The organism is Amycolatopsis sp. NPDC045836, assembly GCF_056431745.1.
The window spans coordinates 184,182-238,479 of the sequence record NZ_JBWKKF010000014.1; the positions used below are offsets into that span (position 1 = coordinate 184,182).

General features: G+C 72.2%; 58 protein-coding genes, 1 tRNA gene and 2 pseudogenes. 31 read left to right on the forward strand and 30 right to left on the reverse strand.

The window, feature by feature from the left end:
- Positions 1 to 279 precede the first annotated feature (279 nt).
- Genes AC07EG_RS26480 through AC07EG_RS26505 form a run of 6 tightly spaced genes read left to right on the forward strand, consistent with a single transcriptional unit; the run spans position 280 to position 5,698 of the window.
- Positions 280 to 1,074, forward strand: coding sequence for an ABC transporter ATP-binding protein (locus AC07EG_RS26480; RefSeq protein WP_478255879.1), 795 nt, complete (start codon positions 280 to 282; stop codon positions 1,072 to 1,074).
- Entirely contained in the window at positions 1,067 to 1,774 is a 708-nt protein-coding gene (locus AC07EG_RS26485; RefSeq protein ID WP_478255880.1) for an ABC transporter ATP-binding protein, read from the forward strand. The genes AC07EG_RS26480 and AC07EG_RS26485 overlap by 8 nt, the downstream gene beginning before the upstream one ends.
- 26 nt (positions 1,775 to 1,800) lie before the next feature.
- Positions 1,801 to 2,652, forward strand: coding sequence for a branched-chain amino acid ABC transporter permease (locus AC07EG_RS26490; RefSeq protein ID WP_478255881.1), 852 nt, complete (start codon positions 1,801 to 1,803; stop codon positions 2,650 to 2,652).
- 4 nt (positions 2,653 to 2,656) lie between these two features.
- A complete protein-coding gene (locus AC07EG_RS26495; protein ID WP_478255882.1) occupies positions 2,657 to 3,733 on the forward strand; it encodes a branched-chain amino acid ABC transporter permease in 1,077 nt (358 codons plus the stop codon).
- A complete protein-coding gene (locus AC07EG_RS26500; protein WP_478255883.1) occupies positions 3,730 to 5,049 on the forward strand; it encodes an ABC transporter substrate-binding protein in 1,320 nt (439 codons plus the stop codon). Before AC07EG_RS26495 ends, AC07EG_RS26500 begins: the two co-directional genes overlap by 4 nt.
- Before the next feature lie 37 nt (positions 5,050 to 5,086).
- Positions 5,087 to 5,698, forward strand: coding sequence for a TetR/AcrR family transcriptional regulator (locus tag AC07EG_RS26505; protein WP_478255884.1), 612 nt, complete (start codon positions 5,087 to 5,089; stop codon positions 5,696 to 5,698).
- A 78-nt stretch (positions 5,699 to 5,776) separates the two neighbouring features.
- On the opposite strand, the gene AC07EG_RS26510 is transcribed toward AC07EG_RS26505, so the two are convergent.
- Positions 5,777 to 6,175, reverse strand: a complete 399-nt coding sequence (locus AC07EG_RS26510; protein WP_478255885.1) for an NUDIX domain-containing protein — start codon at positions 6,173 to 6,175, stop codon at positions 5,777 to 5,779.
- An 86-nt stretch (positions 6,176 to 6,261) separates the two neighbouring features.
- Here AC07EG_RS26510 and AC07EG_RS26515 point away from each other — a divergent pair, with 86 nt between their 5' ends.
- Positions 6,262 to 6,867 carry a hypothetical protein gene (locus AC07EG_RS26515; protein ID WP_478255886.1) on the forward strand — a complete coding sequence of 202 codons (606 nt, stop codon included), beginning with the start codon at positions 6,262 to 6,264 and terminating at the stop codon, positions 6,865 to 6,867.
- A 49-nt stretch (positions 6,868 to 6,916) separates the two neighbouring features.
- Here AC07EG_RS26515 and AC07EG_RS26520 read toward each other — a convergent pair whose 3' ends face one another.
- Complete coding sequence (locus AC07EG_RS26520; RefSeq protein ID WP_478255887.1) at positions 6,917 to 7,762, reverse strand: hypothetical protein; 846 nt, start codon at positions 7,760 to 7,762, stop codon at positions 6,917 to 6,919.
- Between the two features lie 146 nt (positions 7,763 to 7,908).
- Here AC07EG_RS26520 and AC07EG_RS26525 point away from each other — a divergent pair, with 146 nt between their 5' ends.
- Positions 7,909 to 8,766 (forward strand): linear amide C-N hydrolase, encoded by an 858-nt coding sequence (locus AC07EG_RS26525; protein WP_478255888.1) that lies wholly within the window; start codon positions 7,909 to 7,911, stop codon positions 8,764 to 8,766.
- 6 nt (positions 8,767 to 8,772) lie between these two features.
- Here the strand turns inward: AC07EG_RS26525 and AC07EG_RS26530 are convergent, their stop codons facing one another.
- Genes AC07EG_RS26530 through AC07EG_RS26540 form a run of 3 tightly spaced genes read right to left on the reverse strand, consistent with a single transcriptional unit; the run spans position 8,773 to position 10,379 of the window.
- Positions 8,773 to 9,090, reverse strand: coding sequence for a DUF1801 domain-containing protein (locus AC07EG_RS26530; RefSeq protein WP_478255889.1), 318 nt, complete (start codon positions 9,088 to 9,090; stop codon positions 8,773 to 8,775).
- A 29-nt stretch (positions 9,091 to 9,119) separates the two neighbouring features.
- Entirely contained in the window at positions 9,120 to 9,872 is a 753-nt protein-coding gene (locus AC07EG_RS26535; protein WP_478255890.1) for a hypothetical protein, read from the reverse strand.
- A gap of 9 nt (positions 9,873 to 9,881) precedes the next feature.
- Positions 9,882 to 10,379, reverse strand: a complete 498-nt coding sequence (locus tag AC07EG_RS26540) for a hypothetical protein (RefSeq protein WP_478255891.1) — start codon at positions 10,377 to 10,379, stop codon at positions 9,882 to 9,884.
- Between the two features lie 65 nt (positions 10,380 to 10,444).
- Here AC07EG_RS26540 and AC07EG_RS26545 point away from each other — a divergent pair, with 65 nt between their 5' ends.
- Entirely contained in the window at positions 10,445 to 10,885 is a 441-nt protein-coding gene (locus AC07EG_RS26545) for a MarR family winged helix-turn-helix transcriptional regulator (RefSeq protein ID WP_478255892.1), read from the forward strand.
- A gap of 108 nt (positions 10,886 to 10,993) precedes the next feature.
- Here AC07EG_RS26545 and AC07EG_RS26550 read toward each other — a convergent pair whose 3' ends face one another.
- From AC07EG_RS26550 to AC07EG_RS26570, 5 genes are read right to left on the reverse strand one after another with little or no spacing between them, the layout of a single operon-like run.
- Positions 10,994 to 12,598 (reverse strand): acyl-CoA synthetase, encoded by a 1,605-nt coding sequence (locus AC07EG_RS26550; RefSeq protein ID WP_478255893.1) that lies wholly within the window; start codon positions 12,596 to 12,598, stop codon positions 10,994 to 10,996.
- A gap of 38 nt (positions 12,599 to 12,636) precedes the next feature.
- Positions 12,637 to 13,803, reverse strand: a complete 1,167-nt coding sequence (locus tag AC07EG_RS26555) for an ROK family protein (protein WP_478255894.1) — start codon at positions 13,801 to 13,803, stop codon at positions 12,637 to 12,639.
- Complete coding sequence (locus AC07EG_RS26560) at positions 13,787 to 14,653, reverse strand: carbohydrate ABC transporter permease (RefSeq protein ID WP_478255895.1); 867 nt, start codon at positions 14,651 to 14,653, stop codon at positions 13,787 to 13,789. Before AC07EG_RS26560 ends, AC07EG_RS26555 begins: the two co-directional genes overlap by 17 nt.
- The gene (locus tag AC07EG_RS26565; RefSeq protein ID WP_478255896.1) at positions 14,650 to 15,588 is read right to left on the reverse strand and encodes a carbohydrate ABC transporter permease; all 939 of its coding nucleotides are present in this window, start codon (positions 15,586 to 15,588) and stop codon (positions 14,650 to 14,652) included. Before AC07EG_RS26565 ends, AC07EG_RS26560 begins: the two co-directional genes overlap by 4 nt.
- Positions 15,589 to 15,595: 7 nt before the next feature.
- Entirely contained in the window at positions 15,596 to 16,981 is a 1,386-nt protein-coding gene (locus tag AC07EG_RS26570; RefSeq protein ID WP_478255897.1) for an ABC transporter substrate-binding protein, read from the reverse strand.
- 112 nt (positions 16,982 to 17,093) lie between these two features.
- On the opposite strand from AC07EG_RS26570, the gene AC07EG_RS26575 reads away from it, so the two are divergent.
- The 9 genes from AC07EG_RS26575 to AC07EG_RS26615 all read left to right on the forward strand — a co-directional run bounded on the left by AC07EG_RS26575 (position 17,094) and on the right by AC07EG_RS26615 (position 26,462).
- Entirely contained in the window at positions 17,094 to 18,152 is a 1,059-nt protein-coding gene (locus tag AC07EG_RS26575) for a zinc-dependent alcohol dehydrogenase (RefSeq protein WP_478255898.1), read from the forward strand.
- 2 nt (positions 18,153 to 18,154) lie between these two features.
- Positions 18,155 to 18,952, forward strand: a complete 798-nt coding sequence (locus AC07EG_RS26580; protein ID WP_478255899.1) for a sugar phosphate isomerase/epimerase family protein — start codon at positions 18,155 to 18,157, stop codon at positions 18,950 to 18,952.
- The gene (locus AC07EG_RS26585) at positions 18,949 to 20,223 is read left to right on the forward strand and encodes an MGH1-like glycoside hydrolase domain-containing protein (RefSeq protein WP_478255900.1); all 1,275 of its coding nucleotides are present in this window, start codon (positions 18,949 to 18,951) and stop codon (positions 20,221 to 20,223) included. The genes AC07EG_RS26580 and AC07EG_RS26585 overlap by 4 nt, the downstream gene beginning before the upstream one ends.
- Positions 20,224 to 20,248: 25 nt before the next feature.
- A complete protein-coding gene (locus AC07EG_RS26590; RefSeq protein ID WP_478255901.1) occupies positions 20,249 to 20,557 on the forward strand; it encodes a hypothetical protein in 309 nt (102 codons plus the stop codon).
- A gap of 10 nt (positions 20,558 to 20,567) precedes the next feature.
- Positions 20,568 to 21,134, forward strand: coding sequence for a peroxidase-related enzyme (locus tag AC07EG_RS26595; RefSeq protein WP_478255902.1), 567 nt, complete (start codon positions 20,568 to 20,570; stop codon positions 21,132 to 21,134).
- A 170-nt stretch (positions 21,135 to 21,304) separates the two neighbouring features.
- On the forward strand, positions 21,305 to 22,768 hold the full coding sequence (locus tag AC07EG_RS26600) for a DUF1996 domain-containing protein (RefSeq protein WP_478255903.1): 1,464 nt from the start codon (positions 21,305 to 21,307) through the stop codon (positions 22,766 to 22,768).
- 49 nt (positions 22,769 to 22,817) lie between these two features.
- Positions 22,818 to 23,258 (forward strand): phosphatase domain-containing protein, encoded by a 441-nt coding sequence (locus AC07EG_RS26605; protein WP_478255904.1) that lies wholly within the window; start codon positions 22,818 to 22,820, stop codon positions 23,256 to 23,258.
- 10 nt (positions 23,259 to 23,268) lie between these two features.
- On the forward strand, positions 23,269 to 24,054 hold the full coding sequence (locus AC07EG_RS26610) for an alpha/beta fold hydrolase (RefSeq protein ID WP_478255905.1): 786 nt from the start codon (positions 23,269 to 23,271) through the stop codon (positions 24,052 to 24,054).
- 107 nt (positions 24,055 to 24,161) lie between these two features.
- Positions 24,162 to 26,462, forward strand: coding sequence for a response regulator (locus tag AC07EG_RS26615; RefSeq protein WP_478255906.1), 2,301 nt, complete (start codon positions 24,162 to 24,164; stop codon positions 26,460 to 26,462).
- On the opposite strand, the gene AC07EG_RS26620 is transcribed toward AC07EG_RS26615, so the two are convergent.
- A complete protein-coding gene (locus tag AC07EG_RS26620; protein WP_478255907.1) occupies positions 26,437 to 26,853 on the reverse strand; it encodes a DUF2000 family protein in 417 nt (138 codons plus the stop codon). The genes AC07EG_RS26615 and AC07EG_RS26620 overlap by 26 nt on opposite strands.
- 77 nt (positions 26,854 to 26,930) lie before the next feature.
- Between AC07EG_RS26620 and AC07EG_RS26625 the strand changes: the two are divergent.
- A pseudogene (locus AC07EG_RS26625) lies at positions 26,931 to 27,704 on the forward strand (AraC family transcriptional regulator); the annotation flags it as partial.
- Here AC07EG_RS26625 and AC07EG_RS26630 read toward each other — a convergent pair.
- Positions 27,665 to 28,810 (reverse strand): MFS transporter, encoded by a 1,146-nt coding sequence (locus AC07EG_RS26630; RefSeq protein ID WP_478255908.1) that lies wholly within the window; start codon positions 28,808 to 28,810, stop codon positions 27,665 to 27,667. The pseudogene AC07EG_RS26625 and the gene AC07EG_RS26630 overlap by 40 nt on opposite strands.
- A 67-nt stretch (positions 28,811 to 28,877) precedes the next feature.
- Complete coding sequence (locus tag AC07EG_RS26635) at positions 28,878 to 30,308, reverse strand: serine/threonine-protein kinase (RefSeq protein ID WP_478255909.1); 1,431 nt, start codon at positions 30,306 to 30,308, stop codon at positions 28,878 to 28,880.
- Between the two features lie 150 nt (positions 30,309 to 30,458).
- Between AC07EG_RS26635 and AC07EG_RS26640 the strand changes: the two genes are divergently transcribed.
- The gene (locus AC07EG_RS26640) at positions 30,459 to 30,848 is read left to right on the forward strand and encodes a DoxX family protein (protein WP_478255910.1); all 390 of its coding nucleotides are present in this window, start codon (positions 30,459 to 30,461) and stop codon (positions 30,846 to 30,848) included.
- On the opposite strand, the gene AC07EG_RS26645 is transcribed toward AC07EG_RS26640, so the two are convergent.
- A complete protein-coding gene (locus AC07EG_RS26645) occupies positions 30,814 to 31,428 on the reverse strand; it encodes a LysE/ArgO family amino acid transporter (RefSeq protein ID WP_478255911.1) in 615 nt (204 codons plus the stop codon). The genes AC07EG_RS26640 and AC07EG_RS26645 overlap by 35 nt on opposite strands.
- A gap of 69 nt (positions 31,429 to 31,497) precedes the next feature.
- On the opposite strand from AC07EG_RS26645, the gene AC07EG_RS26650 reads away from it, so the two are divergent.
- The 4 genes from AC07EG_RS26650 (at position 31,498) to AC07EG_RS26665 (ending at position 35,621) form a co-directional block, all read left to right on the forward strand.
- Positions 31,498 to 32,409, forward strand: a complete 912-nt coding sequence (locus AC07EG_RS26650; RefSeq protein WP_478255912.1) for a LysR family transcriptional regulator ArgP — start codon at positions 31,498 to 31,500, stop codon at positions 32,407 to 32,409.
- 73 nt (positions 32,410 to 32,482) lie between these two features.
- Positions 32,483 to 33,721 (forward strand): glycoside hydrolase family 27 protein, encoded by a 1,239-nt coding sequence (locus tag AC07EG_RS26655; protein ID WP_478255913.1) that lies wholly within the window; start codon positions 32,483 to 32,485, stop codon positions 33,719 to 33,721.
- Between the two features lie 94 nt (positions 33,722 to 33,815).
- Positions 33,816 to 34,877 carry a biotin synthase BioB gene (gene bioB / locus AC07EG_RS26660; protein WP_478255914.1) on the forward strand — a complete coding sequence of 354 codons (1,062 nt, stop codon included), beginning with the start codon at positions 33,816 to 33,818 and terminating at the stop codon, positions 34,875 to 34,877.
- A gap of 84 nt (positions 34,878 to 34,961) precedes the next feature.
- Positions 34,962 to 35,621: a DUF4142 domain-containing protein gene (locus AC07EG_RS26665; protein WP_478255915.1), complete on the forward strand. Its 660-nt coding sequence runs from the start codon at positions 34,962 to 34,964 to the stop codon at positions 35,619 to 35,621.
- 117 nt (positions 35,622 to 35,738) lie between these two features.
- Here AC07EG_RS26665 and AC07EG_RS26670 read toward each other — a convergent pair whose 3' ends face one another.
- Positions 35,739 to 36,407, reverse strand: coding sequence for a response regulator transcription factor (locus AC07EG_RS26670; protein ID WP_478255916.1), 669 nt, complete (start codon positions 36,405 to 36,407; stop codon positions 35,739 to 35,741).
- Positions 36,408 to 36,499: 92 nt separating this feature from the next.
- Here AC07EG_RS26670 and AC07EG_RS26675 point away from each other — a divergent pair, with 92 nt between their 5' ends.
- From AC07EG_RS26675 to AC07EG_RS26700, 6 genes and pseudogenes are all read left to right on the forward strand, one after another.
- On the forward strand, positions 36,500 to 38,902 hold the full coding sequence (locus AC07EG_RS26675) for an ATP-binding protein (RefSeq protein ID WP_478255917.1): 2,403 nt from the start codon (positions 36,500 to 36,502) through the stop codon (positions 38,900 to 38,902).
- A gap of 115 nt (positions 38,903 to 39,017) precedes the next feature.
- Entirely contained in the window at positions 39,018 to 39,452 is a 435-nt protein-coding gene (locus tag AC07EG_RS26680) for a hypothetical protein (protein WP_478255918.1), read from the forward strand.
- Complete coding sequence (locus tag AC07EG_RS26685; protein WP_478255919.1) at positions 39,449 to 41,209, forward strand: WXG100 family type VII secretion target; 1,761 nt, start codon at positions 39,449 to 39,451, stop codon at positions 41,207 to 41,209. Before AC07EG_RS26680 ends, AC07EG_RS26685 begins: the two co-directional genes overlap by 4 nt.
- A gap of 3 nt (positions 41,210 to 41,212) precedes the next feature.
- Complete coding sequence (locus AC07EG_RS26690; RefSeq protein ID WP_478255920.1) at positions 41,213 to 41,980, forward strand: ESX secretion-associated protein EspG; 768 nt, start codon at positions 41,213 to 41,215, stop codon at positions 41,978 to 41,980.
- 11 nt (positions 41,981 to 41,991) lie between these two features.
- Positions 41,992 to 42,285, forward strand: a pseudogene (locus AC07EG_RS26695) (type VII secretion target); the annotation flags it as partial.
- Between the two features lie 314 nt (positions 42,286 to 42,599).
- Complete coding sequence (locus AC07EG_RS26700; protein WP_478255921.1) at positions 42,600 to 43,181, forward strand: YbaB/EbfC family nucleoid-associated protein; 582 nt, start codon at positions 42,600 to 42,602, stop codon at positions 43,179 to 43,181.
- A 25-nt stretch (positions 43,182 to 43,206) separates the two neighbouring features.
- Here the strand turns inward: AC07EG_RS26700 and AC07EG_RS26705 are convergent, their stop codons facing one another.
- Complete coding sequence (locus tag AC07EG_RS26705; protein ID WP_478255922.1) at positions 43,207 to 46,590, reverse strand: TM0106 family RecB-like putative nuclease; 3,384 nt, start codon at positions 46,588 to 46,590, stop codon at positions 43,207 to 43,209.
- Positions 46,591 to 46,739: 149 nt separating this feature from the next.
- Here AC07EG_RS26705 and AC07EG_RS26710 point away from each other — a divergent pair.
- Positions 46,740 to 46,813 (forward strand) — tRNA-Pro (locus tag AC07EG_RS26710).
- Between the two features lie 116 nt (positions 46,814 to 46,929).
- Here AC07EG_RS26710 and AC07EG_RS26715 read toward each other — a convergent pair.
- The 14 genes from AC07EG_RS26715 to AC07EG_RS26780 all read right to left on the reverse strand — a co-directional run bounded on the left by AC07EG_RS26715 (position 46,930) and on the right by AC07EG_RS26780 (position 54,205).
- On the reverse strand, positions 46,930 to 48,126 hold the full coding sequence (locus AC07EG_RS26715; protein WP_478255923.1) for a tyrosine-type recombinase/integrase: 1,197 nt from the start codon (positions 48,124 to 48,126) through the stop codon (positions 46,930 to 46,932).
- Complete coding sequence (locus tag AC07EG_RS26720) at positions 48,126 to 48,302, reverse strand: helix-turn-helix transcriptional regulator (RefSeq protein WP_478255924.1); 177 nt, start codon at positions 48,300 to 48,302, stop codon at positions 48,126 to 48,128. The genes AC07EG_RS26715 and AC07EG_RS26720 overlap by 1 nt, the downstream gene beginning before the upstream one ends.
- The gene (locus AC07EG_RS26725) at positions 48,299 to 49,639 is read right to left on the reverse strand and encodes a replication initiator (protein ID WP_478255925.1); all 1,341 of its coding nucleotides are present in this window, start codon (positions 49,637 to 49,639) and stop codon (positions 48,299 to 48,301) included. Before AC07EG_RS26725 ends, AC07EG_RS26720 begins: the two co-directional genes overlap by 4 nt.
- A gap of 75 nt (positions 49,640 to 49,714) precedes the next feature.
- Positions 49,715 to 50,572, reverse strand: coding sequence for a hypothetical protein (locus AC07EG_RS26730; protein ID WP_478255926.1), 858 nt, complete (start codon positions 50,570 to 50,572; stop codon positions 49,715 to 49,717).
- A gap of 32 nt (positions 50,573 to 50,604) precedes the next feature.
- Positions 50,605 to 50,910 carry a hypothetical protein gene (locus AC07EG_RS26735; protein ID WP_478255927.1) on the reverse strand — a complete coding sequence of 102 codons (306 nt, stop codon included), beginning with the start codon at positions 50,908 to 50,910 and terminating at the stop codon, positions 50,605 to 50,607.
- 20 nt (positions 50,911 to 50,930) lie between these two features.
- Complete coding sequence (locus AC07EG_RS26740; RefSeq protein WP_478255928.1) at positions 50,931 to 51,332, reverse strand: hypothetical protein; 402 nt, start codon at positions 51,330 to 51,332, stop codon at positions 50,931 to 50,933.
- Positions 51,329 to 51,547 carry a hypothetical protein gene (locus AC07EG_RS26745; protein WP_478255929.1) on the reverse strand — a complete coding sequence of 73 codons (219 nt, stop codon included), beginning with the start codon at positions 51,545 to 51,547 and terminating at the stop codon, positions 51,329 to 51,331. Before AC07EG_RS26745 ends, AC07EG_RS26740 begins: the two co-directional genes overlap by 4 nt.
- Positions 51,548 to 51,586: 39 nt before the next feature.
- The gene (locus AC07EG_RS26750; protein ID WP_478255930.1) at positions 51,587 to 51,811 is read right to left on the reverse strand and encodes a hypothetical protein; all 225 of its coding nucleotides are present in this window, start codon (positions 51,809 to 51,811) and stop codon (positions 51,587 to 51,589) included.
- Positions 51,811 to 53,169 carry an FtsK/SpoIIIE domain-containing protein gene (locus AC07EG_RS26755; protein ID WP_478255931.1) on the reverse strand — a complete coding sequence of 453 codons (1,359 nt, stop codon included), beginning with the start codon at positions 53,167 to 53,169 and terminating at the stop codon, positions 51,811 to 51,813. The genes AC07EG_RS26750 and AC07EG_RS26755 overlap by 1 nt, the downstream gene beginning before the upstream one ends.
- 93 nt (positions 53,170 to 53,262) lie before the next feature.
- On the reverse strand, positions 53,263 to 53,445 hold the full coding sequence (locus AC07EG_RS26760) for a hypothetical protein (protein ID WP_478255932.1): 183 nt from the start codon (positions 53,443 to 53,445) through the stop codon (positions 53,263 to 53,265).
- A 2-nt stretch (positions 53,446 to 53,447) separates the two neighbouring features.
- The gene (locus AC07EG_RS26765; protein WP_478255933.1) at positions 53,448 to 53,711 is read right to left on the reverse strand and encodes a hypothetical protein; all 264 of its coding nucleotides are present in this window, start codon (positions 53,709 to 53,711) and stop codon (positions 53,448 to 53,450) included.
- A 22-nt stretch (positions 53,712 to 53,733) separates the two neighbouring features.
- Positions 53,734 to 53,916, reverse strand: coding sequence for a hypothetical protein (locus AC07EG_RS26770; protein WP_478255934.1), 183 nt, complete (start codon positions 53,914 to 53,916; stop codon positions 53,734 to 53,736).
- Positions 53,916 to 54,068, reverse strand: a complete 153-nt coding sequence (locus tag AC07EG_RS26775) for a hypothetical protein (RefSeq protein WP_478255935.1) — start codon at positions 54,066 to 54,068, stop codon at positions 53,916 to 53,918. The genes AC07EG_RS26770 and AC07EG_RS26775 overlap by 1 nt, the downstream gene beginning before the upstream one ends.
- The gene (locus tag AC07EG_RS26780) at positions 54,065 to 54,205 is read right to left on the reverse strand and encodes a hypothetical protein (RefSeq protein ID WP_478255936.1); all 141 of its coding nucleotides are present in this window, start codon (positions 54,203 to 54,205) and stop codon (positions 54,065 to 54,067) included. The genes AC07EG_RS26775 and AC07EG_RS26780 overlap by 4 nt, the downstream gene beginning before the upstream one ends.
- Positions 54,206 to 54,298 lie beyond the last annotated feature (93 nt).

The window sequence follows — 54,298 nt, forward strand, 5'->3', positions numbered from 1 at the left end:
GGGACGCCGCCGATCTTTACCCGGGAAAGAAGATCCTGTTCCGCTCCGGTGAACGGAAAGGGGGCCCGCCCCCGGAACCCCCGGCCGTGTGGGCGCGGGGCCGCGGCCCCGCGCCCACGCGGTTCCTCCCGCCCCGGTGCCACCAAGGCACGCTCCGGTCACGACCCGGACCCGAGGGGTTGACACGCCGATGCCCGGTTCCGCATAGTTTCGCGTCATACCGACCGCGCGGTATCGGGTGTTCCACATATTGGGAACCCCGTGTCGTGGAGGAGACCAATGACGATCGCTTCCCCCTCGCCGCTGCTGGCGCTGGACCGGATCACCGTGCGCTTCGGCGGCCTGGTGGCGCTCAACGAAGTCACCATGGAGGTGCCACCGGGAACGGTCGTCGGGGTGATCGGGCCCAACGGGGCGGGCAAGACCACGCTGTTCAACGTGATCTGCGGCTTCGTCCGGCCCCAGCGGGGCGAACTGCACTGGCGCGGCGAACGCCTGCGCAGCCACAGCCCCCGCGACCTGGCCGGCCTCGGCATCTCGCGCACGCTGCAGGGGCTCGGGCTGTTCGCCGGGCTGACCGTGCTGGAGAACGTGATGACCGGCGCCCACCAGCACGCCAGGGCTCAGGGCCTGGCCAACACCTTCGGCACCCGCAAGGCCGCCCGCGACGAAGCCGCGCTGACCGACAAGGCCCGGCACGTCCTGCGGGAACTCGGCATCGACAGCCACGCCAAGGCCATTCCCCGCATGTTGCCCTACGGCGTGCAGAAACGCGTGGCGCTGGCGCGGGCGCTGGTCGCCGAACCGGCGATGCTGCTGCTCGACGAACCGGCGAGCGGGCTGTCCGCCGCGGAGATCGACGAACTGGCCGGGCGCATCCGCCGGTTCACCGAAACCACCTCGGTCGTGGTGGTGGAGCACCACATGGATCTGGTGATGCGGGTGTGCGACCACATCGTGGTGCTGAACTTCGGCGAGGTGATCGCCGCCGGGACCCCGGCCGAGGTCCGCGCGGACCCGCTGGTCACCGAGGCCTACCTGGGCGCGGAAACCGAGGAGGCCCGCCGTGCTTGAGGTCGACGAACTGGTCACCAGCTACGGCGCGGTCCGCGCCCTGGACGCGGTCAGCCTGTCCACAAGGGACGGTTCGATCACCGCGGTGCTCGGTGCGAACGGCGCGGGCAAGACCACCCTGCTGCGCACCGTCGGCGGGCTGGTGGCCCCGGACAGCGGGCGGGTGCGGTTCGACGGCACCGACGTCACCGGCTGGTCCGCCGACCGGCTCACCCGCAGCGGACTGGTGCACGTCCCCGAAAGCGGCGGGGTGATCACCGAGCTGACCGTCGAGGAGAACCTGCGCCTCGGCGCGCTGTGGCGCCGCGACCGCGCCGACCGCGCGGCCGCCCTGCGGGAGGTGCTCGACCTGTTCGGTCCGCTGGCCGAACGGCGGAACAAGCTCGCGGCCACGCTTTCCGGCGGTGAACGGCAGATGCTGGCCATCGGCCGCGCGCTGATGAGCAGGCCGCGCCTGCTGCTGCTGGACGAACCCTCGCTCGGCCTGGCCCCGCTGATCACCCTGCGGATCCTGCGGGTGATCGAGGACCTGCGTGCGGCCACCGGGCTGACCGTGCTGCTCGTCGAGCAGAACGCCCGCAGCGCGCTTTCCGTGGCGGACCACGGGTTCGTGCTCTCGCTCGGCCGCGTGGTCGCCACCGACCGCGCCGAGGAACTGCTGGCCGACGACCAGCTCCGCCACGCCTATCTCGGCTTCTGACCCCCGATCGAACGGAACCGCAGTCGATGAACGGTTTCCTGGCCCTGACCGTGAACGGTGTCGCCACCGGCGCCGTCTACGCCGCGCTGGGGCTGTCGCTGGTGATCATCTTCCGGGCCACCCGGGTGATCAACTTCGCGCAGCCCGCGCTGGCGCTGATCTCCACCTACCTCGCCTACTCGGTGAACAAGGCGACCGGCAGCTACTGGCTGGCCTTCGCGGTGGCGCTGGTCGCCGGCGCGCTCCTCGGCGCGCTCACCGAACGCCTGCTGATCCGGCCGCTGCGCAACCGGACCGAGCTCAGCCCGGTGATCGTCACCCTCGGCCTGCTCATGGTGCTGCAGGCGGTCTCCGGCATGATCTGGACCAACGAGCCGCAGTCGTTCCCGTACGCCTTCGACTTCCGCGGCATGTTCTCCGCCTCCAACCTGTTCACCGTGCTGGTGGTGCTGGCCACCGCGGCGGGCATCCTGGTGCTGTTCCGGTTCACCGCGCTGGGCCTGCGGCTGCGGGCGGCGGCGTTCAAACCGGAGGTGGCCAGGATGCTCGGCGTCCGGGTCGGGCTGATGCTCACCGTCGGCTGGGCGCTGGCGGCCACCGTCGGCGCGCTGGCCGGCCTGCTCGCCACCCCGCCGTTCCTGTTCCCCACCGTGCTCGACGGGGTTTTTGTCTACGCGCTGACCGCGGCGGTGATCGGCGGGCTGGACAACCCGGCGGGCACCGTGCTCGGCGGCTTCGCCGTCGGCATCGGACTGTCCTATGTGTCCGGTTACCTCGGGCCGGAACTGGTCACCATCGCCGCGCTGGCGATCCTGGTGCTGGTGCTGGCACTCCGCCCGAACGGCCTGTTCGGCCGCGCCGTCGCCAGGAGGGTCTGACACCATGGCCGAGAAGACCACCGCACTGCGCGACCGGCTCCGGCCGGGCACCACCGCCCCCGCGCGCACCGCCGCCGGGCTGCCGCCGCTGGTCCGGCACCTGCTGCTGGCGCTGGCCGCGCTCGCCGTGATCGTCGCGCTGACCTTCGTCGTCGACCCGTTCACCAACGTCCGGCTGGCCACCGTCGGCTACTACCTGATCGCGGTGGCCGGGCTGACCCTGCTCACCGGCTTCAACGGGCAGGTTTCGCTGGGGCACGGCGCGTTCATGTTCATCGGCGCCTACACCGTCGCGCTGCTGGTGCTGCACGTGCCGAGCCTGCCGTTCTGGGCCGACCTGCTGCTGGCCGCCGCGGCCAGCGGGGTGGCGGGCACGCTCGCCGGGGCCGCCGCGGCCCGGTTGCACGGGCCGTACCTGGCCGGGGCCACGCTCGCGCTGGCGGTCGGCCTGCCCGCGATCACCCAGCGCTTCCCCGAACTGCTCGGCGGCAGCAACGGACTGGCGTTCACGGTGAACAGCAGGCCGGCGGCGCTGGCGGGCACCATCCCGACCCCGCAGTGGCAGGCCTGGGTGGTCTGGACCACGGTACTGCTGGCGCTGGTGGTGCTGGCGAACCTGACCCGCTCGCGGTTCGGCCGGATGCTGCGCGCGGTGCGCGACGACGAGGTCTCCGCCGAACTGGCCGGTATCCACATCGGACGAACGAAGATCCTGGCCTTCGTGCTCAGCGCCATCTGCGGCGGGCTGGCCGGTGGGCTGCAGGCGTTCCTGCTCGGCACCGCCGCGCCCGGCTCGTTCACCCCGGTGCTCTCGCTCAGCCTGCTCGCGGCCATGGTGCTCGGCGGCATCGGCAGCATGTGGGGCGCGTTGTGGGGCGCGCTCGCGCTGGTCTACTTCCAGGCGTGGTCGGAGGACCTGACCCACGCGCTCGACCTCGGCACCGACATCGCGAACAACCTGCCGCTCGCGGTCTACGGCGTCGTGCTCATCGTTGTTGTCCTCGTTTTCCCCCAAGGGATCCAGGGCGGTGTCCGAGCCCTGCGAACCCGCCTCCGGCGCACGGAAGAAGGTCATCGATGAAAAGAACCACGCTCGTCGCGGCGGCACTGGCCGCGGCACTGACCCTGGCGTCCTGCAGCGGGGCCGGTGAGCAGCAGACCGGCGGCACCGCCGACGCCGGCGCCGCACCCGGCGTCACCGACACCAGCGTGCTGATCGGCACGCACCAGCCGCTGACCGGCCCGGCCGCGCCCGGGTACAGCCGGATCTCGGTCGGGGCCAGGGCGATGTTCGACTACATCAACGACAACGGCGGCGTCAACGGCCGCAAGATCGAGTACCGCGTGGAGGACGACGGCTACAACCCGACCCGCACGGTCGAGGTGGTCAAGAAGCTCGTCCTGCAGGACCAGGTGTTCGCCCTGCTCGGCGGGCTGGGCACGCCGACGCACTCGAAGGTGATCGAGTTCCTGAACACCGAGAAGGTGCCCGACCTGCTGGTCTCCTCCGGCGCGCTGATGTGGGACGACCCGGCCAGGAGCCCGATGACCTTCGGCTACCAGGTGGACTACACCCGCGAGGGCAAGATCCAGGGCGACTGGATCAAGAAGAACCTGGCGGGCAAGAAGGTCGGCCTGATGTTCCAGAACGACGACGTCGGCCGCGACTCCCAGAAGGGCCTCGACCAGTTCATCGCCGACCAGATCGTGGAGCGGCAGGGATACGACCCGGCCAACACCGACGTGGTGCCGCAGATCTCCGCGCTGCGCGACGCCGGTGCCGAGGTCATCGTCTGCTCCTGCGTGCCCGCCTACACCGCGCTGTCCATCCTGACCTCGGCGAAGCTGGGTTACCGGGCGCAGTTCGTGGTCAGCAGCATCGGCGCGGACCCGGCCACGCTGACCGGCCTGCTGCAGGAGTTCGGCAAGCGCGGCGGCACCGAGGTCTCCGCCCCGCAGCTGCTCAACGGCCTGATCGGCACCGGTTACCTGCCCGACGTCAGCCGCGCCGACGACCCGTGGATCAAGCTGCTGCGCGAGGTGCACCAGAAGCACATCCCGGACGAGCAGCTGACCAACACGGTGATCTACGGCATGGTGCAGGCGTTCACCTTCGCCCAGGCGCTCAAGGCGGCGGGCAAGGACCTGACCCGCCAGAAGCTCGTCGACGCGATGCGCTCCGGTGCGCTGGAAGGCCCCGGCCTGACCCCCTTCGGGTTCACGCAGCAGTCGCACTCCGGCTACACCGGCGCCTACGTGTTCAAGATCAACCCGGACACCACCACCACGGAGATCCAGCCGCCGATGGTGACCGACCGGGAGAACGGGCCGATCACCCCGGCGAACCCGCAGCGCAAAACCCCGGAGCAGATCAACCTGTTCGGCGGTACCAGCTAGCATGTGATCGTCTACGACCGTGGAAAGGAGCCCGCTGATGACCGGCACCACCGCCGAACCGGGCGCCGTCCCCACGGTGCGCGACCGGGTGCTCCGCGCCGCGACCACCCTGTTCGCGCAGAAGGGCTTCGAGGGCACCTCGGTCCGCGAGATCGTGCTCGCGGCCGGGGTGACCAAGGGCGGGCTGTACCACTACTTCGACTCGAAGGACGACCTGCTCCACGAGATCTACACGCGGATGCTGCGGGTGCAGGCGCAGCGGATGGAGACCATCGCCGCGTCCGACCTCCCCCTCCCGCAGCGCATCCACGCCATCGTGGTGGACGTCGTGGCCACCAGCATCGCCCACCTGGACGAGGCGGTGGTCTTCTTCCAGTCGATGCACCTGCTGCCCGAGGAGAAGGTGGCGCAGGTGCGCGCGGAACGCCGCCAGTACCACGAACGGGTCCGCGGGCTGGTCGACGAAGGCCAGCGCGCGGGCCTGTTCCGCACCGACGTGCCCGCCGACATCGTGGTGCAGTACCACTTCGGCGCCATCCACCGGCTGGGCCAGTGGTACCACCACGACGGGCCGCTGAGCGGCGAGCAGGTCGGCCACCACTTCGCCAACCTGATGCTGGCCAGCCTGCTCGGCGACTTCAGCCTGTGACCACGTCGCTCACTCGCGCGGCACGCCGGATCGGTCACCCGGCCCGGGAGACCCGCGCCGGCCACGGCATCGCCGTGCTCACCGGGCCAGCGTCTCCCGCACGTGCGGCAGCAGGTCCAGCTCCGCCGCCCGCTCGGGGGTGAGCCAGGCGAACTCCTGGTGCTCACCGGGGTTCAGCACCACTTCCCCGGCGCCGTCGCTGACCTGGTAGACCCGGGCGTGCACGCGCAGGTCGCGCCCGGCCACGTCCATCCAGCTGTGCCTGCTGCGCTCGGCGGTGACCCGGACGGTCAGCCCGGTCTCCTCGGCGGCCTCGCGCACGGCGGCGGTTTCCATCGGCTCACCCGGCTCGACCGTGCCGCCGGGCAGTTCCCACCGCCCGCCGTGGAAGGTGCCCTCGCTGCGGCGGAGGAACAGCACCTCACCACCGCGCTCGATCCAGCAGTACACCAGGTTCTTCTCCGCCGTCCCGCCCATCGGGCCATTCTCGCGCCCCGGGGTTCGGTTTCGGGCCGTGGGGGTAGAACCTCGTGCGTTCCCCACCTCGCGCGAAGGAGTTCAGCATGAAGCTCTACGCCGATCGGCCGGTCCGCTGGGTCCTGCAGGTGCTCAGCGACGTCTTCGCCGTTTTTGTCACCGGGTTCGCGATCTGGCTGGCGCTCGAGGTGCACGAGCAGGTGATGCGCCTGCGCGCCCCCGGCGACGGACTGATCAACGCGGGGAACGGCTTGCGCGGCACCTTCGATTCGGCCGCCGACAACGCCGACGACGTGCCGCTGGTCGGCGACGCGCTCGCCGACGCGCTGCACACCGGTTCGGACGCGAGCACGAAGCTGAGCGAAGCCGGGCAGTGGCAGGTCGAGGCGGTGGCGAACCTGGCGTGGTGGCTGGCGGCGCTGCTGATCGCCATGCCGGTGCTGTTCCTGCTGGTGACCTGGTTGCCGCTGCGCGTGCGGTTCGTGCGGCGGGCCACCGCCGGGGTCCGGCTGCGCCGCCTCGGCCGGGACGGGCAGGACCTGCTGGCCCTGCGGGCGCTGGTGACCCAGCCGCTGCCCCGGCTCGCCGCCGCGGGTGAGGTCACCGAGGGCTGGCGGGCGCGCGACCCCGAGGTCCTCGCCGAACTGGCCCGCTGGGAACTCCACCGCCTCGGCCTGAGCGCTCGCGTATAGGTCGTTATACGCACGGCTCGGCAGCCGGACGCGATGGTCGCCGCGCGGCTCAGCTGCTGGAGGTCGCGGGCTGGCGGGTGGCGACCGCCGAGTAGTGCGCGGCCCCGATCGCGCCGACGATGGCGAACAGGAAACCGGCCACGGCACCGCCTTCGAACCCGGCCCGCACGTTGTCCTCCAGGTAGAGCAGGCCGATCAGCGAGGAGAGCGCGGTGTTGGTGGTGAACATGATCGCGGTGACCGCGGTGGCCCCGCTCTTCTGCAGGGCCATCGCGAGCAGCACCGCCGCGGCGATGCCGTTGAGCGGGATGGCCCAGGCGGTCGGCTCGAACACGATCGGCCAGATCGAATCGGGGATGTGCAGGGTGCGGGCCGAGATGCCGACGACGCTGTAGCCGAGGCCCGCCCCGAAGGCGAGCATGGGCGCGGCCCAGAAGCCGGTTCTGCGCCGCGCGTAGACCGCGATGGCCAGCACCGGCAGCACCATCGCCACCAGCGCCCACCGCCAGCCCGCTTCGATCGCCTTGGCCGGTCCGGGGTCGGCGGAAACCCCGAGCAGGATCAGGCCGGCCGCGCCGACGGCCAGCGCGACCCAGCCCGGCACGGACAGCCGGGTGCCGAGCAGGGCGGCGATGATGGCGGTGACGCCCACGCTGAACGCCAGCACCGACTGCACCAGGAACAGCGGGAGCCGGTGGAGCGCAGCCGCGGCGAACAGGAAGCCGAGCACGTCGACCCCAAGGCCGAGCCAGTAGAACGGCTGGCGGCCGACGCCGATCAGGTCCCGTGACCGGCCCGCGTACGCGCCCGCGCGCCGGATGCCGATCGACGCCAGGATCGACCCGCTGCCCGACGCCACCGCCGCGAGCACGGCGAACAGGTATCCGAGGATCACCCCGGAAGTGTTTCATCCGCGCTGTTCACCACCCGGATAGGGCCTTGACCCAGCCGATCGGCGGTGGCGGGGCAATCCGGCGCGGCGGAGGATGAACAGGTGACCCGCGCCACATCCGCCCTGGTCTTGGCCGTGCCGCTGACCGCGTGCCAGCCCGCGCCGAGCGCGCCCGCGCCGCCGGCGGACCCACCGGCGACGCGGCCGTCACCCTGGCGAGCCTGCGCCGGGTCGACGACCACCCGCTGTGGACGATGACCTTCCGCGGTGGCTACGACCGCTACACCGGCATGGCCGCGGACCCGCCGCGGCCGGACTCCGGCTGCTCGCTGTTCACCGCGCCACCGGACGGGCACGCCTCGGTCTCCATGGTCGACACGTCGTACCCGGGTGCGGCCGGGGAAGCCGAGTTCACCACCGAGGCGGGCAAGCAGGCGCTGCTCAACGCGCCGCTGATGCCGTTCGACGGGATGAACGCCGAGGGCCTGGTCATCGGCATGGCGACCACCCCCGGCGCCGAACCGCCGCAGGACCCGGCCCGCGGTCAGGTCGGCGGCATCCGGGTGATGCGGCTGGCCCTGGACGAGGCGGCGACCGTCGAGGGGGCACTGGCCGTGTTCGGCCGGTACGACGTCGACTTCACCGGCGGGCCACCGCTGCACTACCTGGTCGCCGACGCCGCCGGGCAGGCGGCGGTGATCGAGTTCGCCGGCGGCGCCGTGGTGGTGCACCGGCAGCAGGGCGGCTGGCAGGCGCTGGTCAACTTCGAGCTGACCGGCTCCAGCGAGGCGGACCGGCAGGCCGACCCGCGTTACGCCACGGCGAGCCGCACCCTGGGCGGCGCACGGGGGCGGCTGGACCCGGCACGGGCGATGGACCTGCTCTCACAGGTGCAGCAGGGGCACCCGCAGTGGTCGGTGGTCTACGGCCAGAAGACCGGCGAGGTGCACGTGGCGACGGGCCGCCGGTACGACCCGGTGCACACGTTCCGCCTGCCCCTGACCTGAGCGCGGTCAGGGCAGCTCGGCGCGCTGGCGGGTGATGGCGCAGCGGACCAGGGCGCGGACCTCGGCCGGGTGGGCCAGGGCGGCCTCCGCGGGGATCTCCCGGACGTACCGGCCCGAGCCGGTGAGCAGGGCCGCCGGGTCGTCCAGCAGGACACCCTTGTGGAAGACCAGCCGCACGCCCGCCTTCGAGGTGGCGACGGCACACAGCCAGTGGTGCCAGTCGCCGTCGAGGGTGAAGGTGCGGCGCCCCCACTTCACGGCTGCCTCCAGCCGCTCGTCGGCCGATCGCACCAGTGCGTCCAACGACGAAGCCGCATCGGTCATGCCCCATGCTGCCCCGGGGGTACGACAGTTCAGGGCGCGTCCAGCGAGGCGCACAACGCCTCCGGGAACTCCGGGCGCACGGCTCGCGCGGCCGCACAGCCCGCGTCCTGGGTGCCCGCGAAGCTCGACCACCCGTCCCGCCACTCGAAGAACACCCGCGACGTGTGGTCCGGCACCTCGCAGGCAGGCGCTCCCTCGGCGGGCGGGCAGTCGCCCACCGCACGGTTGAGGTCGAGCACCAGCCAGTCGCCGTCGCAGCCGCGCACGTCCCGGACGCCGTGCAGGCGCTTGACCGGCACGTCCATCCCGTACACCGCCTTGTCGACCCACGCGTCGGCGCAGTGGTCCTCCGGCGGGGTGCAGCCCAGTTGCTCGTCGCAGCGGGCGTAGGTGCCGCCGGTCCGGCCCCACGTCTCCATCGAGTTCAGCATCAGCGGGCGCGTGCCGATGGGACCGGGCGTGGTCACCACGACCTCGGCGGGTTTCCGGCCGGCGCAGTCACCCGGAACGGTGGCCACGACGTTGGCGTGCACCACGTCGTTCTCTTCGGTCAGGTACTCCACGCGCGGTGCCCCGGCGCAGTCCGGCACGCTCAGTTCGACCACCACGCTGCGTTCGTCGGCACCGGGCCGGAGGCCCGTCACTTCGGCGGCGATCGTGCTCTCCCGCGGCGCGCCGGCGGCGGGTGACTCCCGCGGGCCGCGGTTCACCAGCACCGCCACCACCGCGATCGCGGCGGTGACCAGCACGACCAGCACGACCGAGAGCACTCGTTTGGGCACCCCGGCAGCCTACGCGGGCACGCGCTCCGGTTCGGGGCACAACGCCTGGCGCAGCAGCCCGACCCACCAGATGAAGGTGAACGCGATGACCGTGGGGTTCTTCAGGAACAGCAGCCAGGCGAGGTAGTCCTGACGGGCCGGTTCCGGCAGCGCCCCGGCCACCACCTGTTCGAGCAGCACATCGAACACGCCGAACGCCACCAGCAGGAACGCCCCCTGCAGGAGCAGGCTCCGCCAGTGCGCCCCGGCGAACGCCGCCGCGTTGGCCAGTCGCGGGTGCCTGCCCCGCATCGCCAGCCCCCAGATCGCCGCGACCAGTCCCAGCCGCACCAGCACCACCAGCACCTCGGAGGCGGTCGCGAGCCCGTCCGGCAGGCCGCCGCCGACCACCAGCAGCCGCTGCACCGACGGGAGCAGCGACAACCCCGCCACCAGCGGCAGGTGCCGCAGGTAGAACCGCAGGGCCCACCGCGGTACCGCCGCGGCCAGTGCCAGTTCCGCACGCATGTTATCTCCCTCGAAAGTATTTTAGTTCACTATACAGAAATATCTACCCTGCTAAAGTGTGCGGTGTGGACGCCAGGGACCTCGGACGTGAGCTGAGCACCGCCGTGGTCGCCTTCCACGAGGCCGTCGGGGCGCACCTGGGGGTGAGCGCGGTCGACCAGCGGGCCTACGCGCTGATCGGGAAGCGCGGCCCGCTGTCGGCGGGTGCGCTGGCGAAGGAGATCGGGCTGACGCCGGGCGCGGTCACCGGCATGGTCGACCGGCTGGAGCGCGCCGGGCTGGTGCACCGCGAGCCGGACCCGGAGGACCGGCGGCGCGTGCTGATCAGCGCCACCGATGGCGGGGCACGGGTTTTCGGCCGTGCTTTCGGCGGGCTGAGCGCCGCGATGACGGACCTGATCGCCGGTTACCCGGACGCTGAGCAGCGCGCTATCGCCGATTACGTGAGGCGAACCATCGAGATCCTGCGTGCGGAGACCCGCAGACTGGCACCGCAGGATTCCTGAGCGAGCAGCGCGGTGCCAGCCGCCGAGGCCGGTCATCCGGCGCGTGGCGTACCCACTCGCTCACGCGGGCCCATCGAAATCCCCGCGGGAAACCCGCCAGCTCCCGCCTCAGGACTCCTGACCCAGCGCGGCGTGCTGCGCCCGCAGCTCACGCTTGAGGATCTTCCCGCTCGGATTCTTCGGCAGCGCGTCGGCGAAGACCACGTACTTGGGGCACTTGTAACCCGCCAGCTGCCCGCGGACGTGCGCCAGCACCTGCTCCGCGGTCAGCGCCGCCCCCGCTCGCGGCACGACCACCGCCGTCACGGCTTCGATCCAGCGCGGGTGGCTGATGCCGAACACGGCCACCTCGGCCACCCCGTCCAGCCGGTAGACGGCCTCCTCCACCTCCCGGCTGGCCACGTTCTCCCCACCGGTCTTGATCATGTCCTTCTTGCGGTCCACCACGGACAGGTAACCGTCCTCGTCGAGCACGCCGAGGTCACCGGAGTGGAACCAGCCACCGCGGAAGGCTTCGGCGGTCTTCTCCTCGTCGCGGTAGTAGCCCAGTGTCGCGTGTGGACTGCGGTGCACGATCTCACCGACCTCCCCCGGCGGCAGCGGGTGACCGGCCTCGTCCACGATCGCGGTTTCCACGTTGATCGACGGCCGCCCGGCCGAGCCCGCCCTGGGCAGCTGCTCGTGCGGCCGCAGGATGGTGGCCAGCGGCGCCATCTCCGTCTGCCCGTAGAAGTTCCAGAACTGCACCCCGGGCAGCCGCTCGCGGAGTTCGCGCAGCACCTCCACCGGCATCGGCGACGCGCCGTAGTAACCCTTGCGCAGGCTCGACAGGTCCGTGCGGTCGAAGTTCTCGTGCCGCAGCAGGGAAATCCACACCGTCGGCGGGGCGAACAGCTTGGTCGCCCGCTCCCGCTCGACCGCGGCCAGCAGCGCCGCCGGGTCCGGGCCGGGCAGGAGCACGCTGGTCGCGCCGAGGTAGACGTCGACGGAGAAGAAGCAGTCCAGCTGCGCGCAGTGGTACAGCGGCAGCGAGTGCACCTCCACGTCGTCCGCGCTCATGCTGCCGTCGATCGCGCACGAGACGTACTGCGCCAGCAGCGACCGGCTCGACAGCAGCACGCCCTTCGGCCGCGATTCGGTGCCCGAGGTGTACATCAGCCGCAGCGGGTCGTCGTCGGCCACCAGCACGTCCGGGGCGCTGACGTCACCCGGTCCGTCGATCCAGTCGGTGACCTCCTCCCAGCCGGGCTGGTCGTGGGTGCCGCCGGCGGAGATGCGGGCCCGCGGCACGTCGTCCAGTTCGGCCGCCGCCAGCGCCTCGTTCGCCGTGGCCACCAGCGTGTCCTCGGCGACCATGCCGCCGACCCCGGCGTGCCGCAGGATGTAGGCGACCTCCTGGGCGCCGAGCATGAAGTTCACCGGGACGAGCACCACGCCGAGCTTCGCGGTGGCGAACACCAGCACCGCGAACTCCCAGCAGTTGCGGCTCAGCAGCGCCAGCCGGTCGCCCTTGGCCAGCCCGCGGGCGGCCAGGGTGTGCGCGCAGCGGTTCACCGCGGCGTCGAACTCGGCGAAGCTCACCCGCCGGTCACCGGAGACCACCGCCGGCTTGTCCGGGTACCGCAGCGCGGTGCGCCGCAGCAGGTCCCCGACCGAATGCGTGCGGGCGCGGGCGATGGCTTCGGCGGTCTGCGGGGTGAACTCACTGGGCATGGCTGAGTCTGTTCCGCACCCGCGTTCCGCGCAAGTGATCAAGAACCGAGCAGGCGGTCCACCGCGTCGGGCGAGTACACCGACTCGACCACCATCGCGCGCAGGCCCAGCACCCCGGCCCGGTCGCCGAGATCACTGGTGACCACCTTGAGGTTCCGCGTGGCCCTCGGCAGCGCCCGCTGGTAGAGCAGCTCGCGCACGCCGGTGACGAACTGCGTCTCGGCGAGGTCACCGGCCAGCACCAGCACCTGCGGGTTGACCAGGCACACCACCGTGCTCAGCACCTGCCCGACCAGCTGCCCGGCTTCGCGGGCCAGCGCGGCGGCCTCCGGTGAACCCGCCGCCACCTGCTCGACGAAGTCCCGGCTGGACGCGGCGGGCACGCCCAGCGCGGTCAGCCGTTCGGCGAGCGCCCCGCCGCTGGCCAGCGCCGCCAGGCAGCCCTGGGCCCCGCACATGCACCGCGCCGCCGACGAGGCGTCCACCCGGATGTGCCCGAGGTCACCGGCGCCGCCGTCGATGCCGCGGTACAGCTGGCCGCCGAGCACCAGCCCGGCGCCGATGCCGGTGGACACCTTCACCAGCACCAGCGACGGGCAGTCCGGCGACCGGCTCATGTGCTCGCCGAAGGCCATCGCGTTGGCGTCGTTGTCCACCACCACCGGCACGCCCCAGCGGCGGCCGAGGTGCTTGGCCACCGGGAAGCCGTCCCAGCCCGGCATGATCGGCGGCTCCCGCACCGTGCCCGACTCGAACTCGACCGGCCCCGGCACGCTCACCCCGATGCCGCAGACCTCCGCCGTGGCCAGCCCGGCCCGCGCCAGCAACGCGGCCAGTTCGCCCTCCACCCAGCTCAGCACCGGCTCCGGGCCGTCGGCGATCCGCAGCGGGGTCAGCGATTCCGCCAGCGACGCCCCGGCGAGGTCGAACACGCCGAGCCGGGCGTGCGTGGCGCCGAGGTCGGCGGTGAGCACCACGCCGTGCCGGTGGTTGAACTCCAGCTTCACCGGCGGGCGCCCGCCGGTGGACCCGGCCACCCCGCCGCTGCGCAGGAAACCCGCCGCCCGCAACGCCTCCAGCCGCTGGCCGACGGTGGACCTGGCGAGCCCGGTGTGTTCCTGGAGTTCGGCGCGCGTGGTCGCCCGGCCGGTGCGCACCAGCCACAGCAGGTGGCCGGCGGACGCGCGGTCATCCCTTGTCAGCACCGCTGGTGAGCCCTTCGGTCAGCATCCGTTCCGCCGCGTAGAACAACAGCACGATCGGAATGGTCAGCACCACCGAACCGGCCATCAGCACGGTCTTCGGCACCTCGATGCCGCCGGAGAGCTGCGCCAGCCCGAGCGAGACCGTCCACTTGTCCCGGTCGGCGACCAGGAACAGCAGGGCGAACAGGAACTCGTTCCACGCGATCATGAAAACGTACAGTGCGTTGGCCATGATCGCCGGAGCGGCCAGCGGCACGGTGACCCGCAGCAGCACCTGCCGCCGCGAGCAGCCGTCGATCGCGGCGGCTTCCTCGACGCTCTCCGGGATGGTGGTCAGGTAGTTGCGCAGCATGTAGATGGAGACCGGGATGGTCTGCGCCACGTAGACGATGGTCAGCCCGACCAGCGAGTCGCGCAGGCCGAGCTTGGTGAACAGCACGAACAGCGGCACGGCCAGCAGGATCGCCGGGAACAGGTAGACCGCGAGGAACAGGAAGTGCACCTGCCGGTGGCCGAAGAAGCGCAGCCTGCTCACCGCGTAGGCACCGGGGATGGACACCAGCAGGGTCAGCAGCACGGTGCCGATCGAGACCAGCGCCGAGTTCGCCAGCAGCCCGAGCATGCCCTGGCCGCCCTCGTCCTGCGAGACGAGCACTTCCTCGTAGGTGGCCGTGGTCCACTGCGAAACGCTGACCCACAGCGCGCCGGGGTCGCGCAGCAGGTCCTCGATCGGGCGGATCGAGAGCATCACCATGTAGTAGAACGGGAACAGCGTGGCCAGCGCGAGCCCGGCGAGCACCACCCACCGCAGCACCCGGAACAGCTTGGTTTCGAAGGTATCCCGGTTCACGCCTTGTCCTCCGGTTTCGGGGCGAAGAACTTCAGGTACACCGCCAGGAACACCAGCAGCACCGCGGCCAGCGCGAGCGCCTGCGCCGAGGCGGCGCCGACGTCGAACCGCGCGGTGATGAAGTCGTAGACGCGGACGCTGGCCACGTCGGTGCCCGCACCACCGCCGGTGAGCAGGTAGACGTCGTCGAACTTGGTGAAGTTCATCACGAAGCGCAGCATGGCCAGCAGGGCGATCACCCCGGCCAGCTGCGGCAGCAGGACGTGCCGGAACCGCTGCGTCGGCGTGGCCCCGTCCACCCTGGCCGCCTCCTCCAGCTCACCGGGCACCGCCTGCAGGCGGGCGAGCAGGAACAGGAAGGCGAACGGGAAGTACCGCCAGCCCTCGAACAGGATCACCGTGAGCAGCGCCACCGGGATCGGGATCTCCAGGCCCAGCAGGGAGAGCGTGGTCTCGCGCTGGGTGAGGAAGGCGATCGGCCGGTCCCAGCCGAACAGCCGCGCGCCCCACTCGTTGACGATGCCGTACTGCGGGCTGAGCATGACCTCCCAGACGAAGGCCACCGCCACCACCGGCGCCACGTACGGCAGCAGCATCGCCCCGCGCAGGAAGCCCCGGCCGCGGAACGGTTTGCGCAGCGCGAGCGCGGCGGCCAGGCCCAGCAGCAGCGCCAGCACGGTGCCGCCGATGGCGTAGGCGAGCGTGGTGCCCACCGAACTCCAGAACCCCGGCGAGCCGAACACGGTGACGAAGTTCTGCAGGGTGTACCGCTCGAACAGGCCGGTCTCGCGCACGTTGATCAGCCGGATGCGCTGGAAGGCCAGCACCACCGTCCACAGGATCGGCAGCACCACCACCGCCAGCACCACCAGCAGGGTCGGCGAGATCATCGCCAGCCCGGCGCGGTTCTCCTGCTGCCGCAGCGTCCCCTTCATCGCGCCCTCACCTCAGGGAAGTCTGGATCGAACGGATCTCCTCCGCGGCCTCCTCGGCCGCCTCGGCCGGCGTGCTGCCGCCGAGCACGGCGTCGACCGCCTTCGGCACCGGCATCTCCCCGGCGGTGGCCCCGACCAGCACGCCCTGCCCCTGTTCGAAACCCCAGCGGGAGAAGCGTTCCGGGCTCTCCCGCAGCGCGGTGATGGTTTCCGGCGGGTAGATCTCGGCGAGCGGGCGCTTGGTGTCCACCCCGGCCGGGAACGACTCCCACGCCCTGGTGAACCGGTCCGGTTCGGCCGCCGTGCCGCGCCGGGCCGGGATCTTGCCCTCCGGCGCCATCGACAGCCACTCCGGGTACGCCTGCTCCCCCATCATGAACTCGATGAACCGCTTGGCTTCCTCGCGCTTCGCGCCGACCTGCACCGTCCACGAGGTCAGCTCGCCGTACTGGGCGGGTTCGGCCGCGTCCGGCCCGCCGATCGCGCTGACCACCCCGCTGTTGCGCGCCAGGAACTGCGGGTCGGCGACGCACTCCGGGCAGGCGGGCAGCGCGTCGTCGCGCAGGCCGCCGAGCTCGTCGAGCAGGAACGAGGACCACACGATCATCGCGGACCGGCCGGCGAAGTAGGTGGCACGCGTGCTGTCGATGTCCTGGGACCCCGGCGGCGCGTAGTTCCCGGCGACGTCGGCGACGAACTGGAAGGTGCTGCGGCACGGGCCGCTGTCGAGCGCGACACCGCCGTCGTCGGCGACCAGCTGGCAGCCGTTGCCCACGGCCAGCCCCTCGAACGCCTGCCCGGTGGCCGCGTCGTTGGCCGCGGTGGCCATCGAGATGCCGGACACCCCGCCCCGGTTCAGCCGGCGCGCGGCCTCGGTGATCCGCTCGTAGGTGTCCGGCGGTGCGAGCCCGGCCGCGGCGAACAGGTCCTTGCGGTAGACCAGGAGCTGCGCCCAGCCGTCCGAGGGCACGGCGAGCTGGCGGTCGCCGTCCCGGGTGAGCTGGAGCGCGCGCCCGGAGAAGGTGGCCGGGTCCAGCGCCCGCACGATCTCTTCACCGGCGGCGGTGTCGAGCAGTTCGTTGCCCGCCAGCTGCCAGGTCGAGGTGAGCGGCAGGGCGCCGATCACGTCCGGCAGCTTGCCCGCGGCGGCCGAGGACATCACCAGCTGGCTGAACTGGTTCTCGTCGACCGCCACCAGCTCGACCCCGATGCCGGTCCGCTCGGTGAACCGCTGGGTGAGCCGTTCGGTCGCCTGGAACCGGTCGGGCAGGTTCTCCAGCGTCCACACCACCAGTGCGGCCCCCTGCTGCGGAGCGCCGCCACACGCCGTGAGCAGCGTTCCCCCCAGCACCGCGCTGAGGAGGAGAGCCGCCGCCCGGAAGCTCCTTCGCATTCCGTGCCTCCACTTCTGGCTGCCGGAGACACATCGAAACAGACCTTATGGTCGATGACAAGACATAAGTGGGTATAGTTCCGGTCGTAACCACTAGTTCTGAGGAGTGCAGGTGCACGGCGTAGTCCAAGTGGTCCAGTTCACCGGTCCCCGCCGGGTGGAACTCGCCGAGGTCCCGGCCGATCCGCTCGGCCGGGGCGAGGTCCGGGTGCGCACCCGGTTCTCCGGCATTTCGGCGGGCACCGAGCTGACCGCCTACCGGGGCACCAACCCGTACCTGACCCGCACGTGGAACGCCGAGCGGCGGTTGTTCACCGACACCACCGGCGACTCCGAGGTCCCGGCGCTGCGCTACCCGGTGGTCGGCTGGGGTTACTCCGAGGCCGGTGAGGTGGTCGAGGCCGCTCCCGGCACCGGGTTCGCGCCCGGCGACCAGGTGTGGGGCATCTGGGGCCACCGCAGCGAGGCCGTGCTGCCCGCGGAGAAGGTGCGGCGGGTGCCCGAGGGCCTCGACCCGCTGGCGGCCTCGTTCGCCAGGGTCGGCGCGGTCGCGCTGAACGCGATCCTGGCCGCGGACCTGCACCTCGGCGAGGTGGTGACGATCTTCGGCCAGGGTGTGATCGGCCTGCTGGCCACGCAGATGGCCCGGCAGAGCGGCACCCGGGTGGTCGCGGTGGACGCGCTCGCGCCCCGGCGCGCGGAAGCGCTCAAGGCCGGGGCCGTGCTCGCGCTGGACCCGGTGACCGAGCAGGTCGCCGAGGGGGTGCGGGAGCACAGCGAGGGCACCGGCGCCGACGTGGCGATCGAGCTGAGCGGCTCCTACCGGGCCCTGCACGAGGCGATCCGCACGGTCACCCCGGGCGGGCGCGTGGTGGCCGCCGGTTTCTACCAGGACGAAGGCCGGGGCCTGCGGCTCGGCGAGGAGTTCCACCACAACCGCGTCGAGCTGGTCAGCTCCCAGATCGGCGGGGTGACCGCGCGGCTGGCCGGGCGGTGGGACCAGGCCCGGCTCAACGCCACCTTCCTGCGGTTGAGCGCACAGGGCCTGCTCGACCCGGCTTCGCTGGTCACCCACCAGCTCCCGCCGTCCCGGGTGGCCGAGGCCTACCGGCTGCTCGACACCAGCCCCGGTGACGCGCTGCAGATCGTGCTCGATTTCGACCAGGAGTAGTTGTGCCCGAATTCGGCTGTCAGGAACAGTTGCTGCCAGGGGAAACCCTGGAACGGAAGTGGGAGTTCGCGCAGGCGGCCGGCTACCACGCCATCGAACTGCGCGGGCGCGGTGAGTACGCGCTGCTCGACCGGCTGCCCGAACTGCGGCGCGCGGCGGCCGCGGGTGTGGTCATGCCGACCGTCTGCGTGGAGATGTCCCACTTCTTCGCCGCCTTCGACCCCGAACTGCGGGCCGACGCCATCGCGCAGCTGAAGTCCCAGCTCTCGGTGATCGCCGAACTCGGCGGGCGGGGCGTGATGACCCCGGCGTCCTACGGCATGTTCTCGCGCCGGCTGCCGCCGTTCCAGCCACCGCGCAGCGAAGCCGAGGACCGCGAGGTGCTGCTGGCCGGGCTGACCGAGCTGGGTGAGCACGCCAGGACCGAGGGCGTGCACCTGTACCTCGAACCGCTCAACCGGTACGAGGACCACATGGTCAACCGGCTCGAGCAGGCCGCCGAGCTGATCGAGGAGACCGGGCTGGCCTCGATCCGGATCGCCGCGGACACCTACCACATGAACATCGAGGAGGACGACCCGGTCACCGCGCTGACCAAGGTCGACCGGCACCTCGGGCACGTCCACGTCAGCGAGTCGAACCGGTTCCAGCCGGGCACCGGGCACGTGGACTGGCCGGGCGTGCTCGGCGCGCTGGCCGCCATCGGCTACTCGGGCTACCTGACCCTGGAGTGCCGGCTGCGCGGGGAACCGGGCGCGGCGCTGAACTCGGTGCCGTCGTTCCTGCGGCGCGCGTCATGAGCCTCGGCCTGCGCGAACGCGCCAGCCGGGTGCTGCTGGACAACTGGCACGGGCAGTCGACCGTGCCGGCCAGCGGGCTGTACCCGCACCAGTGGAGCTGGGACTCCGCGTTCATCGCGCTGGGCCTGCGCCACCTCTCGCCCCGGCGGGCGCAGCGGGAGCTGGAGTCGCTGTTCGGCGCCCAGTGGCCGGACGGGCGGGTACCGCACATCGTGTTCGACGCGGCCACCCCGCCCGACGCCTACTTCCCCGGTCCCGCGTTCTGGCGGTCGGCCACCGTCGCCGGCCCCGGCCACCCGGCGACCTCCGGGCTGATCCAGCCCCCGGTGCACGCCCTCGCCGCCTGGGAGACCTTCCGGGCGGCCCCGGAACTGGCCCGCGAGCGCGGATTCCTGCCCCGGCTGTACCCGCGGCTGGTGGCCTGGCACCGGTACCTGACCGGCCGCCGCGACTTCGGCGGGCGCGGGCTGGTGGCCATCGTGCACCCGTGGGAGTCCGGGATGGACAACAGCCCGGCGTGGGACGGGCCGCTGAGCCGCGTCGCCCCGGCCACCACCCGCTTCACCCGGCGCGACCTGCAGCACGCGGCAGCCGGTGAGCGGCCGACCGACCTGGACTACGGCCGGTACGTCCAGCTGGCGCAGACCTACCGCGACCACGGGTACGCCGACGACCCGGCCCAGCACGCGTTCGCCGTCGAGGACCCGCTGACCAACGCCCTGCTGGCCGCCGCCGAAGCCGCGCTGGCCGAGATCGCCGTCGAAGTGGGCCGGGACCCGGCCCCGCACCTCGCCGAGCTGTCCCGGCTCCGCGAGGCGCTGGTGGACACCCTGTTCGACGAGGCGGACGGCTGCTTCCACGCCCGCGACGTGCACACCGGGCAGGTGCTGCGCTGCGGCAGCGTGGCCGGGCTGATCCCGCTGGTGGTGCCCGGCCTGCCGGTGGCGGACGCATTGGTCAAGACCACGCTCGGGCCGCGGTTCCGGCTCGGTGAGATCGGCCTGCCGCCCAGCTTCGACCTGACCGACGCGTTGTACGAGGCCGGGCGGTACTGGCGCGGGCCGGCCTGGTTCAACATCGGCTGGCTGCTCTGGCGCGGCCTGCGGCTGCACGGTGAGCACACGCTGGCGGCCACCGTGCGCGCCGCCCTGCTCAGCGCGGCCGACGACGTGGGGTTCCGCGAGTACGTCGACCCGCTGACCCGCAGCGGTCACGGCGCCGACGACTTCAGCTGGACCGCGGCGGTGATCCTCGACCTGCTCGCCGCCTGAGGCCGTTCCGTGGCAATCTCTCGCCATGCCAGCCGAAGTGCGAGAACACGCGGGCCGTCACTACGCCGTGCAGCACCACTACGCCCTGCCCGTCGACGCCTGGACCCTGGAACTGAGCGAAGCCGTGCCCGCCCCGGCGGAGTGGGCGGAGCTCCCCGGCGCGGCGACGCACCTGCCCGGGGAGCCGTTCCTGCTGGCCTACGTCCCCGACGAGGACCCGGCGGCCGAGCCGACCGTCCACCTCCTGCCCTGCCAGGAGGAACGGGTGATCCCGTACGAGGTCGTGCGGTGGTTCATGGAGCGGGTCGCCGAAGAGGTCGCGAACTGCGCCTAGCCTGGGGGCCATGACCGACGACGTGAGCCGGTTCCCGGTGGTGGAACTCGAAGACCTGCCCGAGGACCTGCGTGCCCGCATCGGCGTGATCGCGGAGAAGTCCGGTTTCGTGCCGAACATCTTCCGCGCGCTCGGCCACCGCCCCGCCGAACTGCGGGCCTTCCTCGACTACCACGACGCGCTGATGGACCGGGCCGACGGGCTGAGCAAGGCCGAGCGCGAACTCGTCGTGGTCGCCACCTCGGGCGCCAACCACTGCACCTACTGCGTGGTGGCGCACGGCGCCATCCTGCGCATCCGCGCCAAGGACGCCGGACTGGCCGACCGGGTGGCCACCAACCCGTGGCAGGTGGAGCTGGACGAGCGCGGGCGCGCCATCGTGGACCTGGCGCTGGTGCTGGCCCGCGACTCGGCGCGCTTCGGGGAGGCCGAGCTGGCGCGGGCCCGCGCGGCCGGGCTGAGCGAGGACGAGATCTGGGACGTCGGCGCCATCACCGCGCTCTTCGCCATGTCGAACCGGCTCGCGCACCTGACCGCGCTGCGCCCGAACACCGAGTTCTTCACGATGGGCCGTTAGCACCAGCGCCACTGCGCCGGGTGGCGCAACCTCACCCGCGAGCTGAACAAGCGGGGCGGTCGAACGTAGATCCCGTTCGAAGCCGGGTCTTCCCCGGCCGGGGCAATTCACCGGAATTGCGCCGGCGACCCGGCGCCCTCCCCCCGACAAAGCTCGACACGAGGTAGTCCATGGCCCAGTACCAGGGTAGACATCGCATTTCCCGGCGCACCAAGCTGACCACCGGCGCGATCGGCCTGGTGATCGCCGTCGGCGTGGTCACCGTCAACGCCACCGCGGGCGACCCCGCCCCGGCGAGCGCGGACGGCGCGGACCGGTCGCTGTTCGTCGACATCCTCACCGTGGCGCCGAACGTGCAGGTCCCGCAGCCGCAGCGGCGGGCGAGCCGAGGCACGTTCACGGTCGACTGCGGGCGCAACGAGAACGGGCACTTCAACCCGGACAACTTCATCGCCCAGCCCGGCGTCCGCAACGGCGCCCAGCACCTGCACGACTACGTGGGCAATCTGTCCACCAACGCCGACTCGAACAACCGCAGCCTCAAACGCGCGGGCACCACCTGCAAGAACGGTGACAAATCCACCTATTTCTGGCCGGTGCTGCGCATCAACACCGAAAACCGGGAGCCGGCGGAAAATCCGCCGGCGGAAGCACAGAAAGCGCAGCGCGAACAGGTCCGGGCGGCCGACCGGCGGGCCAAGGCCGAACCGCGGGTCGACTGCCCCGACGTGGCCAGCCAGCTGCCCGAGGAGGTCCCCGAACCGGCGCAGGACGAGGTGGAGGCCGAGCTGGGCAACCTCGACAGCCAGATCGAGGCCGCCGACCAGGAGCTCGGGCAGGCCCAGGACCCGGCCGCGGTGCTCGAACCGCTGCGGGCCGAGCGGGCCGCGGCGATCGACCGCATGGCCGGCGCCATCGACGCCGAAGCCGAGAAGCCGCGGAACCTGCCGGAACTGGCGGCGTGCGCGGTGAAGGACCAGAACAGCGCCGGGGTGGCCAACGGTGACGAGAACAGCGACGCCGCCCAGGCCGAAGGCACCGAGCAGGAGGCGGGGCAACCGCAGCCGGAGGAGAACGCCAACAACGAGCTGGAGGGCAACGAGGGTGAGATCCAGCGCGCGGAGAAGGTGGAGCTGACCTTCCGCGGCAGCCCGGTGGGCAAGGTCACCGCGATGCCGCGGTTCCTGCGGATCCTCTACGGGGACGCGAAGGTGAGCACGAACGGGCCGAAGAACGCCCGCGATTCGTGGACCTGCAGCGGGTTCGAGGACCGGGTGCTGATGAACAAGTACCCGATCTGCCCGGAGGGCAGCAAGGTGGTGCGGCTGCACGACTTCCCCAGCTGCTGGGACGGCCGCAACACCGACTCCGCCAACCACCGCGACCACATCGTCTTCCCCGACCAGAACGGGCGCTGCCGCAACGGTTTCCGCGCCGTGCCGCAGCTGCGGATCACGCTGACCTACGACGTGCCGCGCGAGGTCCAGCTGGCCGGCCAGTACGCGGTCGACTCGTTCCCGGAAGAGGAGCACAACCCGCTCAGCGACCACGACGACTTCGCCAACGTGATGTCGCAGCGCATCATGTGGCGGCTGGTGAACTGCGTCAACCGCAACAAGGTCTGCCAGGAGTGAACACCGGGGTGCGCGGACCCGCGCACCCCGGTTCCGGCAGGATGGCGGGATGAGCGTGACGCGGTTGACCGGAGCCATCGAACTGCCGGACGGCACCTGGGTGCGCGGCCGGGGCCTGCGGCGCGGTGCCCCGGACGGGGACGCCCCCGACCACGGGCTCTACCTCGGCACCCGGGTGCTGCGCCGGTCCCACGGCGGGCACATCGACTGGCCGCAGGAGTGGATCAGCTGGCCGGACTTCCTGCTGCCGCTGGACCGGCGCGACGCGGTGGCCCGCATCCGCGCCCTGCACGCGCTGGCGGCCGAGGGGCGCCGGGTGGAGATCGCCTGCGGTGGCGGGGTCGGCCGCACCGGCACCGTGATGGCCTGCCTGGCCCGGCTCGCCGGCGTCCCGGCCGCCGAAGCCGTCGAGTGGACGCGGGCGCACTACCACCCGCGGGCGGTGGAAACGCCGTGGCAGCGCACCTGGGTGGACCGCTTCCCTGCCTAGGATCGGAGCCATGCCGTACGCGCGCACCCCGGACGACGTGAAGCTGTACTACGAAGTGCACGGCCAGGGCGACCGCGTGCTGGTGCTGCTGGCCGGGCAGGCGAACAACCACCACTGGTGGGACACCGCGCGCCCCGACTTCGACCCGTTCTTCCGCACCGTCACCTACGACCACCGCGGCGTCGGGCGCAGCGGCAAGCCCGACGACGGGTCCTACAGCACCCGGGGCTTCGCCGGGGACGTGGTGGCCATCCTGGACGACCTCGGCGTCGGCCGCGCCGACGTGTACGGCACCTCGATGGGCGGCCGGGTGGCGCAGTGGCTGGCCGCCGAGCACGGGGAGCGGGTGGGCAAGCTGGTGCTCGGCTGCACCTCGCCCGGCCTGCCGCACGGGCTCGAACGCGACCGCGGGGTCAAGCGCGCGCTCGGCCAGCGCGACGCCGCCGCGGCCCGCCGGGCGCTGCTGGAGCTGATGTACACCCCGGCGTGGATCGCCACGCACCCCGGGCCGTACCACACGCTCGGTGACCCCGACATGCCCTCGCACGCCCGCCGCGCGCACCTGCTCGCCAGCGCCCGGCACGACAGCTGGGCGGTGCTGCCGCGGATCACCGCGCCGACGCTGGTGGTGCACGGCAGCGACGACGTGTTCAACCCCGCGGCCAACGCCCCCCTGCTCGCCGGGCGGATCCCCGGTGCGCGCGCGCACCTGATCCCGGGTGCCCGGCACGCCTACTTCGACGAGTTCCGCGACGTGGCCGGACCGCTGGTGCTGGACTTCCTGCTCGACGGGTAGTCGTCACCGCGGGTGATCAAGACCGGTATGCTCGGCGGGCCGGCTGAGCAGCTCGCCGGGCCGGCTTTTCGCGCAGCACGCGCCCGGCAGCCCCGGAAGGCCAGCGGATGAGCGACAGACCCACGCCTGCGGACCGCCTCTTCGCCGGTTCGGGGGAAACCGTGCAGCGCCTGCGCCGCGCCGACTGGGCGGCCACCCCGCTCGGCCCGGTCGAGGGCTGGCCGGGCGAGTTGCGCAGCGCGATCCGCACGGTGCTGCCCTCGCGCATCCCGATGCTGCTGTGGTGGGGACCCCGGCTGGTGCAGATCTTCAACGACGCCTACACCCAGGTGCTCGGCGACAAGTACCCGGCGGCGATCGGGCAGCCCGCGGCCGAGTGCTGGGCCGAGGTCTGGGACGAACTCGGCCCGCTGGCCCAGGGCGTGCTCGACGGCGGCGAAGCCACCTACACCGAGAAGCAGCGGCTCTTCCTGCGCCGGCACGGCTACCTGGAGGAGACCTACTGGACCTTCTCCTACAGCCCGGTGCACGCCGAGAACGGTTCGGTGGCCGGGGTCTTCGTCGCGACCACCGACGTGACCACGCGGGTGCTCGCCGACCGGCGGCTGGAGACGCTGCGCCGGCTGGGCACGATCAACCTGGCCGGTGCCGAGCACCCGGTGACCGGCGCCTGCCGGGAAGCCGTCCGCATCCTCAGCGAGAACCGCGCGGACCTGCCGGTGGTGGCCGCCTCCCTGCGGGCGGACGGTGCCGAGAGCGCTCCCGCCTTCCGGCTGGAGACCGGCGCCCCCGCGCGGCTCGCCGAGTATCCGCTGACCGTGACCGGCTGGTCGGAACCGGTGGGCGAGCTGGTGCTCGGGCTCAGCCCGTACCGCGAGTTCGACGAGTCCTACCGCAGCTTCCTCGGCCTGGTCGCCGCCGGGGTGTCGGCCATCATCACCGACGCGCTGGCGTATGAGACCGAACGCCGCCGGGCCAGGGCGCTCACCGATCTGGACGCGGCGAAGACGCGGTTCTTCCAGAACGTCAGCCACGAGTTCCGCACCCCGCTCACGCTGCTGATCGGCCCGCTGGCGGACCTGCTCGACCGGGGTGGCCTGCCCGAGGACCAGCAGCCGGCGATGGCCGCGGCGCTGCGGGCCGCCCGGCGGCTGCAGCGGCTGGTCGACACCCTGCTCGACGTCGCCAAGGCCGAGGCCGAGCAGTTGCGCGTGCGGCGCGAGCCGGTGGACCCGGCCCGGCTGACCGCCGAGTGCGCGGCCATGTTCGGCTCGGCCGCCGAGCACGCCGGGCTGGACCTGCGGGTGGAACTCGGCGAGCGGACCGGCACGGTGATCGAGCTGGACCAGGAGATGTGGGCCAAGATCGTGCTCAACCTGCTGTCCAACGCGGTGAAGTTCACCCACCGGGGCTCGATCACCCTCCGCCTGGCGGTGCGGGAACCGCACCTGGTGCTCAGCGTGACCGACACCGGCCCCGGCATTCCCCGGGCCGAGCAGGACCGCGTGTTCGAGCGCTTCCACCAGGTCGAAGGCGCCACCGGGCGCACCGGCGAGGGCGCGGGCATCGGGCTGTCGCTGGTCGCCGACCTGGCCGCGGCGCTGCACGGCGCGATCAGCGTGGACAGCGCGGTCGGGACGGGCAGCACGTTCACCCTGACCGTGCCGTGGGAGCCGGTCGACGCCGAACCGGTCCCGCCCGCGGCGGCCACCACGCTCGGCGCGAGCTACGCCGACGAGACCCGCCAGTGGGCGCGCCCGGCGCCCGAAGCCGGCGCGGCAGGCGACGCCAGGGTGCTGCTGGTCGAGGACAACGCCGACATGCGCGCCCACATCCAGCGCCTGCTGAGTGCGGAGGGCTGGGCGGTCGACGCGGTGGCCGACGTGGACACCGCCATCGCCCGCATCGCCGGCCACCGCCCCGACCTGGTGCTCAGCGACGTGATGCTGCCCGGCCGCGACGGCATCTCCCTGCTGCGCGAACTGCGCGCGAAGCCGGCCACCGAGCGGCTGCCGGTGATGCTGCTCACCGCCAGGGCCGGTGCGGACTCCACTGTGGACGGCTTGGCGCACGGTGCCGACGACTACATCACCAAGCCGTTCCACCCCGGTGAGCTGGTCGCCCGCGTGCGGGTCAACCTGGAGCTGTCGTGGCTGCGGGAGAAGCTGATCGCGGCGGGCGAACGGGAAGCCGGCGAACTGCGGCGCGCGCTGGCCACGCGGACCACCGTCAGCGAGGCGGTCGGGCTGGTGATGGCGGCGTTCCGGTGCGACCCGGACACCGCCTTCGACAAGCTGGTCACCTTCTCCCAGCACCGCAACGTCAAGGTGCGCGACATCGCCGCCGAGGTGGTCGCGGACTTCACCGCGACCCTCGACGGGGTCACGGATGCAGACTCGCGCCCTTGAGCACCTTGTCCACCGCGTTCTTCGGGCCGTGCAGCGCGATGCCGACCAGGTTCAGCTCCTCGGCGGGCACCGCGGCCACCGCGGCCCGGTTGTCCGCGTCGTTGCCGGTGGTGAACAGCTCCTCGGTGAACACCGCGAGCCGCAGGCCGCGGCCCAGCGCCCGGGCGCGGGCGGTCTTCAGCAGCTCGCCGTCGCCGGTGAAGACCAGCACCGGCTGGCGGAACATGGCGAGGTAGGCGGTGCCGTCGGCGTCGGCGTAGGGCTCGCCGATCAACTCGGGTTCCGCCCCGGCGACCGCGCTGCTGAGGAAGGCGGTGACGTTGAGCCGCTGCCACGACTCCAGGTCGTCCCGCAGCAGGATGGCGATCTTCGTGTCGAACCGGGCGGTCACGGTGGTGCTCCTCGTTCAGGTGGCTGGACGGCTCCAGCGTGCCCGGCGGCGGCACCGCGGTCTTGTATGTTCTTGACGTGATCAGGGCCTGGAATCCGGGGGTCCCCGGGGTCGCCGAGGTCTTCCACGCGCACTTCGTCGACCACGCCTACCCGCCGCACACGCACGAGGCCTGGACGGTGCTGATCGTCGACGACGGTGCCGTCCAGTTCGACCTGGACCTGCACCACCACGGCATCGGCACGCCCTCGGTGACGGTGCTGCCGCCGCACGTGCCGCACGACGGCCGGTCGGCCACCGACGGCGGTTTCCGCAAGCGCGTGCTCTACGTCGACGACTCCGTGCTGGGTGCCGAACTGGCCGGGGCGGCGGTGGACCAGCCGGCGTTCACCGATCCGGCGCTGCGGTTCCGGATCCACCAGCTGCACCTGGTGCTGGCGCGACCGGGTGAGGAACTGGAGGCCGAGAGCAGGCTGGCGCTGGTCCGCGAACGCCTGCGCACCCACCTGAAGCAGCAGCCGGAGCCCCAGCGGGCACCGGTCGGCCGGCTGGCGGGCGACCTGCGTGACCTGCTCGACGCGCACACCACCGGCGGCCTCACCCTGCGGCACGCGGCGGAAGTGCTGCACGCCGACCCGACGCACCTGGTCCGCACCTTCAGCCGGGCGTTCGGCCTGCCGCCGCACCTGTACCTGACCGGGCGCCGGGTGGACCTGGCGCGGCGGCTGCTGCTGGCCGGGCAGCGCCCCGCCGAGGTCGCCCAGGCCGCCGGGTTCTACGACCAGGCGCACCTGGGCAGGCACTTCAAGCGTCACCTCGGGGTCAGCCCCGGGCGCTTCACCGGCCGCCGGAGCCCGGCTGCCGCCGTGCTCGCCACCAGTGCGCCGAGCACCAGCACCACCGACGGCGACCAGGCGTCCACGCCCAGCCCGCCCAGCCAGGCCCCGGCGGCGATGGTCGCCTGGAAGGACGCGGTGAACAGCACCGAAGACGCCTCAGCGGCTTCCGGTGCCGCCCGGGCGAACCAGGTCTGCGAGCACACCGGCACCGCACCGTAGGCCAGGCCCCACCCGATCAGCAGCACCAGCGCACCCGCCGGGGCACTCCCGAGCACGGGCAGCAGGGCGGTGGTGGCGGCGAGCAGCCCGGCCGCCGCCACGAAGGTCCGGCGCGGCCGGCGGCGCAGCGCGGCTCCGGCGAGGAAGTTCCCGGCGATGCCCGCGATGCCGTACACCAGCAGGAACGCGGTGATGGCGCCCGGGCTGAGCCGGGTGACCTCCAGCAGGAACGGGGTGACGTAGGTGTAGGTGCCGAAGTGGGCGAGCACGATGAGGAAGGTGACCAGGAGCGCGGTCCGGGTCCCGCGGCGGCGGAGCAGTGAACCGAGCACCGCGGGGCTGGTGGCCTGCTGGGCGGGCAGCGGGGGCAGGCAGGCGAGCGTGACCGCGAACAGGACCGCGGTGAGCCCGCCCAGCACCGCGAACGCCGTGCGCCACCCGGCGAGGTCACCGAGGAAGGTGCCCGCCGGCACCCCGAGCACCGAGCCCAGCGGGACCGCCGCGAAGACGACCGCGGTGGCCGTGCCCACGCGCTCCGGCCCGACCAGGCGCGGGGCCAGCCCGGCAGCGGCCGACCAGAACGCCCCGATCACCAGCCCGACCAGCACCCGCGACACCAGCACCACCGGGTACGAGGGCGCCAGGGCGGCCAGGAAGTCGGCGAGGGCGAGCACCAGGACCAGGGCGCTCAACAGGATCCGGCGGTCGAGCCGCCCGGCGGCCGTGGTGACCACCGGCGCCGCGATCGCCGCGAGCACCCCGGGCAGGGTCATCATCAGCCCGGCCGTGCCGTCCGAGACGCCGAACTCGCGGGCGATCGGGGTGAGCAGGCCGATGGGCAGGATTTCGGTGGTGACGAGGGAGAAGATGCCGAGCATCAGGCAGTGGACAGCGGGCATGGGAGCAGTCCACCAAGCGGTGCCCCGGAAATCCGGCGCATTCGCGACAACACGGTGGTGCCCGAGCTCAGCGCTGCGAGTCGATCAGCCAGACGCCGCCGCTCTGCACCATGGTGTAGGTCTGCCGTTCCCGTTCGGTGGCGCCGCTGGTCCTGGTGTAGACCACGGTGGCGCTGACGGAGTTGCCGCTGACGCTGATCTCCGAGACCTGCACGTCCCGCATCTGGCCCCAGAACCCGGAATAGCTGCCGAAGCTCGGCGCCCGCGCCTGCTTCATCTTGTCGGACAGCCGCGCGTAGGCGGCTTCGAGGTTTTCCGGCAGCAGGCTGTAGTACTCGGTGACCGCGTTCCGCAACTGTTCTTCCTGGCTCGGTGCCGTGGAGGAGGGCGGTGGTTCCGGAGACGGCGAACTCTCCGGGGGCGCCGAGGATTCCGGCGCCGAAGACGGTGGCGGGGGCGGCGGTGGCGCGGGCGCGGGTTCGGAGGTGCTCTGCGCGACCGGCGGCGGGGTTTCCGGGTCGCCGCCCCGGTTCAGCAGCCACACCGCGACCGCACCCCCGGCCACCAGCAGCACCACCACGCAGGCCACCAGGATTCCGCGCCGCCTGCGCCCGCCACCACCGGCGGCGGTCAGTTGCGCGGGCGCGAGCTGCACCGTTTTCGCCTCGGTGATCAGGGTCAGTTCCGCGGCGACCGCGGCCATGTCCGGACGGGCGGCGGGATCGCGGTCGAGCATCCGCAGCAGCAGCCCGTGCAGCGGCCCGGCGTGTTCCGGCGGCGGGAATTCCCCGTTGGCCACGCGGTAGAGCAGGGCGATCTGGTTCTCGCCTACGCCGAACGGCGGAGCGCCTTCCACCGCGTGGTACATCGTGGCGCCGAGGGAGAACACGTCGGACCGCGAATCGGCGTCCTCACCGCGGGCCACTTCGGGCGCGAAGTACGCCGGGGTTCCGGCGACCACCCCGGTCGCGGTGAGCGTGCCGTCCCCGGCCGCACGCGAAATGCCGAAATCGCTGAGCTTGGCGACGCCGTCGTCGGAGAGCAGCACGTTGGCGGGCTTGACATCGCGGTGCACGATCTCGGATTCGTGCGCGGCGGCCAGCGCGGCGGCGATCTGCGCGCCGATGGCCGCGACCTCCTCGGCACCCAGCCGTTCCCGGCGCGCCAGCACCTCGGCCAGGCTGGTGGACTGCAGGTACTCCATCACCAGCACCGGGCGGTCGTCGTCCATCACCACGTCGAACACGGTGATCGCGCTCGGGTGCGTGAGCCGGGCGGCGATCCGGCCCTCGCGCATCGCCCGCGCGCTGGCGTCGGCGACCGCGACCTCGGCGGCACCGGCGGTGCCACCGGGGACGTGCGGCTGGATCAGTTCCTTCAGCGCCACCACCCGGTCCAGCCGCTCGTCCTCGGCCTTCCACACCACACCCATCGCGCCGGCGCCGATCCGCTCCAGCAGCCGGTAGCGCTCCGCGATCAGGCGGTCGGTTTCGGCCACGATGGGTTTCCTTCCGGGAAAAACGGTTGCGGGTCACCGACAACCGTAGTCACTACCCGAGTTCCTCTCCGGCCAACCCTGGTCCCGTGGCGCCCAGTGGAGCAGGATGCACCGCATGCCGGACCGGGTGCGCGGGACCGCGGTCTCTCCGTGCTGAACGTCGTGCTGCGGCTGGTCCAGCTCCTGCTCGCCGCCGAGTTCCTCGACAGCGCCTACCTGCTGTTCGCCGGCGGGCACACCGAGCGGACCTTCGAGCAGCTCGGGCTGGGGCAGTGGCTGCGCCACCCCACCGGGGCGCTGGAGGCGGCCGGCGCGATCGGCCTGCTGGTCCCCGGCCTGGCCGGACCGGTCGCGCTCGGCCTGGCCGCGGTGCCGATCGGCGCCAGTGCCACCGGACTCTTCATCCTGGACAACGGAAGCGCGACGCCGCCGCTGATCCTGCCGGCCGTCTCGCTGGCCGTGGCGGTGCTGCGGCGGGAGCAGTTCGCGACGCTGCTCGATCGCGTCAGGCGCCGGCCACCAGCACCAACCCGAAGGTGACCATCGTCGCCGCGACCAGGCCGTCGAGCACCCGCCACGACGACGGGCGCGCGAAGAACCCGGTGAGCAGGCGGGCGCCGAAGCCGAGCGCGGTGAACCAGCACAGGCTCGCCAGCACCGCGCCGAGGCCGAACGCCCAGCGCAGGTCGTCGCCCCTGGCCGCGGCCACGGAACCCAGCAGCAGCACGGTGTCCAGGTAGACGTGGGGGTTCAGCCAGGTCATCGCCAGGCAGGTGAGCACCGCGCGCTTCGAGGAGGCCGGGCGGTCCAGGTCGAGCCCGGCCGCGGCGGGCCGGAACACCCGGCGCGCGGCGAGAAAGCCGTAGCACAGCAGGAAAGCACCGCCGAGCAGGCCGACCGCGGTGACCGCCTGCGGCCACGCCGACACCACCGCGCCGACCCCGGCCACGCCGAGCGCGATCAGCACCGCGTCGGACAGCGAGCAGATCGCCACCACCGCGAGCACCCCGTCGCGGCGGATGCCCTGGCGCAGCACGAACGCGTTCTGCGCGCCGATGGCGACGATCAGCGAGAGGCTGGTGCCGAAACCGGCGGCCCCGGCGAGCAGGAACGGACCCATGCCGCCGAACCTAGATCCAGAACTGTCGACAGTACAGCTAAGGATTCTTACGTAGCATTAGCGATCGTGATGAGCGAACTACCCCTCGACCAGGTGCGCACGCTGCTCGCGGTGGTCGACGAAGGCACCTTCGACGCGGCGGCGGCCGCATTGCACGTGACGCCGTCGGCGGTCAGCCAGCGGGTCAAGGCGCTCGAACAACGCACCGGCCGGGTCCTGCTGCTGCGCTCGAAACCGGTGCGCCCCACCGAATCCGGCCAGGTCGTGGTGCGCTTCGCGCGGCAGCTGGCCCGCATCGAGCGCGACGCGCGCACCGAACTGGGCCTGGCGGACACCGGCGAGCCCGCCCGGCTGCCCATCGCGGTCAACGCCGACTCGCTGGCCACCTGGTTCCTGCCCGCGCTGGCCGAGGTGCCCGGTGAGCTGCGGGTGTGCTTCGAACTGCACCGGGAGGACCAGGACCACACCACCGCACTGCTGCGGGAGGGGCTGGTGATGGCGGCGGTGACCTCCTCACCGGACCCGGTCACCGGCTGCTCGGTGCGGCCGCTCGGCCGGATGCGGTACCTGGCGGTGGCGAGCCCGGCCTTCGCGCGGCGGTGGCTCGGCGGCGGCCCGCCGCGCCGCGCGCTGCCGGACGCGCCGGTGGTGTTGTTCGACCGGCGGGACGAACTGCAGGACCGGCTGACCAGGAAGCTCACCCGTGGCAGCAAGGGCGCCGGCTCGCGGCGGCACCACGTCCCGTCGTCGGAGGCCTTCGTCGAAGCGGTGGCCGCGGGACTGGGCTGGGGCATGGTGCCGACCGCGCAGGCGGGCCCCCACCTGCGGGCGGGCACGCTCACCGAACTCGCCCCCGGGCAGGTGATCGACGTGCCGTTGTTCTGGCAGCAGTGGAAGCTCGACTCCCCCGCGCTGGCCGCCACCGCCGACGCGGTCACCGCGGCCGCGGCGGCCGCGCTGAACCGAACCGGTGTGCCCTGAACGCACTATTGACGCGACTGTCCGGCCAGTTGTTGTCTTGGGTTCGTTTTTGTCCGACCACGGAGGTGGATGGATGATCCCGGTCAAGCGCACCCTGGTGGCCGCCCTCGCGATGCTGGCGGCGGCGGGCACCACCGCCGCTCCCGTGCGGGCCGCCGAACCGGCGCCGACCCCGGCGCTGGGCTGGAACTCGTGGAACACCTTCGGCTGCGAGATCAACGAGCAGCTCATCCGCGACACCGCGGACGCGATGGTGTCCTCCGGCATGGCCGCGGCGGGCTACGAGTACGTGGTGGTCGACGACTGCTGGTTCGACCCCGTGCGCGCCGAGGACGGCTCGCTGCGGGCGCACCCGGAACGCTTCCCCAGCGGCATGAAGGCGCTCGCCGACCACATCCACGGCAAGGGCCTGAAGTTCGGCATCTACCAGGTGCCCACCGAACTGACCTGCGCCCAGCGCGGCGGTGCCTATCCGGGGGCCACCGGCAGCCTCGGCCACGAGGTGCAGGACGCGCGGACCTTCGCCGACTGGGGCGTGGACTACCTGAAGTACGACTGGTGCTCCCCGGAGGGCACGCTGGCGGACCAGATCGCCGCCTTCACCCTGATGCGAGACGCGCTGAAGGCCACCGGCCGCGAAATCCTCTACAGCATCAACGCGAACAGCTACCACCCGGACAAGAACGGCGCGAAGTACGACTGGGGCGGGATCGCCGACCAGTGGCGGACCACCGAGGACATCAAACCGGTGTGGCGCACCGGGAACCCGAACACCTACCCGATGGGCGTCACCGACATCATCGACGTCACCGAGCCGCTGCGCGACTGGGCGGGCCCCGGGCACTGGAACGACCCGGACATGCTGGAGGTCGGGGTGTACGACGTCGAAGGCTTCCCCGGCCTGACCGGCACCGAAGCCGCGGCGCACTTCAGCATGTGGGCGATGCTGGCCGCGCCGATGATCGCGGGCAACGACCTGCGGTCCATTCCGGACGGTGTGCACGAGATCCTGACCAACCGCGCGGTGCTGGCGGTGAACCAGGACGTCAGGGGCGCCGCCGCCGACCGGGTGCGTGACGACGGCGACCTCGAAGTGTGGGCCAAACCGCTCCACGGCGGGGACGTGGCGGTCGCGTTGTTCAACCGCTCCGCGCAGGCCGCGAAGATCACCACCACCGCCGCCGAGGTCGGTGCCGGGACCGGCCGCCTGCGGCTGACCGACCTGTGGACCGGCCGCAGGTCTCACAGCCGGGGCGACATCTCCGCCGACGTCCCTTCGCACGGCGTGGTGCTGCTGCGGGTCCGCGGGTAGTTCAACGTGGCTTGAAGCCGACAAGGGAACACGGTGATCTTTGTGGCGGCGCCCGCTTGCCGGTCGCCGGTGCCGGGGGCCAGCCTTCGTGGTCATGAACGAATTCCTGGATCGGCTGGTGGACAAGGCGTTGCGCGGGGAGCTGCCCAGCCGCGGCGAAGCACTGGCCCTGCTCCGCGCGGACGAGGAACTGCTGGAGGTGGTGGCCGCCGGCGGGCGCGTGCGGCGGCACTTCTTCGGCCGGCGGGTGAAGCTGAACACGATCGTCAACCTGAAGAGCGGGCTGTGCCCGGAGGACTGCGGCTACTGCTCGCAGCGGCTCGGCTCGGCGTCGGACGTGCTGAAGTACTCGTGGATCAGCCCGGCCGAAGCCGCCGAAGTGGCCGGGCAGGCGATCGAGGCCGGGGCGAAGCGCGTGTGCCTGGTCGCCAGCGGGCGCGGCCCCGGTGACCGCGACATCACCCGTGTCGAGCAGACCATCGCCGCGGTGAAGGCCGAGCACCCGCGGGTCGAGGTGTGCGTCTGCCTGGGGCTGCTCTCCGACGGGCAGGCCGAGCGGCTGGCCGGGGCGGGCGCCCACGCCTACAGCCACAACCTGAACACCAGCGAAGCGCGCTACGCCGACATCTGCTCCACCCACACCTTCGCCGATCGCACCGAAACCCTGCGCCGGGCCACCACGGCCGGGCTCTCCCCCTGTTCCGGCGCCATCTTCGGCCTCGGTGAGTCCGACGAGGACATCGTCGACCTGGTGGTGGCGCTGAAGGAACTGGATCCGGACTCGGTGCCGGTGAACTTCCTCATCCCGTTCCGGGGCACCCCGCTCGGGGACCGCTGGGAACTCACCCCGGACCGCTGCCTGCGCATCCTCGCGTTGTTCCGGTTCTGCTTCCCCGACGTGGAGGTCCGCCTGGCCGGCGGGCGGGAGATCCACCTGCGCGGCCTGCAGCCGCTGGCACTGCACCTGGCGAACTCGATGTTCCTCGGCGACTACCTGACCAGCGAGGGCCAGCCGGGGGCCGACGACCGGCAGATGATCGCCGACGCCGGGTTCACCGTGGAAGGCGCCGAAGAGCGGACGCTCGGGCAGGCGCGGCACGACCTGGTGGCGATCCGGCGGCGCGGGGCCGGGACCACCGAACCGGCGAACACCTGAGCCGGAATCCTCGCCGGGCGATCGAACGTCCGGCGCCGGTGTCCGTTCTTCCCTGTGCAGACCCCGCACGAGCTGGAGGGCAGCATGCGACACACCCGGCGAACGACGCGGTTCCGCCCGCGCACGCTGGTCATCACGATCGCCGTCGTGGCGCTGGCCGCGCTGGTGCCCGTGGTGATCTCACTGCGGAGCGGGGACACCCCGGCCAACGCGGTCTCCGCGAGCGGGCAGCAGCTCGCCACCGCGCCGGCCGGAGGCGCCGGTCCGGTGACCGAGCTGGACAGGACCTTCCTGGTCAAGGTGCGGCAGGCGGGGCTGTGGGAGATCCCGGCGGGCAGGCTGGCGCAGGCCAACGGGTCCAGCGAGGCGGTCAAGCGCGCCGGGCACCACCTGCTCGAGGGGCATTCGCGGCTGGACCAGCTGGTCCGGGAAGACGCCGAGATCCTCGGCGTCGAACTGCCCAACGAGGCGACCGAGGAGCAGCGGCAGTGGGTCGACCAGCTCGACGGCCTGCGCGGCGAGGAGTTCGACCGGTTCTTCGCCAACGTGCTGCGGTCCTCGCACGGCAAGATCTTCGCCACCATCGCCGAGGTCCGCGCCGGTACGCAGAACGACCTCATCCGCAGGCACGCGCGGGAAGCGAACCAGACCGTGCTCGACCACATGGAGGTCCTGGAGGACACCGGCCTGGTCACCGCCGAAACCCTGGCCGAGGTGGAAACCGCGGTCACCCCGCCGGAGTGAGGCACGCCGGAATGTCCACAGTGGCTGGAGCGCCTGCCCACGTGGCCGGCCGCACCGGCCGCCAAGATGGGCGAGCCCCGCCGCCGGGGAGCTGATCGACCTCCCCGGCGGACGAGCTCAGATCAGGCCGAGGCGCAGGGCGTGGGCCACCGCGTGCGTGCGGTTGCGCAGGTCGAGCCGGGTCAGCAGGCCGTGCAGGATGTTCTTCACGGTGCGTTCCGAGTACGCCATCTCCGCGGCGATCTCCGCGGTGTCGCGGCCTTCGGCGAGCAGGCGCAGCACGTCGGTCTCCCGGCGGGACAGGCCGCTCAGCGTCAGGTCACGCGGTTCGAGCACCTCGCGCTGCAGCCGGGTCACGCCGGTGAGCAGCTGACCGAGCTGCTCCGGCGGCAGCGCCCCGCGGCCCTGGTGCGCGTCGTTGATCGCGTGCAGCAGCCGCGCGGTGGTGGCCTCCTGCCGCGGCAGCAGCACCGCCAGGCCGTGCTCGACCGCGGTCAGCAGCTCGGCGGGCCGCGGGTCGTCGGCGACCAGCACCAGCCGCGCCGCTGGATCGATCCCGTCGAGCACCTCGTGCAGTTTCCGCGTGCCGTCCGGCACCACGACCACCACGTCGGCCTGGCTGTCCACCAGGTGGACCCCCGGCTTGCTTCTCAGCTCACCGGAAACCCCCGCCGAGACGAACGGGTCCGTGGCCAGCACCGTCACCCGGACCGGCGACGGAACCGCGCGCAGCGCCGGTTTCGTGGTCGGAGCTGGCGGGCTGGCGGGGCACAAACTGGAGGTCACCACCGTAGTCAACCGGCTAGCACATCGGCAGACCAGGCGGAACAACCGGCAGCTTTTCGCGTTCGCCAATTCTGCCGGTTAAATGGTTCGTGGTGAACGACGGACAGCGAACCGACGAAGCGGCCTTCGGCGCGCTCCTGCTCCGCCACCGCCGGGCGGCCGGGCTCACCCAGGCCGACCTGGCGGAGACCTCGGGCGTGAGCATCCGAGCGCTGAGCGACCTCGAGCGCGGCCGTGCGCAGGGTGCCCAGCGGCGCTCCGCGACCGCGCTCGCCGACGCGCTGGACCTGGCGGGCGGCGACCGGCGGGAATTCCTCGAAGCCGCCCGCCAGGGGCGCCGGCGCACGCCGAAAACCGAGGAGGAGAGCGAGAACGCGCCTTCGGTCACGCTGCCACCGGCGGTGCCCGACCTGCTCGGCCGGGAAGCCGAGCTGGCGAAGCTGCACCAGGAGGCGGTTTCCGACGCGGCGGGCGGGGTGGTGGTGTCCGTGGTCGGGCACCCCGGGGTCGGCAAGACGGCGCTGGCGGTGACCGCGGCGCACCAGCTGCGCCCGCAGTTCCCCGACGGCGCGTTCGCGCTGGACCTGCGCGGCATGGACGAGGAGCCGACCAGCCCGCGCAGCGCGCTGACCCAGTTGCTGCGGGCGCTGAGCGTGCCGGCGCAGCAGATCCCGATGACCGTGCCCGAGCAGAGCGCGTTGTTCCGCTCGCTGCTGGCCGGCCGCCGCGTCCTGCTGCTGCTCGACAACGCCGCCGACGAGGCGCAGGTGCGCCCGCTGCTGGCGGCCTCACCGGGCTGCCTGACGCTGATCACCTGCCGCAGCGCGCTGGCCGGGCTGGAATCGGCGCGCTGGTTGTGGCTGGAGCCGCTGGTCGACCTCGGCGCGGTCGAGCTGCTGACCGCGATCGCCGGTGAGGCCAGGGTGCGCGCCGAACCGCGGGCCACCGCGGAACTGGTGGCGCTGTGCGGGAACCTGCCGCTGGCGGTGCGGATCGCGGGCAACCGGCTGGCCAGCCGCCCGCACTGGACGATCGCGTACCTGACCACGCAGCTGCGCAACGAGCGCACGCGGCTGAGTTCGCTGTCGGCAGGCGACCTGCAAGTGCGTTCCGCCTTCGAAATGTCACATCGGCGCCTGTCCCCCGCCGCCCGCCTGGTCTTCCGCAGGCTGGCCGTGGTGCCCGGCCCCGACTTCGGCAGCGAACTGGCCGCGGTCGCCACCGGCATGGCCGAGGCCGACGTGCAGGTGCACGCCGACGAACTGGTCGACGCCAACCTGCTGCAGGCCGCCGCCTCCCCCGGCCGCTACCAGTTCCACGACCTCATCCGCATCTTCGCGGTGGAACGCCTGGAAGCCGAGGAGAAACCGGCCGATCGCGAACGCCACCGCCGCACCATGCTCGACCACCTGCTGCACACCGCTTCCGAAGCCGGGCGCGCGTTCATGCCGGACGCGCTGCTCGCGCCGACGCACGCCGCCCGCCGGTTCGACACCCGCGAGGCCGCGGGTGCCTGGCTGGAGGTGGAGGCGGACAACTGGCTGGCCGCGCACCGCGAAGCCCCGGCTGACGGCCTGCACCGCGAGGTGGTCGACCTGGCGCGCGCCATGCACTGGTACTCCGACGGCCGCACCCAGCAGCGGCCGTGGGACGAGATCTTCCAGCGCGGGGTGAACTCCGCCAGGGTGCTCGGCAACCAGCTGGACGAGGCGGTGCTGCTGAACTTCGTCGGCTGGGCCCGCTACTTCTGCTTCGGCGACAACGACGGCGGGTTGTCCGCGCACAACGAAGCGCTGGCGGTGGCCATCGAAATCGGCGACAAGACCGAACAGGCGTGGGCCCTGGGTTACCGCGGTTCGGTGCTGATGCGGCTCGGCAGGCTCGGCGAAGCGCTCGCCAGCGTGCGCCGCGCCGTGGAACTGTCCGCGGTGCTGGGGTTCTGGACCGGCGAGGGCACCATCCGCAACGCGCTCGGGCGCATCCTGCGCGTCCACGGCGAGCACGAGGAATCCCTCGCCGTGCACCGCGGGGTGCTCCACGACATCGACGCCCGGCGGGCCGAAGCCAATCCGGACACCCGGCACTTCCTGCGCTCGGTCACCCTGCTCGACGTCGGCGGCACGCTGCTGGCCATGCGCCAGTGGCAGCAGGCGGCGGTCACGCTGCGGGAGGCCCGCGGCTACTTCGAGGCGTCGGGTTTCCGGATCGAAGAGGCCGAGACCGCGCTGCAGGAAGGCATCGCCCGTCGCGAAGCGGGCGAGTACGTGCTGGCCAGGGAGTGCTTCACGCTGGCGCTGGGCGTGTTCACCGGGGTGGCCAACCGCTGGAAGCGGGCGAACACCCTGGCCGAGCTGATCACCATGCTGGAGCTGACCGGCGACCCGACGGCCGACGAGTACCGGGCGGGTGCGCTCGCGCTGTGCGCCGAGCTCAAGACCCCCGCCGCGGCCGAGCTGGCCGCCCGGCTGCGGCACGAAACCACGCCCGAGGGGTGAGCGGGCAGCACCCGGTGTCGGATCGGGCAGCACCCGGCGCGCCGGGCTGAACCGGCTTCCGTTCTCCGGTTGACTCCCGGGCAAACGACACGGTCGATCCCAGGGAGCCCGAACGGTGGCCGAGCAAGAACCAGTTGCTGCGCAGCGGCTGATGCCCACCCAGGCGGCGGTCGTCGCCTTGGCCGCCCGCGTGGCCGGTCTCCAGCAGCAGGTGGCCTCCGGCGATCTCGCGCTCGACCCCGCGGTCGGCGAGGAGATCCGCACCATGCTCACCGAGCAGATGGACCAGGTCGACGTGTGGCTGCGCCGCGCCATCGACCTGGCCAGGCAGGCCCCGCTCGGGCGGAACCCGGTGGGTGAGGCGATGGCCGGGAAGTTCCAGCAGCGGGCCGGGGACGCCGACTCCGCCCTCGCCGGCGTCCTCGTCCCGTACCGCGAACTGCTGGCCAAGGCGCACGAGACGGTGGGCGTGGCGATGCAGCGCTACGGCGACTTCGAAGGCCAGTCGATCAACCTGCTCCGCACCGCCAACGGGGAGACCAACGCGTGAACGACGAACAGCCGGACCCCGCCGACCTCGCGCTGACGCAGACGCAGAACTGGCGTTCGCGCAGCCACCGAGAGCTGTACGAGTCGGTCCACCTGAACAACGACCCCGGCCAGGTCGGCCAGCTCGGCGAGGAGTGGACCGGGATCGGCGCGGAGATGAGCGAGCACTCGCGCCGGATGGGCGAGCGGATCAGGGCCACCGAGAGCGGCTGGCGGGGCGAGGGCGCCGATTCGGCCAGGGAGTCGGTGCTGGAGCTGGTCCAGTGGTCCGGCAAGGCGGCGGCCACCGCCGAGGACATGGGCCGCAAGATCGGTGAGCAGGGCCGGATCATGGAGACCGCCAGGGCCAGCATGCCCGAGCCGGTCGAGTTCGACTGGCAGGCGATGGTGACCAACGGGTTCGCCACCGGCGGGCTGGCCGGTTTCGCCGCCGCCGTGCAGGACGTGCGGGTCAAGAGCGAAGAGGCCAACGCCGCGCACGAGCAGGCGGTCGCGGTGATGACCCAGATGGAGACCGCCTCCCGTGAGGTGGACACCGCCACGCCGCGGTTCGAGCCGCCGGTGGTGAAGGCGACGCCGATGATGGCGACCGCCCGCCGGATGAGCCTGACCGAGGAGCAGGACGCGCTGGCCGGTGGCGGTGGCGGGGCGGGCGGCGGGACCGCGCCGCTGCAGCCGTTCCAGCAGGGCGCCCCGGCCGCGCAGCCGTTCCAGCAGCTCACCCCGCTCAACGCGGACACCACCACCGCGGGCTTCACCGGCGGGCCCGGTGGCCCCGGGGGCGCGCCCGGTGTGCCCGGTGGCATCCCGGGGGTGTCCACCCCGGCCGCGTCGCTGCCCGGCGGTGGTCCCGGTGGCGGGCCGGGTTCGCCGCAAATGCCCCCGATGCCGCAGGTGCCGGGTGTGCCCGGTGGCGTTCCGGGCGGCGGGGGCACCGGTGGCGTGGGGGGCACCGGGTTCTCCCCGAAGTCGGTGCCGGGTGGCCAGGACACCACCCGCGCGCAGAACGCACCCGGGTTCACCATGCCGAACACCCCGCCGGGTGGCATGCCGGAGTTCAACGGCCCCGGCGGGATCCGCCCGGGTACCGCGCCGCAGGGCGCGCCGCCGAGCTTCACCATGCCGAACCTGCCCGGTGGCAAGCCCGGTGGCGGCCCCGGCGCCGAGGACACCGTGCGCCAGCCCCGCTACCAGGCGCCGCCGAAGCTGCCCGGCTTCACCGGCCCCGGTGGCACCCAGTACGGCGGTCCCGGCCCGAACAACCCCGCCGGCGTCAACCGGCCCGGGGTCAACCCGCCGCAGGTGCCGCGGTTCACCATGCCGCCCGGTCCGGGTGGCGGTGGCCTGCCGTCCTTCGGTGGTGGCGGCGGTGGCGGTGCCGGTGGCTTCGGCCCCGGCAGCGGTGGTCCCGGCGGGGCGGGCGGCTTCGGCCCGGGTGGCGCGGCCGGTGGCGGCGCGGGCGCGGGCGGTGCCTACGGCCCGCAGGGTCCCGGCGCCTCGACCGGCGCGGGTCCCGGCGGTGGCCGGGTGCCCGCCGAGGGCTTCGGCCCGCGCGGCACCGCCGGTGCCGCCGGGGCGGCGGGCACGGGTGGCGCGATGGGCGGCGGCATGGGTGCCGGCGCCGGTCGTGGCCAGGGCGAAGAGGACAAGGAACGGCGTTCGGCGGCTTACCTCCAGGGTGAGGAGATCTTCCAGGTGCCGGGTGAGGACCTGCCGCCGCCGGTGATCGGCGCCCGCAAGCAGAAGAAACCGGAGTAAGGCGTGCACAGTCCCGATTTCGTGCTCTCCGCGCACGAGTTCGACATCGTGTGGGGCGAGCTGGACCTCGGCCGGATGCCGTACCCGCTGGACGTGCCCAGCACCGGCCGCACCGTCGAGCAGCGCGCGCAGCTGGCAGCCGAGGTCTACCGGGAACTCGGCGACCGGGGCCTGGCCCGCGGCCAGCGGGTGGACGCCGACCTCGAAGCGCTGCTGGTGCTGCTTTCGCAGTACGACGTGGCGGTGGACGCCATCGGGCACATCGGCTACCCGGTGCGCGCGCTGGCCGCCGCCCGCGGCGCGAACGCGGTGCTGGCCGTGCTCGCCGGTGGTGAGCTGTGGTTGCGGGAGATCCGGCCGACGGCGCTGGCGCGGTCGATCGTGGAGGTCCTGCCCGCCGGCCACGCCGGTCCCGGGCAGGCGATGTCCCTGCCGTACCAGGCGCTGGCCGAAGCGGCCGAGCCGCAGGAGGACGAGGACGACCCGTACGGCGGCGACCTCGACGAGCGGGTCGTGCTGAGCCGGGCCGGGGTGTCCCGCACCGACGCCGGTGCGCTGCTGGAACTGGCGAACAACCGCCGTGCCGGTGGCCAGCTGGGGGTGACGCTCGGCGGCAGGCGCACCGAGCGGCTGCCCACCCTGGTCACCTGGTTCGACACCCACCAGGGCCGCTACCTGATGGTGCGCGAGGACTCGTGGCTGAGCATCGCGCCCGCCGACAACGAACGCATCGAGCAGCGGGTGGCCACGGTGCTGGCCGGCGCGCGCTGAGGGGGGAAGGCATGTCCTACGAGGTAGCGCCAGAGGACCTGATCGCCCACGCGAGCCACCTGGACGGCATCACCGACCGGCTGAACACCGCGCTGGACGCCGCGCGCACGGTCAGCATGGACGACAGCGCCTACGGGCTGCTGTGCTCGTTCCTGCCGCCGATCGTGAACCCGATGGAGGAGAAGGGGATCGAGGCGCTCGGCGCCGCGGTGGAGGGGGTCACCACCACCGCGGGCAACGTGCGCACCGCCGCCGAGTCCTACCGCGAGACCGACCGGTCGCACATGAAGCCGCTGGAAACGTTCCGCGCCGACGCCGAGGGCGTGAAGGTGGGCGAGCTGAGGGGCGCTTCGGGCGGCGGTTCGAGCCCGGCGGGCTTCTCCACGCCCGCGCACCAGGCCCGCACCCCGCTCGAGCCGTTCCAGCAGGGCGAGCGGCTGGCGGAAAGCACCCCCGCCCAGCAGGCGCGGATGCCGGTCGAACCGTTCCAGGCCAGCGAACGCCTGGCCACCCCGGCCCACCAGGCCGAAGCGCGCTTCGCCCCCAGGCAACAGGGCGAGCCAGCCCAGCCCAACCGGTCCGTCTGACCAAGAAGCAAGAAGGAAGCGGTACACCAACCATGACCAACGGACTGGGCGCACTGGGACGGGACCCGTCCCAGGTGGAAGCCGACATCGACCGGTGGGCGCAGGGGTTCGCCGAGAAGGCCCAGCGCTACCAGGCGGCGCAGGCGCAGGTGGAGCAGATCCGCACCACCGCCAGCAGCCCGGACGGCACCGTGCGGGTGACCGTGCGCGCCGACGGCAGCGTGACCGACCTGCAGTTCAGCGACCGCATCCGGCAGATCGCGCCGTCGGAGTTGTCGGCGATGGTGCTGCGCACGATGCAGACCGCGCAGTCGCAGGTGGTCGGCCAGGTCGGCGCGACCATGCAGGCCGAACTCGGCGACGAGGACCAGCAGACCCGCGCGCTGATGATGGACGAGCTGCGCACCCGGTTCCCCGAACCCGACCCCGAGGCCGAGGCGGCCGCCGCAGCGGTGTCGGAGAAGTGGGACTACGACGAGGGCGACGACACCCCGCCGGCTCCCCCGGCACCGCCCGCGCCTGGGGCCCCGCCCGCCGCGGGCCCGGCCCGGCGGCCGCGGCGGCCGGACGAGGACGACGACATCGACCCGGACTTCGACCCGCTGCGCGACTGAGCGGCGCTCTCCGGCGACCGGGACCTCACGCCCCCGGTGAGCTCCCGGTCAGGCCGAACGGCCGGGCCCCGGCCAGCAGCCCGACCAGGCCGGAGACCAGCCGCATCTGCTCGACCGTGCGGATGTCGGCCTCGACCAGGCGGGGTGAGCAGACCAGGACCGCGACCGCCTGCGCCCGCGACAACGCGACGTTCAGCCGGTTGCGGGAGAGCAGGAAGTCCAGGCCGCGCGGCAGGTCCACCGCCGAGGACGAGGTCATCGTGGTGAGCACCACCGGCGCCTCCTGGCCCTGGAAGCGGTCCACCGTGCCCACCCGGACGCCGGGGAACCCGGCCCGCTCCAGCGCCCGGCCGACCACCCGCGCCTGCAGGTTGTACGGCGCCACCACCAGGATGTCGCCGTCGTCCAGCGGGCGGGCGCGGCCGTGGTCGGTCCACTCGCGACCGTGCAGCGCCCGCACGATCGCGACGATCTCCTCGGCTTCCTCCACCGAGCGCGTGGTGTTGCCCCGGTGGTCCACTTCGGACACGTAGAGCCCGGCCTCCACGCCGTCGATGCCGCGTTCCGCCGCGGTCGGGTGCGCGTGCAACCGGCCGGCGTAGGACAGCCGGGAAACGGGTTCGCAGACCGCGGGGTGCATCCGCCGGGACTGGTCGAGGAAGTAGCCCAGTTCCGGCGGGATCACGTCGGCCTCGCCGATCAGGTGGCCGAGCGCCGAGGCGTCCGCGCCCGCCGGGTGCGTGCCCTGGACCACCTGCGGCAGCTGCTGGGGGTCGCCGAGCAGCACCAGGTTCCGCGTGCACATCGAGACCGCGAGCGCGTCGGCGAGCGCGAACTGCCCGGCTTCGTCGACGATCAGCACGTCGAACGGCTCGGCACGCAGGTCGGCACCGGCGAAGTTCCAGGCGGTGCCGCCGACCAGGTGGCCGGTGCCGTGCTCGGCGCGCCACGCGGCCAGGTCCTTGTTGCTCTTCGGCTGGTCCCACGGCAGCGCGGGGTCCGGGGCCTTGCGCGGGCGCTTGGCGCACGGCAGCTCCGGCGCGTCGGCCAGGGCCGCGCTCAGCACGTTCTCCACGGCCTTGTGGCTGTTCGAGGTGACCGCCACGGTCTTCCCGGCCCGCACCAGGTGGGCGATCAGCTTGCCCGCCAGGTAGGTCTTGCCCGCACCCGGCGGCCCCTGCACCGCCAGCGCCGAGCCGTCGAGCGCGTCCACCGCCCCGATCACCGTCTGCACCAGGTCCTCGCCGGGCGGCGGCAGCTCCTTGCCCCGGCGCAGCCGCGGCGGACGGCGGCGCAGCAGGTCGACCCCGGGGTGCGGGGGCAGCTCCGGCAGCGCGCCGACGACGAGCTGGGCCAGGTCGGCGACCGCCTCGTCCTTCGGCGACGGGCGGACGGGTTCACCGGGCAGCACGGCGAGCGGGCGCGCGTCGGTGGTCTCGTCGACCTTGCTGCTCTCCTCCAGCGTCAGCTCCTCGGCCGTCGCGGCCACCACCTTGGCCTTGCGGGCTTCCGGCCCGTAGCGCAGGCGCACCTGGTCGCCGGTGGTGAACGGGTGCGGGTGCTCGGGGTCGGTGGCGATGGTCAGCGTGCGCCTGGCGTTGCGCGCGCGGCCGGTGGGCGGCACCCACTCCCCCGCTCGCACCGACAGCGGCACCGCACAGCTGGTGTCCACTTCGAGGTCGGTCAGCGGGGCGGCGAGCTGGCGGAAGTGCTCCCACCACGCCGGGTTCGTCTCGCGGCGGTGGTAGCCGACCGACGCGGCCAGCAGCGCCTTCGCCCGGTCGGCCTCGGTGAACTGGGCGGGGTCGGCGGGCAGGCCGTCGAGCAGCGGGTCGACCAGTGCGGCCAGCTGCGCGGCGCGTTCGGCCCGGCGCGCCGCCGCTTCCTCGTCGGTCGCGTCCACTCCGGACTCCACCGGCGGGGCCGGCTCGATGCCGGCCTCTTCCCGGATCTGGTGGAGGAACTCGAACAAGCGCAGCGTGGACACGCAGTCGTACTCGTTGTAGTCGCTGATCCCGCGCAGCACCTCGGCCGCCTGCTCGGGCTCGCCGAGCTGGGACAGGGTCAGGTACTCCTCGTACGCCTCGATGCTCGACGCCGCCGTCTTGACCTCGCCGTCGCGGGCCTCGGGCATGTACAGCGGTTCGAGGTACTTGATCGAGTAGGAGCGCTGCGAGACCAGCAACGCCTTGCGCACCACGGCGTACAGGTCGATCAGCACACCGCCGCGCAGCAGTTCGTCGACCTCCACCTCGCGGGTGCCGTGCAGGGCGGCGAGCTGTTTGAGCGCGGTGACCTCGTACGGGGCGTAGTGGTAGACGTGGGCGCCGGGGTGGGCGGCCAGGCGTTCGGTGGTGAAGTCGATGAACCGCTCGAACGCGCGCTTCTCCTCCGGCCGTGAATGCGCCCAGAACGGGGTGAACCGCTGGCCGCCGTCGGTGGTGACCGCGCCGAACAGGTACTCCAGCCCGGTGCCGCCCAGGGCGTAGGGGTCGCCCTCCATGTCGAAGAAGACGTCGCCGGGGTCGGCGGGCGGCAGTTCCGCGAGCGGCGCCGGATCGATGATCTCGTAGCTCACCTCGCCGGTCCGGTCCTGCCGGACCTGGATCTTCGCCTGCGCGCGCAGCGTGGCGAAGCTGGCCGCGGACAGCTCGCGGGGCCGGTCATCGGCCTCGGCGGTGGCCAGCGCGTCGATCGTGCCGAGTCCGGCCTCGGCCAGCTTGCGCCGCTGGTCGCTGCGCATACCGGCGACCAGCGACAGATCGCGGTCGGCCTCCCGGCCGGACGCGCAGTGCTCGGCGAACCCGCAGCTCGCGCAACCCGGTCGCGGGTCGGCCCAGAGCCGCTCGGGCAGCCGGGCGGGGCGGGTCAGCAGCCGCTCGCGCAGCCGCCGCAGGAGCGGGAGGAAGTCGTCCACGCGCAGCGTGCGGGTGGTGCCGTCGCCGAGCATCAGGTGCATGTCGGGCCCGGCGGGCCAGCCGGCGCTGCGCAGCGCGTCGGCATACGCGGTCAACTGCAACACGGCGGCGGGCCGGGCGTGGCGCGCCAGCTTCGTGTCGTACACCTCGTAGCGCCCCTGCTCGTCACGCAACAGGAAGTCGGCGCGGCCGGTGAACTGCCCGTCGTCGAAGACCGCCTGGTACACCACGGGGGCGCCGGACCACAGCGCCACCGCCGTGTCGCTCACCGCCGTCGCGTGGTCCACGTGCTCGATCTCGACCACGGCGTGCTTCTCCCCGCGGAAGCGCTCGAGGGTGGCCTCCTCGTGCGCACGGCCGTGCTTGACCGCGAGCTGGTCGGCGCCGCTACCGGGCCGGGGCGCCCCCGGGAGCCCAGCCTCGAAGGCCTGCTTGAGCACGCTGCGGTGCTCGCACTCGAGGAGGTCGGCAAGATCGGATGGGGTGTGCATCGCCGGGCAGTCTCCCGCGCCCCACCCCCCTCCCCCGCGATCGACACGCACTTGACCAGTAGAAACCCCTGCCCCCACCCCTGCCGAACCCGCGCGGGAGGGACGCGCTAAGCTCTTCCCCATCACCACCCGCGAGGGACGGTGACAACCGGGCTGTGGCGCAGTTTGGTAGCGCACTTGACTGGGGGTCAAGGGGTCGCAGGTTCAAATCCTGTCAGCCCGACCGGCAAAGGGACCGTTTACGCAGGTAGACGGTCCCTTTCTCTATGTGCGGACGACCTTGGACGCGCGTCCGCCCCGGAGCGTCCAACATTTGTCCAACATGCTCCGGGGCGGTGATCACGCGGCCAATGCCAAGGAGCGTTGCGTGTCGAGCACGTCGGCCACCTCGTCGAGGCGGTCCGGGAAGAGGTGCCCGTAGATGTTCAGCGTCATCGCCGCGTCGGCGTGGCCGAGCATCTGCTGGACCACCTTCACGTCCGCCCCAGCAGCGATCGCCAGCGAGGCGGCGGTGTGCCGGAGCTTGTGCGGAGTCAGCCCCGGCACCTTCAGCCCGGCAGCCTCCACGGCCGCGTTGAACTCCCGGACGCGCCAGTTGTTCGCCCGCAGGGACTCACCACGCGCGGTGGTGAACACCAACTCGTCGTCCCCGCGCCCCTCGATCAGCGGCCGGAGCACAGCCACCAGGAAGGCCGGAATGGACACCGTGCGGCGCTTGCCCGTCTTCGGCAGCCCCTCGTGCTGGACGCCGTTGACCTCGAAGAAGGTGACCGCGACCCGGATGCGCCGCTTGTCCAGATCCACCCGGCCGACCCGCAGGGCAGCAGCCTCGCCCCAGCGGAGGCCCGTGTAGGCGAGCAGCAGGATGAGCGCCCGGTTGATCGCGGCCCCGGCAGTCGGCCGGTCGTACTTCGTGCGCAAAGTGCCGGCCGCGTCGGCGAGCGCTTCGACCTGGCCATAGGTGAGGTACACGTGCTCCGCGTCCGGCCGGACCGGCAGTTTGACCCCACGGGCCGGGTTCACCTTCAGCCGCCGGGGAACACACCATTCGAGCACCATCGCCAGCACCCGGTACGCGTGCCGCGCCTGTGACGGCCCGAGCCCGCTCCCGCCATCCTCTTTGGCCTTGAGCAGCTTGGCCACCCACACCGCGATGTCCTCGCGGCTGATCGCGGTCAGTACGAGGTCGCCCCAGCGCGGGATGACGTGGTTGTCGAGCAAGCCGCGGTACTTCCACCACGTCGACGGCTTCAGGTCGTGCCGGGACTCCAGCCACTTCTCCGCCATCTCCGAGAACGTGACCTTGGCAGCAGCCGGGTCGATGTAGTCCCCCGACGCGAGCGACGCTTCCAGCTCAGTCCGCCGGTTGTCCGCGAGCGTCTTCGTCGAGGCCACCTCGGAGCGGAGCTTGCCGGTCTGGTCGTAGTACATCACCTCCCAGCGTGCTGGCGGCTTCCTCCCTGCCCGTTTGGCCTTCGCGACCTTGTCGAGGTAGCTCGGCCTCTGGTTGCGGTCGTAGACCCAGACGCGCGCCATCAGACCCCACCCTGCTCAGCCACCCAGGCGCTCACATCCTCCGGCCGGTACCGGACGTGCTTGCCCAGCCGGAGCCCGGTCGGCCCGATCCGGCGGGTCCGCCACTGGTAGAGGGTGTTCACCGGTATCTGGAGGTAGTCGGACACATCTTTGATCGTCCACAGTGGTTCGCTCATGCGCGGCTCTCCTTGCTGTATCGGGCTTTTCGGTCGGCGCGGATGCGTTCGGCGATTCCGGCGGCAAGTTCGGTTTCGGCGTCGGTGAGGTAGCCGGAGCCTTCGAACCACCAGTTGTTGACCACGACGACCCGGCCGTGGTCGAGGCCGAGGCGGTCGAGGGTTTCGGCGCGGCGGTAGTCGCGGCGGTCGCCCCGGATGACGCGGAAGGTGGTGGAGTAGCGCACCGACTTGGTCAGGAAGTGGCCCCGGAACCCGAGCATGTGCGCCCAGCGGTGCAGGTGGAGCTTGTCGTACCGCTCCAGCTCCCCGAGGTCCCAGCAGGTTTCGATCATGCGCCGGTGGTGCGCGCTGACCTGGAGCAGCGCGATGTCCCGTTCCGAGCGGATCGGGCGGTCCGCGGCTTCGCTCTTGCCGGTGCCCTTGGTGGCGTACTTGGCGATGTAGCCGGACAGGGCTGCTTCGCTGATGTTGCCGCCGTCGTCTTCGAACTCGGTGGCCGAGGCGGGGCGGATGTCGCGGATGTCGACCTGTTCGCCCCAGACCAGCCGCAGCGGGGAGCCGTCCGGCCGGGCGATCGTGTATTCCACGCCCCTGGCAGCCGTGTGAACGGCGTCGCGCAGCAGGTCCGGGGTTGCCCATGCCGGGGCCGGGTCGGCGGGTCCGTCGGGGCCGTCGAGACGGAGCACGGCGTGGTAGTGCACGAGCCCCCGCCGCTGGTACTCGGCGACCTTGGCGTAGGACAGCCGGGCGTGGAACCGGAACTCGCGCACGGGCATCCCGACCATCGCGGCCAGAACACGGCGTAGGCGGCCGGTGAAGCGCTGCCAGAGCACGCCGGTGTTGGCCTGCCACAGCACCGCGCCGGTGTAGTCGTAGCTCTCGGGGTCGAGCGGGGCGCCGAGGCGGGTGTCGGCCTCGTGGTGGTGTTCCCCGCAGCCGCACGGGATGCGCTTGCCGCCCGGGGTGGTGCGGCGTCCGTGGACCGGCCCGAACGACGGGGCGGTCAGGGTGATGAAGGCGCGGGTCTTGTCGGCGACGGTCTCGGGGATGCCCTTGCTGCCGCCGGACATCCCGGCGCGGATGAGGTGGAAGGCGTCGGCGGCGTAGCGGTCCGAGCAGTTCGGGCACACGCTGGCGCGGCGGTTGCCGCACGGGACGAAGATGTCCCCGCCGTGGTGGTGCAGCACCGTGCCGGTGGCCGCGTCTTGAATCTGGGAGGCTCCAGCGAGCCGGATGGGTTTAGCGCAGCCGCCGACCGCGTGCACGGCGGCGCGCCACTGGTCGTAGTCGGCGCGGGTGACGCGTTCGGCGATGCGGGATTCCAGGGTGAGCACAGGGTGGCCCTTTCGTGCAGCAGGGCGGGACACGACCGGTGATCGGCCGTGCCCCGCCCTGGTGGTGCGGGTGGTTCAGTGCGTGAGGGTGTGCCCGTTGCGCGGGGCGTGGTCGGCGAGGACTTGCGCCGCCATCGGTTCGGGGATCTTGACCACGGCGCGGATGTCGGCGGTGGTCGGTGTGCGTCCCTCAGCGCGGGCCGCGTCGAGCGCGGCGGTGATGCGCCCGGTCATCTCCGGCGGGAGCTTGACCCGGGATGCCGAGGTCGGGTCCGGTGCCGATGCCGGCAGCGGCGGACCGGGCAGGTTGGTGCCGGTCGGGGTGGGTGGTGCCGCCGCGGGCTTCGGCACCTCCGTGCCGTGTGGCACCTGTTCCGCGGCTTGCTCGCGGACCTTGGTGCACTCGGCCTGGATGATCGGCATGACCTCGGCGAGCAGGAACACCACCGTGGGGATGACCAGGTGGAAGAAGACGTTGCCCTTGGAGATGTGCCCGTCCGACGGGGCGAGCGCGGCCCAGACGTTCGCGATGAGGGTGGAGGCCAGCAGCACCCGCTTGAGCCACTTGACCGGCCCGTGGTCGACCTTGAGGCCGTGGGAGAGCATCGCGGCTTCCCAGCGCAGCAGGGTGATCAGGATTCCGGCGAGCGCGGGTTCGGCGAGCCAGCCGCCCCACCACATCGGGTCGGCGGGGGTGAGGTGCCCGGCGAGGAAGTCGTGCACGCCGGTGGTGGTGAAGCCCAGGCCCACGGCGAGGAAGAACCACATGGTGCGGGTGATCGAGACGCGGAACCGGTCGGCGTTGACCGCGCCGAGTAGCGGGTTCGCGGCGAGGCGGTGCACGTCGCGTGCTTCGTCGAGTTGCGCGGCGAGCACCTTGACTCGGCGTGAGGTCTTCGGCGCCTGCGGGTCCTTCTTGGACTTGCCGAACACGAGATCACCTCCTTTCCGGGGTGGGTCGTGCGCTACCGGCCGAGCGCGGCAGCGAGTTCGTCGAAGAGCCTCTTCCCGGCGTCGGTGATCTCCAGCACGGCGGTGGTGTAGGTGCCGTCTTCGAGCTGTACGCGCTCCGAGCGCCCGATCACGATGAGGTTGTGGTCGATGAGCCGGTCGTAGTGCTCCTTCATGCACGGGTCGTCCAGCTCGGCCTGGTCGCCGTCGACGAAGGCGTAGCCCGCCTCGGCGGTGTAGAGCAGCCCGTCGCGGCACACCTCCAGGGTGGTGTAGACGTCGATGCGGTCGATGGCGGCGATGTCGTTGAAGGTCAGCATGAGCAGGTGTCCTTTCTGGATCAGCGGAGGGGTCGCAGGGAGGACCAGCGGTTGAGCAGCGAGCGGCCGCGTTTGGTCAGGCGGAGCCCGAGCACCGGGCGGCGGACGACGCCGTGGTAGCAGGAGATCGTTTCGTGCAGCGGGCGCCGCTGGACGTAGCCCTGGGCGATGAGCTGGTGCACGGCGTCTTCGTCGAGGGCCATGCGCACCCGGTCGGTGTCTTCGAAGACGACCACGCGGTCGGTGTCGTCGAGCAGCCCATACCGTCCGTCGTGGACTTCGGCGAGCACGTCGACGGTGACCGCGGGGTTCCCGGCGGTCGAGCGCTGTCCGCGCTGGCGCACCGGCGGGCATTGGCGTTCCGGTGCCGGGCGGTCGGTGGGTTTCGGCGGGGTGCCGAAGAGGTCGAGTTGATCGTTCATCGTGGTGTCCTGTCTCGGTCGAGGTCTTCTTTCTCGGCGAGGTCGCGCAGGACGAACCGCATGCCGAACAGGCCACCGGCCGCCAGGAGCGCGGTGATGCCGAACAGCAGCGAGGGGCCTTGCGCGTGGTAGATCAGCGCGAGCAGGGCGACGGCGGGAACGCCGAACTTGATGTAGACCCAGGCCCGCCAGGCCAGAAAGCCGATGCGCCACATGAGGAACCTCCAACGGAGTTGACGTGAGCGGGTGGTGGGTCAGCCGCCGAAGCGGTCAAGGGTGCGCAGCAGCTCGCGCAGCCCGGAGCGGAGGTCGAGAGCGGTGGAGTACTCCGGGTCGGTCAGCACCGCGAGACCGGTGGCGTCCGGGCCGAGACGGACTTCGACTTCGGCCCGGACCGCGTCACACCACGGCGCGGAATCGGCCAGCGCGCAGGACAGCGCGTGACGCAAATTGGCGTAGTGCTCGGCACGGAACGGCATCACGCCACCACCCGCAAGTCCGCCGGACGCCCGTGCTGCACGAAGGCCACGAGTTCGTCGATCTCGTGGTCGGCGACGTAGGACGCGCGCACCTGCATCGGGACCCGGGAACGCTGACGGATGACGTAGCCGACACCGGCGGTGTCCGGGTGGTTGGCGATCTCGTCGGCCAGCGCGCCCCGCAGCCGGGCGTTGTCCCCGAGCGCCATGTCCACGTGCGACGCGGTGGTCACCCGCAGGCAGAACCGGTCGGTGAACAGGTCCCGGATCGGGACCGTGTCCTTGGTCGGCTCTTGCACCAGCGCCAGCATCGAGTTGCCGGTCGCGCGGCCCTGCGACCCGACCAGCGCCAGCTGACGGCGCAGCTCCCGGGCGGTCGAGGGGTCGCCGTAGGCCAGCAACGCCCCGATCTCGTCCAGGATCAGCAGGTCCAGCGGGGTCTCCCGCGACACGGTGATCTTGCGGCGTCCCTCGGCGGCGAACTCGCGCTGCCGGGCCTGCATCGCCTCGACGTAGTCGGCCACGAGGTCCGCGCACTCGCCGTTGTCGGCGGCGTAGCGGTGCGCGACCGGGGCGAGCTTGGCGAACTCCATCTGCTTGGGGTCGCACAGCCACAGCCGCACCAGCCCGTCGCGCAGCAGCGGCGCCATCGCCCGCAGCATGGACATCGGGATCGAGTTCTTGCCCGACCCGGTGGCACCGGCCCCGAACACGTGGCGGCCGAGGATGCCCTGGCGCCACTCGTTGCCGTACTCGTCCTCACCGACGTAGAGGTCGGTCAGGTCGACCGCGTCGGCGTCCCAGGGCATCTCGGGTGCGTCGATGACCTCGGTGAACGCTTCCGCGCGCTGGATGACCAGGCCGACGACGCCGGGCTTGACCCGCTCGACCCCGATCCGGTGGGCGCGTAGCGCGTCGGCGAGCAGTTCGGCGTTGGCCTCGAACTGGCGCACGTGCTGGCCCTTGGGCAGCGCCAGGTGCAGCACGTCCACGGTCGGCGAGTAGGCGCGCACCTTGGTGATGCGGGGGAAGTGCTCTTCGCCGGTCTTGCGGTGCGTCGTGTACAGGTCACACGCCCGCAGGGTGGCCTTCCAGCGCGGACCGAGGTAGGCGGTCCAGCGGCGGCGCACGGCCCGAAGCCGCGGGGCGGCCAGCCGGTCGAACGAGTCCGGGTGCGCCCGGTACCAGGTGCCCAGGGCGGCGGCGGTCCCGCCGACGATGCCCCCGGTCGCGGTCCAGCCCAGTTCCGACCCCGATGCCAGGATGCCGGCCGGAGTGGCGAGGAATCCCGGGTGCCGTGCCGTCCAGGCGACGGCCTTCATTTCGCGCCCCATCCGGCGCTTCGACGTGGTGCTCATGGTCTCGTGAGTCCCTTCCGGACAGGGCGAGACCGGCCCCGCAACCAAGCCGCTGTGACCGGGTTGCAGAGCCGGTCACAGCCACGAGGGTTGCTAGTTCTTGATCGTCGAGCGCGCGTCGTCCAGGGCGACGGTCAGCGTGCCCATCGACTTCGCCATCTTGTCGTGCATCGCCTTGAGGCCCTCACGGCGCACGGGGATGCCGCGCATCGAGCGGCGCAACTGCCGCAACGCCGTGTCCACCTCGTCGAGCACCCGGTCCACCTGATGCGACATGCTCAGATCCTCCAATCGCGGGAGACCAGCTCCGCCTCGTACTTCTTCGCCTGCGACCGCAGCCGGTCCAACTCGTCGAACGCCCGCTGCCGCATGCCCTTGAGTTCGTCTTTGGTGGCCATGGTGAATCCGCCCGGGGCCGCGTTGTCGTCCACCTTGTCGATCAGCTTGTCCAGCGAGTCGAACGCCTCCCCCACCATGTCCATGGCGGAGATGAACGTCCCGTACAACCGGCGGGCACGCTGGTTGATCGCCTGTACCTGCATGTCGAACCTTCCTGTTTCTGCGCTACGCCGCCCGGTGCGGCGTGGTCTGCGTGCGAGCCGCCAGTTCAGCGGCCGAGGTCAAGTCCGCGATCAGGAAGCGGACCGCGTTGCGCACCGCCACCCGCGTCTGGTAGTCGGGGTTGGCGTCGGCGAACCGGCGGTAGCTCTCCCGCGTGGCGCGGATGATGTCGTCGATCTCCTGCATCACAGTTCCTTCCGGATCACCTGTTGCGCGGTCGACAACCCCGCGCGGAACCCCGCCTGCCACTGCGGGTCGGCCGAGGTGTTCCCGGTGTCCCGTTCCCGGTCCAGCAACGCCACCAGGCGCCGGACCGTGGCCAGCCTGCGGCGGCTCACCGGGCCCGTCCCCGCACGATGAAGCCCAGCACCAGTGCCGCCACACCGAAGCCCGGCTGTGCCACCGTCAGCACGCCCGCCAGCATGAACCAGATCACGTAGAACAACGCCCGGTCGAAAACCGCTGCTTCACCCATTGATCACACCTCCCATTGAGCACCGCACACCCGGCAGGTGGCGATACGAGTCGGAGAAAGCCAGAAATCGGCAGAACACACGTGGTCACCCAT

Bases quoted from the DNA above. Each gene is read 5' to 3' on its own strand.
- AC07EG_RS26665 (WP_478255915.1), top strand. From the start codon at position 34,962: ATGCGACACACCCGGCGAACGACGCGGTTCCGCCCGCGCACGCTGGTC.
- AC07EG_RS26615 (WP_478255906.1), top strand. From the start codon at position 24,162: ATGAGCGACAGACCCACGCCTGCGGACCGCCTCTTCGCCGGTTCGGGG.
- AC07EG_RS26600 (WP_478255903.1), top strand. From the start codon at position 21,305: ATGGCCCAGTACCAGGGTAGACATCGCATTTCCCGGCGCACCAAGCTG.
- AC07EG_RS26550 (WP_478255893.1), bottom strand. From the start codon at position 12,598: ATGCCCAGTGAGTTCACCCCGCAGACCGCCGAAGCCATCGCCCGCGCC.
- AC07EG_RS26700 (WP_478255921.1), top strand. From the start codon at position 42,600: ATGACCAACGGACTGGGCGCACTGGGACGGGACCCGTCCCAGGTGGAA.
- AC07EG_RS26760 (WP_478255932.1), bottom strand. From the start codon at position 53,445: ATGTCGCATCAGGTGGACCGGGTGCTCGACGAGGTGGACACGGCGTTG.
- AC07EG_RS26715 (WP_478255923.1), bottom strand. From the start codon at position 48,126: ATGGCGCGCGTCTGGGTCTACGACCGCAACCAGAGGCCGAGCTACCTC.
- AC07EG_RS26480 (WP_478255879.1), top strand. From the start codon at position 280: ATGACGATCGCTTCCCCCTCGCCGCTGCTGGCGCTGGACCGGATCACC.
- AC07EG_RS26655 (WP_478255913.1), top strand. From the start codon at position 32,483: ATGATCCCGGTCAAGCGCACCCTGGTGGCCGCCCTCGCGATGCTGGCG.
- AC07EG_RS26610 (WP_478255905.1), top strand. From the start codon at position 23,269: ATGCCGTACGCGCGCACCCCGGACGACGTGAAGCTGTACTACGAAGTG.
- AC07EG_RS26745 (WP_478255929.1), bottom strand. From the start codon at position 51,547: ATGTGGCGCATCGGCTTTCTGGCCTGGCGGGCCTGGGTCTACATCAAG.
- AC07EG_RS26705 (WP_478255922.1), bottom strand. From the start codon at position 46,590: ATGCACACCCCATCCGATCTTGCCGACCTCCTCGAGTGCGAGCACCGC.
- AC07EG_RS26500 (WP_478255883.1), top strand. From the start codon at position 3,730: ATGAAAAGAACCACGCTCGTCGCGGCGGCACTGGCCGCGGCACTGACC.
- AC07EG_RS26630 (WP_478255908.1), bottom strand. From the start codon at position 28,810: ATGCCCGCTGTCCACTGCCTGATGCTCGGCATCTTCTCCCTCGTCACC.
- AC07EG_RS26490 (WP_478255881.1), top strand. From the start codon at position 1,801: ATGAACGGTTTCCTGGCCCTGACCGTGAACGGTGTCGCCACCGGCGCC.
- AC07EG_RS26780 (WP_478255936.1), bottom strand. From the start codon at position 54,205: ATGGGTGAAGCAGCGGTTTTCGACCGGGCGTTGTTCTACGTGATCTGG.
- AC07EG_RS26540 (WP_478255891.1), bottom strand. From the start codon at position 10,379: ATGCGTGCGGAACTGGCACTGGCCGCGGCGGTACCGCGGTGGGCCCTG.
- AC07EG_RS26530 (WP_478255889.1), bottom strand. From the start codon at position 9,090: ATGACCGATGCGGCTTCGTCGTTGGACGCACTGGTGCGATCGGCCGAC.
- AC07EG_RS26645 (WP_478255911.1), bottom strand. From the start codon at position 31,428: ATGGGTCCGTTCCTGCTCGCCGGGGCCGCCGGTTTCGGCACCAGCCTC.
- AC07EG_RS26650 (WP_478255912.1), top strand. From the start codon at position 31,498: ATGAGCGAACTACCCCTCGACCAGGTGCGCACGCTGCTCGCGGTGGTC.
- AC07EG_RS26495 (WP_478255882.1), top strand. From the start codon at position 2,657: ATGGCCGAGAAGACCACCGCACTGCGCGACCGGCTCCGGCCGGGCACC.
- AC07EG_RS26765 (WP_478255933.1), bottom strand. From the start codon at position 53,711: ATGCAGGTACAGGCGATCAACCAGCGTGCCCGCCGGTTGTACGGGACG.
- bioB (WP_478255914.1), top strand. From the start codon at position 33,816: ATGAACGAATTCCTGGATCGGCTGGTGGACAAGGCGTTGCGCGGGGAG.
- AC07EG_RS26570 (WP_478255897.1), bottom strand. From the start codon at position 16,981: ATGCGAAGGAGCTTCCGGGCGGCGGCTCTCCTCCTCAGCGCGGTGCTG.
- AC07EG_RS26735 (WP_478255927.1), bottom strand. From the start codon at position 50,910: ATGCTGACCTTCAACGACATCGCCGCCATCGACCGCATCGACGTCTAC.
- AC07EG_RS26565 (WP_478255896.1), bottom strand. From the start codon at position 15,588: ATGAAGGGGACGCTGCGGCAGCAGGAGAACCGCGCCGGGCTGGCGATG.
- AC07EG_RS26750 (WP_478255930.1), bottom strand. From the start codon at position 51,811: ATGCCGTTCCGTGCCGAGCACTACGCCAATTTGCGTCACGCGCTGTCC.
- AC07EG_RS26720 (WP_478255924.1), bottom strand. From the start codon at position 48,302: ATGAGCGAACCACTGTGGACGATCAAAGATGTGTCCGACTACCTCCAG.
- AC07EG_RS26505 (WP_478255884.1), top strand. From the start codon at position 5,087: ATGACCGGCACCACCGCCGAACCGGGCGCCGTCCCCACGGTGCGCGAC.
- AC07EG_RS26770 (WP_478255934.1), bottom strand. From the start codon at position 53,916: ATGCAGGAGATCGACGACATCATCCGCGCCACGCGGGAGAGCTACCGC.
- AC07EG_RS26740 (WP_478255928.1), bottom strand. From the start codon at position 51,332: ATGAACGATCAACTCGACCTCTTCGGCACCCCGCCGAAACCCACCGAC.
- AC07EG_RS26755 (WP_478255931.1), bottom strand. From the start codon at position 53,169: ATGAGCACCACGTCGAAGCGCCGGATGGGGCGCGAAATGAAGGCCGTC.
- AC07EG_RS26605 (WP_478255904.1), top strand. From the start codon at position 22,818: ATGAGCGTGACGCGGTTGACCGGAGCCATCGAACTGCCGGACGGCACC.
- AC07EG_RS26510 (WP_478255885.1), bottom strand. From the start codon at position 6,175: ATGGGCGGGACGGCGGAGAAGAACCTGGTGTACTGCTGGATCGAGCGC.
- AC07EG_RS26585 (WP_478255900.1), top strand. From the start codon at position 18,949: ATGAGCCTCGGCCTGCGCGAACGCGCCAGCCGGGTGCTGCTGGACAAC.
- AC07EG_RS26590 (WP_478255901.1), top strand. From the start codon at position 20,249: ATGCCAGCCGAAGTGCGAGAACACGCGGGCCGTCACTACGCCGTGCAG.
- AC07EG_RS26595 (WP_478255902.1), top strand. From the start codon at position 20,568: ATGACCGACGACGTGAGCCGGTTCCCGGTGGTGGAACTCGAAGACCTG.
- AC07EG_RS26515 (WP_478255886.1), top strand. From the start codon at position 6,262: ATGAAGCTCTACGCCGATCGGCCGGTCCGCTGGGTCCTGCAGGTGCTC.